This is a genomic window from Pseudomonas sp. D8002, assembly GCF_013385695.1.
In the GTDB taxonomy this organism is placed as follows: domain Bacteria; phylum Pseudomonadota; class Gammaproteobacteria; order Pseudomonadales; family Pseudomonadaceae; genus Aquipseudomonas.
This window is the reverse complement of record NZ_JACAPM010000024.1, coordinates 57,071-113,191: the sequence shown is the minus strand read 5'-3', so window position 1 is coordinate 113,191 and position 56,121 is coordinate 57,071. Positions and strand designations below refer to the sequence as shown.

Annotated in this window: 51 protein-coding genes, 1 tRNA gene and 1 pseudogene (2 of these 53 only partly in view); 25 read left to right on the top strand and 28 right to left on the bottom strand. The window is 61.4% G+C overall.

Annotated elements, in window-relative coordinates:
* The 4 genes in view from HX807_RS13365 to creD are tightly spaced (at most 52 nt apart) and all read left to right on the top strand, a layout consistent with a single transcriptional unit that may run on beyond the window.
* Positions 1 to 227, top strand: partial view of an ATP-dependent zinc protease gene (locus HX807_RS13365; RefSeq protein WP_003209205.1) — the 3' portion only. It extends 274 nt beyond the left edge of the window; only the last 227 of its 501 coding nucleotides appear in the window; the start codon falls outside the window, past its left edge; its stop codon occupies positions 225 to 227.
* Positions 228 to 236: 9 nt separating this feature from the next.
* Positions 237 to 905 (top strand): two-component system response regulator CreB, encoded by a 669-nt coding sequence (gene creB, locus HX807_RS13360; protein WP_003209207.1) that lies wholly within the window; start codon positions 237 to 239, stop codon positions 903 to 905.
* A complete protein-coding gene (creC, locus tag HX807_RS13355) occupies positions 905 to 2,344 on the top strand; it encodes a two-component system sensor histidine kinase CreC (protein ID WP_102370057.1) in 1,440 nt (479 codons plus the stop codon). The genes creB and creC overlap by 1 nt, the downstream gene beginning before the upstream one ends.
* Before the next feature lie 52 nt (positions 2,345 to 2,396).
* The gene (gene creD / locus HX807_RS13350; RefSeq protein WP_177050212.1) at positions 2,397 to 3,746 is read left to right on the top strand and encodes a cell envelope integrity protein CreD; all 1,350 of its coding nucleotides are present in this window, start codon (positions 2,397 to 2,399) and stop codon (positions 3,744 to 3,746) included.
* Between the two features lie 201 nt (positions 3,747 to 3,947).
* Here creD and HX807_RS13345 read toward each other — a convergent pair whose 3' ends face one another.
* The 8 genes from HX807_RS13345 to HX807_RS13310 all read right to left on the bottom strand — a co-directional run bounded on the left by HX807_RS13345 (position 3,948) and on the right by HX807_RS13310 (position 12,963).
* On the bottom strand, positions 3,948 to 4,577 hold the full coding sequence (locus tag HX807_RS13345) for a glutathione S-transferase (RefSeq protein ID WP_003209214.1): 630 nt from the start codon (positions 4,575 to 4,577) through the stop codon (positions 3,948 to 3,950).
* A gap of 35 nt (positions 4,578 to 4,612) precedes the next feature.
* On the bottom strand, positions 4,613 to 4,789 hold the full coding sequence (locus HX807_RS13340; RefSeq protein WP_003209216.1) for a hypothetical protein: 177 nt from the start codon (positions 4,787 to 4,789) through the stop codon (positions 4,613 to 4,615).
* The gene (locus HX807_RS13335) at positions 4,786 to 5,889 is read right to left on the bottom strand and encodes a PepSY domain-containing protein (protein ID WP_003209218.1); all 1,104 of its coding nucleotides are present in this window, start codon (positions 5,887 to 5,889) and stop codon (positions 4,786 to 4,788) included. Before HX807_RS13335 ends, HX807_RS13340 begins: the two co-directional genes overlap by 4 nt.
* A gap of 62 nt (positions 5,890 to 5,951) precedes the next feature.
* Positions 5,952 to 8,381, bottom strand: coding sequence for a TonB-dependent siderophore receptor (locus HX807_RS13330; protein ID WP_177008823.1), 2,430 nt, complete (start codon positions 8,379 to 8,381; stop codon positions 5,952 to 5,954).
* A 211-nt stretch (positions 8,382 to 8,592) separates the two neighbouring features.
* On the bottom strand, positions 8,593 to 9,561 hold the full coding sequence (locus HX807_RS13325; RefSeq protein ID WP_177050210.1) for a FecR family protein: 969 nt from the start codon (positions 9,559 to 9,561) through the stop codon (positions 8,593 to 8,595).
* A complete protein-coding gene (locus tag HX807_RS13320) occupies positions 9,558 to 10,076 on the bottom strand; it encodes an RNA polymerase sigma factor (protein WP_177050208.1) in 519 nt (172 codons plus the stop codon). The genes HX807_RS13325 and HX807_RS13320 overlap by 4 nt, the downstream gene beginning before the upstream one ends.
* Positions 10,077 to 10,336: 260 nt before the next feature.
* Entirely contained in the window at positions 10,337 to 11,044 is a 708-nt protein-coding gene (locus HX807_RS13315; RefSeq protein WP_008434358.1) for a PolC-type DNA polymerase III, read from the bottom strand.
* Entirely contained in the window at positions 11,041 to 12,963 is a 1,923-nt protein-coding gene (locus HX807_RS13310) for a putative nucleotidyltransferase substrate binding domain-containing protein (RefSeq protein ID WP_177050206.1), read from the bottom strand. The genes HX807_RS13315 and HX807_RS13310 overlap by 4 nt, the downstream gene beginning before the upstream one ends.
* Positions 12,964 to 13,209: 246 nt before the next feature.
* Here HX807_RS13310 and HX807_RS13305 point away from each other — a divergent pair, with 246 nt between their 5' ends.
* Both HX807_RS13305 and HX807_RS13300 read left to right on the top strand, forming a co-directional pair.
* A complete protein-coding gene (locus tag HX807_RS13305; RefSeq protein WP_003211086.1) occupies positions 13,210 to 13,656 on the top strand; it encodes a response regulator in 447 nt (148 codons plus the stop codon).
* Positions 13,657 to 13,790: 134 nt separating this feature from the next.
* Positions 13,791 to 14,219: a hypothetical protein gene (locus HX807_RS13300; protein ID WP_177020648.1), complete on the top strand. Its 429-nt coding sequence runs from the start codon at positions 13,791 to 13,793 to the stop codon at positions 14,217 to 14,219.
* 44 nt (positions 14,220 to 14,263) lie between these two features.
* On the opposite strand, the gene HX807_RS13295 is transcribed toward HX807_RS13300, so the two are convergent.
* On the bottom strand, positions 14,264 to 16,441 hold the full coding sequence (locus tag HX807_RS13295) for a malate synthase G (RefSeq protein ID WP_177050202.1): 2,178 nt from the start codon (positions 16,439 to 16,441) through the stop codon (positions 14,264 to 14,266).
* 373 nt (positions 16,442 to 16,814) lie between these two features.
* Between HX807_RS13295 and HX807_RS31660 the strand changes: the two are divergent.
* Positions 16,815 to 16,901, top strand: a pseudogene (locus HX807_RS31660) (outer membrane lipoprotein carrier protein LolA); the annotation flags it as partial.
* Between the two features lie 24 nt (positions 16,902 to 16,925).
* Positions 16,926 to 17,444, top strand: coding sequence for a glycine cleavage system protein R (locus HX807_RS13290; RefSeq protein WP_003211081.1), 519 nt, complete (start codon positions 16,926 to 16,928; stop codon positions 17,442 to 17,444).
* Positions 17,445 to 17,666: 222 nt separating this feature from the next.
* Here the strand turns inward: HX807_RS13290 and rarD are convergent, their stop codons facing one another.
* From rarD to HX807_RS13265, 5 genes are all read right to left on the bottom strand, one after another.
* Entirely contained in the window at positions 17,667 to 18,551 is an 885-nt protein-coding gene (rarD, locus tag HX807_RS13285; protein WP_177046495.1) for an EamA family transporter RarD, read from the bottom strand.
* Between the two features lie 107 nt (positions 18,552 to 18,658).
* Positions 18,659 to 19,633 carry a serine/threonine protein kinase gene (locus tag HX807_RS13280; protein WP_003211077.1) on the bottom strand — a complete coding sequence of 325 codons (975 nt, stop codon included), beginning with the start codon at positions 19,631 to 19,633 and terminating at the stop codon, positions 18,659 to 18,661.
* Between the two features lie 193 nt (positions 19,634 to 19,826).
* Positions 19,827 to 21,725: a PhoX family phosphatase gene (locus HX807_RS13275; protein ID WP_177050200.1), complete on the bottom strand. Its 1,899-nt coding sequence runs from the start codon at positions 21,723 to 21,725 to the stop codon at positions 19,827 to 19,829.
* A gap of 71 nt (positions 21,726 to 21,796) precedes the next feature.
* Complete coding sequence (locus tag HX807_RS13270) at positions 21,797 to 22,561, bottom strand: TOBE domain-containing protein (RefSeq protein WP_102604393.1); 765 nt, start codon at positions 22,559 to 22,561, stop codon at positions 21,797 to 21,799.
* 57 nt (positions 22,562 to 22,618) lie between these two features.
* The gene (locus tag HX807_RS13265) at positions 22,619 to 23,356 is read right to left on the bottom strand and encodes a ComF family protein (protein ID WP_177050198.1); all 738 of its coding nucleotides are present in this window, start codon (positions 23,354 to 23,356) and stop codon (positions 22,619 to 22,621) included.
* An 89-nt stretch (positions 23,357 to 23,445) separates the two neighbouring features.
* Here HX807_RS13265 and bioB point away from each other — a divergent pair, with 89 nt between their 5' ends.
* From bioB to HX807_RS13215, 10 genes are all read left to right on the top strand, one after another.
* Entirely contained in the window at positions 23,446 to 24,501 is a 1,056-nt protein-coding gene (bioB, locus tag HX807_RS13260; RefSeq protein ID WP_003211072.1) for a biotin synthase BioB, read from the top strand.
* Positions 24,502 to 24,654: 153 nt separating this feature from the next.
* Positions 24,655 to 25,833 (top strand): 8-amino-7-oxononanoate synthase, encoded by a 1,179-nt coding sequence (gene bioF, locus HX807_RS13255; protein ID WP_177050196.1) that lies wholly within the window; start codon positions 24,655 to 24,657, stop codon positions 25,831 to 25,833.
* On the top strand, positions 25,826 to 26,557 hold the full coding sequence (locus tag HX807_RS13250) for an alpha/beta fold hydrolase (RefSeq protein ID WP_177050194.1): 732 nt from the start codon (positions 25,826 to 25,828) through the stop codon (positions 26,555 to 26,557). The genes bioF and HX807_RS13250 overlap by 8 nt, the downstream gene beginning before the upstream one ends.
* Entirely contained in the window at positions 26,550 to 27,359 is an 810-nt protein-coding gene (gene bioC, locus HX807_RS13245; RefSeq protein WP_008434372.1) for a malonyl-ACP O-methyltransferase BioC, read from the top strand. The genes HX807_RS13250 and bioC overlap by 8 nt, the downstream gene beginning before the upstream one ends.
* Positions 27,356 to 28,036 carry a dethiobiotin synthase gene (bioD, locus tag HX807_RS13240; protein ID WP_008434374.1) on the top strand — a complete coding sequence of 227 codons (681 nt, stop codon included), beginning with the start codon at positions 27,356 to 27,358 and terminating at the stop codon, positions 28,034 to 28,036. Before bioC ends, bioD begins: the two co-directional genes overlap by 4 nt.
* A 107-nt stretch (positions 28,037 to 28,143) precedes the next feature.
* Complete coding sequence (locus HX807_RS13235) at positions 28,144 to 28,425, top strand: hypothetical protein (RefSeq protein ID WP_008434375.1); 282 nt, start codon at positions 28,144 to 28,146, stop codon at positions 28,423 to 28,425.
* Positions 28,426 to 28,763: 338 nt separating this feature from the next.
* Positions 28,764 to 30,569, top strand: coding sequence for a phenylacyl-CoA dehydrogenase (locus HX807_RS13230; RefSeq protein ID WP_177050192.1), 1,806 nt, complete (start codon positions 28,764 to 28,766; stop codon positions 30,567 to 30,569).
* Positions 30,570 to 30,774: 205 nt separating this feature from the next.
* Positions 30,775 to 32,064, top strand: coding sequence for a diguanylate cyclase (locus HX807_RS13225; RefSeq protein ID WP_023659318.1), 1,290 nt, complete (start codon positions 30,775 to 30,777; stop codon positions 32,062 to 32,064).
* A 90-nt stretch (positions 32,065 to 32,154) separates the two neighbouring features.
* Positions 32,155 to 33,939, top strand: a complete 1,785-nt coding sequence (locus HX807_RS13220; RefSeq protein ID WP_177050190.1) for an acyl-CoA dehydrogenase C-terminal domain-containing protein — start codon at positions 32,155 to 32,157, stop codon at positions 33,937 to 33,939.
* Positions 33,940 to 34,061: 122 nt separating this feature from the next.
* Complete coding sequence (locus tag HX807_RS13215) at positions 34,062 to 35,840, top strand: acyl-CoA dehydrogenase C-terminal domain-containing protein (RefSeq protein WP_177020657.1); 1,779 nt, start codon at positions 34,062 to 34,064, stop codon at positions 35,838 to 35,840.
* Between the two features lie 226 nt (positions 35,841 to 36,066).
* Here HX807_RS13215 and HX807_RS13210 read toward each other — a convergent pair whose 3' ends face one another.
* Positions 36,067 to 36,957 (bottom strand): LysR family transcriptional regulator, encoded by an 891-nt coding sequence (locus HX807_RS13210; protein ID WP_177050188.1) that lies wholly within the window; start codon positions 36,955 to 36,957, stop codon positions 36,067 to 36,069.
* Between the two features lie 209 nt (positions 36,958 to 37,166).
* Here HX807_RS13210 and HX807_RS13205 point away from each other — a divergent pair, with 209 nt between their 5' ends.
* Positions 37,167 to 38,447 (top strand): aspartate aminotransferase family protein, encoded by a 1,281-nt coding sequence (locus HX807_RS13205; RefSeq protein ID WP_177050187.1) that lies wholly within the window; start codon positions 37,167 to 37,169, stop codon positions 38,445 to 38,447.
* Between the two features lie 186 nt (positions 38,448 to 38,633).
* On the top strand, positions 38,634 to 38,792 hold the full coding sequence (locus HX807_RS13200) for a YqaE/Pmp3 family membrane protein (RefSeq protein WP_003211049.1): 159 nt from the start codon (positions 38,634 to 38,636) through the stop codon (positions 38,790 to 38,792).
* Positions 38,793 to 38,798: 6 nt separating this feature from the next.
* Here the strand turns inward: HX807_RS13200 and pqqE are convergent, their stop codons facing one another.
* From pqqE to HX807_RS13155, 9 genes are all read right to left on the bottom strand, one after another.
* On the bottom strand, positions 38,799 to 39,938 hold the full coding sequence (gene pqqE, locus HX807_RS13195) for a pyrroloquinoline quinone biosynthesis protein PqqE (protein ID WP_008434380.1): 1,140 nt from the start codon (positions 39,936 to 39,938) through the stop codon (positions 38,799 to 38,801).
* On the bottom strand, positions 39,931 to 40,206 hold the full coding sequence (gene pqqD / locus HX807_RS13190; RefSeq protein ID WP_003211043.1) for a pyrroloquinoline quinone biosynthesis peptide chaperone PqqD: 276 nt from the start codon (positions 40,204 to 40,206) through the stop codon (positions 39,931 to 39,933). Before pqqD ends, pqqE begins: the two co-directional genes overlap by 8 nt.
* Complete coding sequence (gene pqqC / locus HX807_RS13185; RefSeq protein ID WP_177050185.1) at positions 40,203 to 40,955, bottom strand: pyrroloquinoline-quinone synthase PqqC; 753 nt, start codon at positions 40,953 to 40,955, stop codon at positions 40,203 to 40,205. The genes pqqD and pqqC overlap by 4 nt, the downstream gene beginning before the upstream one ends.
* An 11-nt stretch (positions 40,956 to 40,966) precedes the next feature.
* Positions 40,967 to 41,878: a pyrroloquinoline quinone biosynthesis protein PqqB gene (gene pqqB, locus HX807_RS13180; protein WP_003211040.1), complete on the bottom strand. Its 912-nt coding sequence runs from the start codon at positions 41,876 to 41,878 to the stop codon at positions 40,967 to 40,969.
* A 77-nt stretch (positions 41,879 to 41,955) separates the two neighbouring features.
* Entirely contained in the window at positions 41,956 to 42,030 is a 75-nt protein-coding gene (gene pqqA / locus HX807_RS13175) for a pyrroloquinoline quinone precursor peptide PqqA (protein ID WP_003194766.1), read from the bottom strand.
* Between the two features lie 159 nt (positions 42,031 to 42,189).
* On the bottom strand, positions 42,190 to 44,562 hold the full coding sequence (gene pqqF / locus HX807_RS13170; protein ID WP_177050183.1) for a pyrroloquinoline quinone biosynthesis protein PqqF: 2,373 nt from the start codon (positions 44,560 to 44,562) through the stop codon (positions 42,190 to 42,192).
* A 50-nt stretch (positions 44,563 to 44,612) separates the two neighbouring features.
* Positions 44,613 to 45,407 (bottom strand): carbon-nitrogen hydrolase family protein, encoded by a 795-nt coding sequence (locus HX807_RS13165; protein WP_177050181.1) that lies wholly within the window; start codon positions 45,405 to 45,407, stop codon positions 44,613 to 44,615.
* Positions 45,408 to 45,417: 10 nt separating this feature from the next.
* Positions 45,418 to 47,100: an NAD(P)/FAD-dependent oxidoreductase gene (locus tag HX807_RS13160; protein WP_177050333.1), complete on the bottom strand. Its 1,683-nt coding sequence runs from the start codon at positions 47,098 to 47,100 to the stop codon at positions 45,418 to 45,420.
* Positions 47,101 to 47,267: 167 nt separating this feature from the next.
* A complete protein-coding gene (locus HX807_RS13155; protein ID WP_050543199.1) occupies positions 47,268 to 47,750 on the bottom strand; it encodes an Lrp/AsnC family transcriptional regulator in 483 nt (160 codons plus the stop codon).
* A 161-nt stretch (positions 47,751 to 47,911) separates the two neighbouring features.
* Between HX807_RS13155 and HX807_RS13150 the strand changes: the two genes are divergently transcribed.
* Positions 47,912 to 50,272, top strand: coding sequence for a glucose/quinate/shikimate family membrane-bound PQQ-dependent dehydrogenase (locus HX807_RS13150; protein ID WP_177050179.1), 2,361 nt, complete (start codon positions 47,912 to 47,914; stop codon positions 50,270 to 50,272).
* Positions 50,273 to 50,314: 42 nt separating this feature from the next.
* Here the strand turns inward: HX807_RS13150 and HX807_RS13145 are convergent, their stop codons facing one another.
* Entirely contained in the window at positions 50,315 to 51,181 is an 867-nt protein-coding gene (locus HX807_RS13145; RefSeq protein WP_177050177.1) for a LysR substrate-binding domain-containing protein, read from the bottom strand.
* 113 nt (positions 51,182 to 51,294) lie between these two features.
* Between HX807_RS13145 and HX807_RS13140 the strand changes: the two genes are divergently transcribed.
* From HX807_RS13140 to HX807_RS13125, 4 genes are all read left to right on the top strand, one after another.
* Entirely contained in the window at positions 51,295 to 51,720 is a 426-nt protein-coding gene (locus tag HX807_RS13140; RefSeq protein ID WP_003211024.1) for a VOC family protein, read from the top strand.
* A 10-nt stretch (positions 51,721 to 51,730) separates the two neighbouring features.
* The gene (locus HX807_RS13135) at positions 51,731 to 52,984 is read left to right on the top strand and encodes an amidase (protein ID WP_177050175.1); all 1,254 of its coding nucleotides are present in this window, start codon (positions 51,731 to 51,733) and stop codon (positions 52,982 to 52,984) included.
* Between the two features lie 185 nt (positions 52,985 to 53,169).
* Complete coding sequence (locus tag HX807_RS13130) at positions 53,170 to 53,352, top strand: type II toxin-antitoxin system HicA family toxin (protein ID WP_003211022.1); 183 nt, start codon at positions 53,170 to 53,172, stop codon at positions 53,350 to 53,352.
* A 55-nt stretch (positions 53,353 to 53,407) separates the two neighbouring features.
* Positions 53,408 to 53,809, top strand: a complete 402-nt coding sequence (locus HX807_RS13125; protein ID WP_003211020.1) for a type II toxin-antitoxin system HicB family antitoxin — start codon at positions 53,408 to 53,410, stop codon at positions 53,807 to 53,809.
* Between the two features lie 89 nt (positions 53,810 to 53,898).
* Here HX807_RS13125 and HX807_RS13120 read toward each other — a convergent pair whose 3' ends face one another.
* The 3 genes from HX807_RS13120 to HX807_RS13110 all read right to left on the bottom strand — a co-directional run.
* Complete coding sequence (locus tag HX807_RS13120) at positions 53,899 to 54,411, bottom strand: hypothetical protein (protein WP_177050173.1); 513 nt, start codon at positions 54,409 to 54,411, stop codon at positions 53,899 to 53,901.
* Between the two features lie 147 nt (positions 54,412 to 54,558).
* A tRNA-Ile gene (locus tag HX807_RS13115) sits at positions 54,559 to 54,635 on the bottom strand.
* A gap of 15 nt (positions 54,636 to 54,650) precedes the next feature.
* Positions 54,651 to 56,121, bottom strand: the 3' end of a protein-coding gene (locus HX807_RS13110; protein ID WP_177008800.1) for a bifunctional diguanylate cyclase/phosphodiesterase. It continues 2,273 nt past the right edge of the window; 1,471 of the gene's 3,744 nt are visible here — the last part of the coding sequence; its start codon lies beyond the right edge, outside the window; it ends in the stop codon at positions 54,651 to 54,653.

Genomic DNA, 56,121 nt, shown 5'->3' with positions numbered 1-56,121 from the left:
AGAGCCGCGCCGACGAAGATGACGACAAGGACGAAGCCACCGTGGCCAAGCGCCCGGTGATCGACCTGGAAATGTGCCTGGGCAACGTCAAGCGCACCGTCGAGGTCAACCTCACCGACCGCAGCAGCTTCAACTACCCGCTGCTGATCGGCGCCAAGGCCCTGCGTGAATTCGGCGCTGCGGTAAACCCGGCCCGCCGTTACACTGCGGACAAACCGGACTGCTGACGGAACACCATGGCGCATATCCTGATTGTCGAAGACGAAGCGGCTATCGCTGACACGCTGATTTTCGCCCTGCAAGGCGAGGGCTTCACCACCACCTGGTTGAGCCTCGGCCAGGCGGCGCTGGCCCATCAGCGGCAAACCCCGGCGGACCTGGTCATCCTCGACATCGGCCTGCCGGACATCACCGGCTTCGAAACCTGCAAGCAACTGCGGCGTTTCAGCGAAGTACCGGTGATGTTCCTCAGCGCCCGGGACGGTGAGATCGACCGCGTGGTGGGTCTTGAGATCGGCGCTGACGACTATGTAGTCAAGCCGTTCAGCCCGCGGGAAGTGGCAGCGCGGGTACGGGCCATTCTCAAGCGCGTGGGCCCCGGTGCTGCTCCGGCGGTGTTCCAGGTGGACCTGGAGCGCATGCAGATCAGTTATCGCGGCCAGCCCCTGAGCCTCACTCGCCATGAATTCCGTCTGCTGCACAGCCTTTTGGAGCAACCCGAGCGCGTGTTCAGCCGCGAGCAACTGCTGGATGCGGTGGGCGTGGCGGCGGACGCAGGCTACGAGCGCAATATCGACAGCCACATCAAAAGCGTGCGCAGCAAATTGCGCGCGGTGGCGCCCGAGGCGGAGCCCATCCAGACCCATCGCGGCCTTGGCTACAGCTACAGCCCGGGCAACAGCTGATGCGCCTGGGGATTCGGTTCTTCCTGGTGTACGCATTGTTTATCGGCCTGACAGGCTACTTCGTACTCAGCACCGTGATGAAGGAAATCCGCCCCGGCGTGCGCCAGTCCACCGAGGAAACCCTGGTGGACACCGCCAACCTGCTGGCGGAAATCCTGCGCGACGATGTGAAGAACGGCACCCTCGGCCAGAGCCACTGGCCCGAACTGCTCAAGGCCTACGGTGAGCGTCAGCCCGGCGCGAATATCTGGGGCCTGCCGAAAAACCAGGTCAACCACCGCATCTACGTCACCGACGCCAAGGGCATTGTGCTGCTGGACTCCAGCGGCGAGGCCGTAGGCGAGGATTACTCGAAGTGGAATGACGTGTACCTGACCCTGCGCGGCGAATACGGTGCGCGCTCGACCCGCAGCGAACTGGACGACCCTGCCTCTTCGGTGATGCACGTCGGCGCGCCGATCCGCGATAGCGGGCAGATCATCGGCGTGGTTACTGTGGCCAAGCCCAACAGTTCACTGCAACCCTATGTGGACCGCACCGAAGACCGGCTGCTGTGGTACGGCGCCGGGCTGGTCGCCCTGGGCTTGCTGTTTGGTGCGCTGTTGTCGTGGTGGTTGAGTGTCGCACTGCGCCGGCTGACGGCGTATGCCCAGGCGGTGAGTGAAGGCCGGCGTGCCGAGTTGCCGCACTATCGCGGCGGTGAACTGGAGCAGTTGTCCACCGCCGTGGAGCACATGCGCACCCAGCTGGAAGGCAAGGCGTACGTCGAACGTTATGTGCACACCCTGACCCACGAATTGAAAAGCCCGCTGGCGGCGATTCGTGGTGCGGCGGAGCTGTTGCAGGGCGACATGTCCCGTGACCAGCAGCAGCGTTTCGTGAGCAATATCGACAGTGAAAGTGCGCGCTTGCAGCAGTTGATCGAACGCTTGCTGAACCTGGCGCAGGTGGAGCAGCGCCAGGGCCTTGAGGACCAGGCCAGCCTGTCGTTGGCGGCGCTGGTGGACGAAGTGCTCAGGGCTCAATGTGCGCGCATTGAAGGCGCCGGGTTGCAGGTCGAGCAGGCGATTGCCGCGGATCTGCAGGTGTATGGCGAGCCGTTCCTGCTGCGCCAGGCGCTGGGTAACCTGCTGGAAAACGCGCTGGATTTCACACCGCCCGGTGGCACATTGCGGTTCAGCGCCAAGGCCTTGGATGACGGGATCGAATTCACCCTGTTCAACCAGGCCGACGCCATTCCCGAGTACGCGTTGCCGCGCCTGAGCGAGCGCTTCTATTCCCTGCCGCGCCCGGCCAGTGGGCGCAAGAGCACCGGCCTTGGGCTGAATTTTGTCGAAGAGGTGATGAAGCTGCACGGCGGCTCACTGCAGATCGGCAACGTGCCCGGCGGCGTGCAGGTAAAACTGCATCTCCACACAGTCTCCACATTCCCTTCATAAATCCCCCTTAAGCGCCCGCCAGACTCTCCCCCATCAAAACAGGGAGAGCTTCATGAACCGCAATCTGCTTTTCAAATTGGGCGCCATCGCGCTGCTGATCGTGCTGTTGTTGATTCCGTTGCTGATGATCCACGGGGTGATTACCGACCGTCAGCAACTGCGCGACGACGTCTTGCAGGATATCGCCCGCAGTTCCAGCTACAGCCAGCGCCTCAATGGCCCGGTGCTGGTGGTGCCTTATCGCAAGACCGTCCGGGAGTGGAAGCTCAATGAAAAGCTCAACGAACGCTACGAAGAAACCCGCGAGGTGCGTGGTCATCTGTATTTCCTGCCGGAGCAATTTGCCCTCGACGGGCAGGTGCAAACCGAAGTGCGCGCCCGGGGCATCTACCAGGCGCGGTTGTTCCACGCCGACAGCCGTATCAGTGGGCGGTTTGTGTTGCCGGAGCAGTGGGGCATCACGGAAAACTTTGCCGATTACCGCTTTGACCCGGCGTATCTGGCAGTGGGTATCAGCGACATTCGCGGCATCGAAAATGCGTTGAAGCTGGAGCTGGGCAGCCAGCAACTGGCGTTTTCCCCGGGCACTCAAGTGGCTTGGCTGGGGGAGGGTGTGCACGTGGTGCTGCCCGAGCAGGACAGCAAGAAGCCGGCGCCTTTTGACTTCGCCTTTGACCTGCGCCTGCAAGGCACCGAGCAGCTGCAAGTGGTGCCGGTGGGCAAGACCAGCCAGGTCAAGCTGGCGTCCAACTGGCCGCACCCGAGCTTTATCGGCAACTTCCTGCCGACACAGCGCGAGGTCACCGCCCAAGGCTTCAGCGCCAATTGGCAGACCACATTCTTCTCCACCAACCTGGAAGAAGCACTGCGCGGTTGCCTGGCCGAGCGCGGCTGTGACGACTTCAACAGCCGCAGCTTCGGCGTGAGCTTTATCGACCCGGTGGACCAGTACCTCAAGAGCGATCGGGCGATCAAATATGCGCTGCTGTTCATTGCCCTGACGTTTGCCGGTTTCTTCCTGTTCGAGGTGCTCAAGAGCCTGGCGGTGCACCCGATCCAGTACGCGTTGGTGGGGGTTGCCCTGGCGTTTTTCTATTTGCTGTTGTTGTCATTGTCCGAGCACATCGGGTTTGGCCCGGCGTACCTGATATCGGCGGCGGCCTGTGTGTTGTTGATCGGGTTTTACGTCTGCCATGTGCTGCGCAGTGTCGCCCATGGCCTGGGGTTTTCAGCAGGGTTGGCGGCGTTGTATGGCTTGCTGTACGGGTTGCTGAGTGCCGAGGATTACGCGTTGTTGATGGGCTCGTTGCTGCTGTTCGGGTTGCTGGGCACGGTGATGGTGCTGACCCGCAAGCTGGATTGGTATGGCGTGGGCAAACGCAAGGAGATGGGTGATGAGTAAGTCGTTGGGGTTGCGGGAAGATCAGCAAGAGGGCGCGCAGTTAGTGGTGAGGATTAACGCGCTATTCCCTTTGGCCCGGGAGCTTTTTGTGGCGAGGGAGCTTGCTCCCGCTGGGCTGCGCAGCGGCCCCAAAAATCCTGGGAGCGCTTCGCACTCCAGCGGGAGCAAGCTCCCTCACCACAAAAGAACCCTTGCAGCAGGTTAGGCCGGTGGCTGGGTCTGGAGCATCGACGGCCGCTGACTCACCTCGGCATACCACGCCGCCAGCTTCGGATGGCTCGACCGCCACTGCATGTCCGGGTGGCGGAAGTCCAGATAAGCCAGTGCACACGCCACGCTGATCGCGGCCACGTCAAACGGCCCGGCCAGTTCGGCGATGGCGTCCTGTTCGAGCATGTCGAGGGCGCGGCGGATCTTGTCGCGCTGGCCTTCCAGCCACAGGTCCCAATGTTTTTCCTCGGGGCGCATGGCGGTTTCATAACGCACCAGTACGGCGGCATCCATGATGCCGTCGGCGGTCGAGGCCAGGGTCAGGCGCCGCCAGCGGGCCGGGCCGTTACGGGGGATCAGTGGAGTCCCGGTGTGTTGGTAGTCGAGGTAATCGAGGATCACCCGGCTGTCGTGCAGCGCATTGCCGTCGGCCAGGCGCAGGGCGGGGATCTTGCCCAGCGCGTTGTCCAGGATTACATCGGCGTCGGGCTTGACCGGCGTCGGCACGCAGGCGTGCAAGGTCACGCGGTCCAGTTGACCGGTCTCGTGCAACAACACCCGTACTTTGCGCACAAACGGCGAGGCAGGGTTGTGGAACAACGTCATGCTGGGGGTGGACATGGGCATTCCTCGGAAAAGGGCAGCGCTAATCTATCTCAACGCTTGAGCAACGCCCAGCTACCTATGGCGGCCGGAATGCCCAGCCCCACCCAGCTCAGCGAATCCCACAAGCCGTCCCCCAGCAATGCCGCAAACAATCCGGCAGCACTCAACAACCCGATGGCCAGCGGAATGCCGAATACCTTCCAGAAACTCGATTGCCTCGGCTTCATGACTTGGCCGCCTTGCGCCGCACCAGCCACAGGTACACGCCACTGCCCAGGACGATGATGGTCAGCACATCCAGCACCGCCCACAGGATCTTCATCGGCATGCCGCCGTAGTCACCGAAGTGCAGCGGCTGGGACATGCCCATGGCGTCCATGTACCACGGCCGTTCGGCGATGGCGGTGACGTGCAGGTTGCTGGCGTCGATCAATACCGGCGTCAGCAGGTGTGAAGTCAGGTGGGTGCTGCCTTTCATGAACACCGCGTAGTGATGCTCGCTGGAGAAACGCGTGCCGGGGAACGCGATAAAGTCCGGCTCCATCCCGGGCGCGGCCTTGGCGGCAATCGTCAGCAGGTCTGTGGCGGGGGCGCGCAGGGTCAGCGGCGGGGCGTTTTTGTAAGGCTCGATCATTGCGCTGAGGCTGTCGGTGCGCCACGCGGCGATGATCAGGTCGGCGCAGGCGCTGATCACGCCGGTCACGCCCACTACCAGCGCCCAGGTCAGGGTGACCACGCCGATCAGGTTGTGCAGGTCGAGCCAGCGCAGGCGCGTGGATTTGTCCTGGCGCACGGTGGCGAATTTCAGCCGGCGCATGAACGGCAGGTACAACACCGTGCCGGAGATGATCGCCAGCACAAACAGAATGCCCATGAACGCCAGCAGCAACTTGCCCGGCAGCCCTGCGAACATATCAACGTGCAGGCGCAGCAGGAACATCGTCAGCCCGCCGTTGGCCGAAGGCGTTTCCACGGCCTCGCCGGTGCGGGCGTCGAGCATGAAGGTGTGGGAGGAATTGGGTTCGGTGCCGGCGGTGGCGGCCATGATCGCGATCACGCCGTTCTTGTCGTCTTCGTCCCAGGCCAGGTATTGCATGGCTTCGCCGGGGCGATGGGCCTGGGCTTTGGCAACAAGCTGTTCGAGGTTCAGCTGTGGGGTATCGGCGGGCATCTGTGCCAGCTCGGGTTCGTTGCCCAGCAGGTGGTCGATCTCGTGGTGGAAGATCAACGGCAGGCCGGTGAGGGCGAGCAGCAGCAGGAATACGGTGCAGACGAGGCTGGTCCAGGTGTGGATGAAGGACCAGCGGCGGATGGTTTTGCTTTTCATTTTCTAGCCTTCAGACACACCGAAGCCGCCCACGGGGGCGGCCCGGTTGTTAACTCAGCCGATTACCACTGGTAGGTGGCACTGGCGACGACGCTGCGTTGGTCGCCGTAGTAGCAGTAGGAAGCATCGCAGGTGGAAATGTAGTCCTTGTCGAACAGGTTGGTGGCATTCAGTTTCACCGAAGCCCCCTTGAGGCTGTTGTCCAGGCGGCCGAGGTCGTAATGCACGGAGGCATCGAACACGGTGTAGGCATTGGCCTTGCCCAGCCAGGTGTTGCCCTGGTCGCCATAGGTATTGCCGGTGTAGCGGGCACCCGCGCCAATGCCGAAACCGTCGAGCACACCGGCGTGCCAGGTGTAGTCGGTCCACAGTGAGGCTTGCTGGTTTGGCATCAGTTGCAGGCGGTTGCCTTTGTATTGGCCTTTTTGCACTTCGGATTTGGCCAGGGTGTATGCCGCGATGACCTTAAGGTTCTCGGTCACGTCAGAGACGGCTTCCAATTCCAGGCCCTTGACCTTCACTTCGCCGGTCTGGTCGGTGATCGACTGGCCACCGGCACCGAAGCTGGTAACCAGCACGTTCTTTTGGGTCAGGTCGTACACCGCAGCGCTCAGCAGGGTATTTGAGCCGGGTGGCTGGTACTTGACCCCCAGCTCCCATTGCTTGCCCTCGGTGGGTTTGTACGACTCGGTTGGCGAGACGCTGGCGTTACTCGCTGGCTGGAACGATTCGGCGTAGGAGAGGTACGGAACGAAGCCCGAATCGAACACATAGCTCAGCGCGGCGTTGCCACTGAAGTTCTTGCTGCGGTCGGTATTGGTTGCATCGTTTTTGTTGAAGTAGGTGGTGCCTTGGTGCACCCAGTCTTCACGCCCGCCGAGGGTCAGGCGCCACTTGTCCAGGGCCATCTGGTCCTGGGCGTAAAGGCCAGTCTGGATGGTTTTCTGGTTGTAGTCGTAATAAGCGGTGGAGCGCGCCGGACGCACCACCGGCTTGGTGTTGACGGGGTTGTAGAGGTTGACTGTGCCGCCGTCACCGAAGATCGACAGGTACGAGGTGTCGGTGCGCTGGTGATCCAGGCCGAGCAACAGCGTGTGGGTGATATCACCGGTGGCGAAGTCAGCCTGGAAATTGTTGTCGACGGCGAACTGGCCGATGTTTTCGTCCACGTTGGTCGACGAGCGGCTGGTATTGCCCTCGGCATCAATGGTCGAGTAACCGTAGGAACCCACGGTCAGCTGCTGGAAAGCCAGCTCCGACTTGGTGTAACGCAGGTTCTGCTTGAACTGCCAGGTATCGTTGAAGCGATGCTCGAAGGCGTAGCCCAGCGCGTAGTAGGTGCGGTCGTAGTACTCGTAGTCCGGGTCGCCGAGGTTCTTGTGATGAGAGATGTCCCCCAGCGGCGATTTGATCTTGGTGCCGACAATGGGCAGGAACTGACTGGTAGCACCGGTATCGTCGCGGGTGAACTGCGACAGGAACGTCAGCTTGGTGTCGGTATCAATATTCCAGGTCAGGCTGGGGGCGATGTTGTAGCGCTTGTTGTCGATGTGATCGACCTGGGTGCCGGCGTCGCGCACCACACCGCTGAGGCCGTAGAGAAACTGGCCTTCATCATCGATCTTGCCGGTGCTGGCGAAGTTGATCTGGCGGTAGTTGTCGCTGCCGTACTGCACCTGGATGGCATTGCTCGATTCAGCGCTGGGGCGGCGGCTGACCATATCCAGCAGGCCACCCGGTGGCGTCTGGCCGTAGACCGACGAGGCCGGCCCACGCAGCAGCGCAAGGCGGTCGAGGTTCCAGGTTTCGGCTTTCGGGTTGGCATACACGCCGCGTGGCAGCGGCAATCCGTCGAGGAACTGGGTGGGTTCGAAGCCGCGTACACGCATCCAGTCGTAGCGGGTGTCACTGCCGTAGCTGGCGGACACGATACCGGGCATGTATTTGACGGCGTCATCCAGGTTCTGGACGTTGCGGTCCTGCATTTGCTGGCGAGTGGCGACGGAGATCGAACGCGGGGCTTCGACCAGTGCGGTATCGGTCTTGGTGCCGGCAGCGGTGCGGGTCGCCAGGTAACCATCAACCGGCCCCCATGCGCTTTCCGCGTCGGCCTGGCCGGTAATGCTGGTCTCCGGCAATGCCACGACCCCATCCGGGATCGCTACCAGGCTGAACGTGCCTGCACTGCTTTGCTCCAGTTGCAGCCCGGTCCCGCGCAACGCTTCACGCAATGCGCCTTGTGCATCGAATTGCCCTTTTACCGGCGCGGAAGTCTTGCCCGCTGCCAACCCCGGGTTCAGCGTCAGCGCCAAACCGGCCTGGCTGGCGATCTGGTTCAGGGTGGTGGCCAGCGACGCTGCCGGCAGATTGTAGGCGCGCACACTGGACGCTTGTTCGGCGGCGAGCAACTGGGTGCTGGCCAGCGGGGCGCTGAGGGCAATGGCCACGGCCAACAGGCTGGGGCGCAACAAGGTGTCTAGCGTGCGGGACATAGGGCGGCTCCTGAATGGAAATATTTCTCAATTGCCTATGTGCCGAGCGAGATGCAAAAAGTGATAGGGCTCGATGAAAATAATTTCGATTAGTGGGTGAGTGCTGTTTTTGAGGGCCTCATCGCAGGCAAGTCAGCTCCCACAGGGGAACGCATTCCACCTGTGGGAGCTGGCTTGCCTGCGATGACAATGGCCTATGCACCACAGGAGCCTAAGGCTTGGGCGCCACCGTCACCCACCACGGCGTGTGTTGTTGAATCTGCACCGGCAAGGTCGGCAGCAGCGCGTTCAGTGCCAGGTTGGTGTCGTGCAACGGAAAGCTGCCGGTAATCCGCAGGTCGGCCACCTGTTTATCCACACCCAGGTAACCGGTGCGGTAGCGGCTCAGTTCGGCAACCACATCGCCGAGCCGCGCGTTGTCCACCACCAGCATGCCGCGCGTCCAGGCGTCGGTGCCGGGGCTGACGGCAAGCATCGGGCCGAGGCTGTCGCGGCGCATCAGCACTTGCTGGCCTTCCTTGAAGATCTGCTCTTGATGCAGCGCTTCAGGCTGTGCGCCGACGGCAGACTGCAACACGCTGAGGCGGGTGCCATCTTCCTCGCGCTTGACGATAAACCGTGTGCCCAGGGCGCGCAGGCTGCCTTCGCGGGTTTCGACAAAAAACGGGCGGGCGTCGCTGTGGCCGGTTTCGACAAGGATCTCGCCTTCCTGCAATACGATCAGCCGACGTTTCTCGTCAAAGCGCACGTCAATGGCGCTGTGGGTGTTGAGGTTGATCACGGTGCCATCCGCCAGCTTCAGGGTGCGCTGTTCACCGGTGGCGGTGCGCTGGTCTGCCAGCCAATAGTTGAGCGGCACGTAGCGCTGGCCGACGAACAATGCCAGGCCGCACACCAGCACCACACTGGCCAGGCCGCTGCCGAGCTTGCGCACGCGGCGGCGAATGCCTTCGCGCGACTGCAGCAATGCCGCACGGGCCGGGCCCGAGGCCACACTGAAACGCTGATCGAGCATGCCCAACTGGCGCCAGGCGCGGGCGTGTTCTTCGTTGCTGGCCAGCCATTTGGCGAATTCTTCCTGCTCCACGGCGCTGCCGTCGCCCGAGTCGAGGGACAGTTGCCAGGCAATGGCCGCGTCGAGCACCCGCGCCGACACCGGCTTGGAACTGACCGGGCTCACACCGGCTCGCCATACAGGGCGATGTAGCACTGGCGGATACCCTGGGCCAGGTATTGCCGCACCCGCGGCACGGAAACCCCCAGGCGCTGGGCGATTTCGGCGTGGCCCATGCCGTCGAGGCGGTTGTAGAGGAAGGCCGCGCGGGCCTTGCTCGAGAGTTTGCCCAGCAGGCGGTCGATGGCCTTGAGGTCTTCGAGGATCAGTTGCTGTTCTTCCGGGGACGGGTGCTCGCTTTCCGGGATCAGCATCAGTTCGGTGAGGTAAGCCTGTTCCAGCGCGGCGCGGCGGAAATAATCGAACAGCAGGCCCTTGGCGATGGCCACCAGAAACGCCCGCGGCTCGCGGGGTTCACGCAGTTCTTCACGGCCCAGCAGGCGCATGAAGGTGTCCTGGCTGAGGTCTTCGGCGCGGCTGGGGCAGGCCACGTTGCGTCGCAGCCACGCCAACAGCCAGCTGCGATGGTCGCGGTACAACGCGCCAACAAGCTCACTGTGGGGACTTTGGATTGACGACAAGGCGACACCGATCGGAAAGTTTAAACTAACGAGAATTATTCGCGATTGTGGCAGAGGTGTAAGGCGGGTGCAATTGGCGTTGGTCGGGCGGCGGCGTAATGCTATCTATCATGGTGATGCCGCTTACTGTGGCGAGGGAGCTTGCTCCCGCTCGGCTGCGCAGCAGTCGTAATCCAGGCAATGCATTTATTCAGTTGGAAATGGGTTGGCTGATTTGGGGGCGCTTCGCACCCCAGCGGGAGCAAGCTCCCTCGCCACCATTAGAATGAGGGCGCCTGCTTGCGGCGTTTCCATTGGCCCAGGCGCTGTTGTAACGCGTGCGGGCTGTCGATCTGCTGCTGCCGTGCGCGGCTGAACAAAATCAGCATCAGTTCCGCCGTTGCCAGCGCATCCGCACTGGCATGGTGACGCTCGCCCACTTGCAGCTTGAAATGCGTGATCCAGTCATCCAGCCCGGCCTCGCGGATGTTCGCGTCGGGGCACAGCAGCGGGGCGATGTCGGCCACGTCCAGGAACGGGTGGTTCAAGCGATAGCCCAGGCTGTCCTTGAGTGCCCGGCACAGCATGTGTTGATCGAAGGGCGCATGAAACGCCAGCAGCGGGCTGTCGCCGACAAACTCCATGAAGTCCATCAGCGCTTCTGCCGGGTCACTGCCCGCTGCAATGGCGCTGGGCCCCAGGCCATGGATCAGCACGCTGGGGCTGAGCTTGGTCTCGGCCCGGTGCAGGGTGCGCTCGAATAATTGCGAGAAGTCCACTGCGCCGTCCTCGATCACCACGGCGCCAATCGAAAGCACCTGGTCACGATTGAGGTTCAGGCCGCTGGTTTCCAGGTCCACCACCACCCAGCGCTGGGCCCGCAGCGATCCGTCCCCCAGCTCCCCAGGTGTGGGCAATTGTTCGACGCGCCGTTGTTGTGCCGCATCCAGGCCAGGTTTGGGTTTGCGCAACCAGCCAAACCAGCTCACAGCTGATACCGCAACGTCAGGCTGCCTTGCAGGCGTTGGGCCTGGCGCAGGGATTCGCGCAGGATGCGCCGGTCGAGGTGGTTGAGGCTGTCGGGATCGACGCGGTTGGAGTAGGGCAGGTTCTCGCGGGTTTGCAGTTGGTGTTGTTGCATGCGGGTTTGCTGGATGAAGTGATAGGCCTCTTCATAGGCGGCGCCATCAAGGCGTTCGATGACTTCCCTGGCCACCAGTTGGCGCAAGCGCTCCAGGGTGTTGATGGCGCTGATGCCGTTGGCCAATGCCAGCAGACGGGCACCGTCGACAAATGGCGTGAGGCCTTGCACCTTGAGGTCGAGGGTTGCCTTGTCGGCGCCTCTGCGCGTCAACACAAAATCCCGGAAGCGCCCTACCGGCGGGCGCTGGCGCAACGCGTTCTCGGCCAGCATGCGCTGGAACAAACGGTTGTCTGCCACCTGGTCGAGAATGCCCTGGCGCAATTGCTCGCACCCTTGCTCATCGCCCCACACCACCCGCAAATCAAAATAGATGCTCGAACCCAGCAGATTCTCCGGCGTCGCCTCACGGATAAACCCGGCAAAGCGCCGCGCCCATTCCGCCCGGGACAGGCACAGCTCCGGGTTACCGGCCATGATATTGCCCTTGCACAGGCTGAAGCCGCACAGCGCCAGGCTCTGGTTGATCTGTTGTGCCAGCGGCAGCAGGCGCCCGCGAATCTCGGCGGCTTCGGCGGCGTCCCGGGCTTCGAACAGGATGCCGTTGTCCTGGTCGGTATACAGCGTCTGCTCGCGGCGGCCCTCGCTGCCGAAACACAGCCAGCTGAATGGCACGCCCGGGTCGCCCTTGTCGGCCAGGGTCAACTCGATGACACGGCACACCGTGTGATCGTTGAGCAAGGTGATGATGTGGGTGATCTGCGTAGACGACGCGCCGTGGGCGAGCATGCGCTCCACCAACTGGCCGATTTCGCCGCGAATCGCCACCAGGTTTTCGACCCTGGGCGCATTGCGGATGGTGCGCGCCAGGTGCACCAGGTCCACCCGCTGCAGGGAAAACAGGTCACGCTCGGACACCACGCCACACAGGCGCTGATCCTTGACCAGGCACACGTGGGCGATATGCCGTTCGGTCATCGCAATCGCCGCGTCGAAGGCGCTGTGGTCCGGCGTGAGGAAAAACGGCGCCTGGGTCATATGGCGCTCGATGCCCTGGTTGAAATCACTGGTGCCGTCGGCCACCACCTGGCGCAGGTCCCGCAGGGTGAAAATCCCCAGGGGCGCCTTGTGTTCATCGACGATCACAATGCTGCCCACTTGCTGCTCGTGCATTTGCGTGACCGCTTCACGCAGCGGCGTCAGCGGGCTGCAGGTGACCGGGTGACGCATGGCCAATTCGCCCAGGCGGGTGTTCAGCGAATATTGGGTGCCGAGGGTTTCCACGGCCTTTTGCTGGACTTGCTGGTTGACCTGGTCCAGCAAGCTGCTCACGCCGCGCAAGGCAAAGTCGCGAAACGCGCTGGAAAGGGCGAACAGCTTGATAAAGGCCGGCTTGTTCAGTTGCAGGCAGAAGGTGTCTTCGGCGGCTTTGTGCTCGGTACGGGTGGCCCGCTCCCCCAGCAGCGCCGCCAGCGGAAAACATTCACCGGTGGTGATTTCAAAGGTGGTTTCTGTCGAGTCCGGCCGCTCGCCGACTACGCGCCCCTGCTTGACGATATAGAAGTGTTCCACCGGCCCGCCCGAGGGCTTGAGGATGCTCTCGCCGGGGCCGTAGAAGCGCAATTGACACTGCTCTACCAGAAATCCCAGGTGGGCGTTTTCCATTTGGTTGAACGGCGGGAAACGTTGCAGGAATTGCAGGGTGCCGTGGATGTTCTGCAACACAGCGGTTTTCCCCGCTTGTGTGAAAGCATCAGCTTTACTCATACCTATGACCGCAGTTTTTTTGTCGTTATCGTGCCCCATGGTCGACTCCTGCGCTGCGGGTGCCCATTGGACGTAAGTCTAGGTAGCGATTCGCCCTCACTTACTAGGGAAAAACCTTACATGAATATCGTCCAAACCCCGTAGAACGCCCACTAGGCAAACTTTCCGACGAAGTGCACATTGTTCGCCCTTCCGGCGATGTCTGACTTCTGTGCTGGGAGATTGAATAGAACTGCCGAGAAACGTATGTCCGACCACGATATTTTGAGTGATGCCGAGCGCGAGGCCCTGAGTGCTGTTATGCAGGAGCCGGATTTGCCGCCACAACGGGTTTTGATCGTGGATGACGACAAGGACGCGCGCGAACTGTTGGCAGAAATTCTTGGCCTGGACGGCATTCGTTGCATGACCGCCGACAGCGGCGAGGCTGCATGGGACTTGTTGAGTTCCAGCAGCTCCATCGGCTTGCTGATCACCGACCTGCGCATGACGCCGAGCAACGGGCTGCAATTGATTCGCCAGGTGCGCGAATCCACCCGGGCGGCGCTGCCGATCATCATCATGTCGGGTGACGCCGAAGCGCCGGATGTGATTGATGCGATGCACTTGAGCGTGGTGGACTTTTTGCTCAAGCCGATTGATAGCGTGAAGCTGGCGAAGATGGTGAAGCGGGAGTTGGGGATGGCGTCCTAGACAGTGCCATTGGTCTGATATCGCGAAGAACTGTCAATTCTGACAGTAGGAATAGCTTGAGAGCGTCTGTTTACTGGTTTGGGGTGTGCTGATCGTCGATCAGCGCCTCATAAAGCCATGAACAGGAGTTCGCTATGAGCACCAAACTTTTTCGAGTTGAAGATGAGGCCTTGCAGGACGCAAGGGTGAGGGCACTATCCGGGGATGCTTTTGTTCTTGTGCTTGCTCCCGGCAAGTTTCGGTTTTTCAGCACCAAGGAAGTCCTCGGGTTCCTGTCATGGACAGCGGTGCTTGGGGCAGGTCAAGAGCGTATTGACCTGGATTATGGGCACGATGTGCCGAACGGCCTTCATGAATTCGAGGCAAGGGGCAGGCGCGTGACTTACCGGGCGCCGGACGGTAAGGATTATTTCGGACCTACTGAAGGGAAGATCTTTCTTGAAGTTGAACGCCCCCCGACCGGTACCGCTTTCACGCACAAGGGTAACTTTTTGAATGTGCGGTTCGAGTCGGACGGTAATACGGTCGTTCTCAATGGCGGTTATAAACTCAGTTCTTCTTAAACCGCTGCAAAAAAGCCCTGATCTCTCGACCAGGGCTTTTTTATTTACAGGCCGTTTTTAGCCTTGAACTCCCGACGCCGACGGTGCAACACCGGCTCGGTATAGCCGTTCGGTTGCTTGGTCCCTTCAATCACCAACTCCACCGCTGCCTGGAACGCGATGTTGCTGTCGAAATCCGGAGCCAGCGGGCGATACAGCGCATCCCCGGCGTTCTGACGGTCCACCACCGGCGCCATGCGCTTGAGGCTTTCCATCACCTGGGCTTCATTGACGATGCCGTGGCGCAACCAGTTGGCAATGTGCTGGCTGGAGATACGCAGGGTGGCGCGGTCTTCCATCAGGCCGACGTCGTTGATGTCCGGGACTTTCGAGCAACCCACGCCCTGGTCGATCCAGCGCACCACGTAACCGAGGATGCCCTGGGCGTTGTTGTCCAGCTCGTTGCGGATTTCTTCCTCGGACCAATCGGTATTCTGGGCCAGGGGAATGGTCAGGATATCGTCTACCGAAGCACGTTCGCGCTTGGCCAGTTCGGCCTGGCGGGCGAACACGTCAACCTTGTGGTAGTGCAGCGCATGCAGCGCAGCCGCCGTCGGCGAAGGAACCCACGCCGTGTTGGCGCCGGCCAGCGGGTGAGCAATCTTCTGCTCCAGCATGGCGGCCATCAGGTCGGGCATCGCCCACATGCCTTTACCGATTTGTGCGCGGCCTTGCAGGCCGGTGCTCAAACCGATGTCCACGTTCCAGTTTTCGTAGGCGCCGATCCACTTCTCGGCCTTCATGGCGGCCTTGCGCACCATCGCGCCGGCTTCCATGGAGGTGTGGATCTCGTCGCCGGTACGGTCGAGGAAGCCGGTGTTGATAAACACCACGCGCTCGCTGGCGGCCTTGATGCAGGCCTTGAGGTTGACCGTGGTACGGCGCTCCTCGTCCATGATCCCGACTTTGAGGGTGTTGCGCGGCAGCTTCAGCACGTCTTCGATGCGACCGAACAGCTCGTTGGTGAACGCGGCTTCTTCCGGGCCATGCATTTTCGGTTTAACGATGTAGACCGAACCGGTGCGGCTGTTCTTGCGGCTGGTGTTGCCGTTAAGGCTGTGGATCGCCGACAGGCTGGTGAGCAGGCCGTCGAGAATGCCTTCCGGCACTTCGTTGCCATCCTTGTCGAGGATCGCGTCGATGGTCATCAAGTGGCCAACGTTACGCACGAACAGCAGCGAACGACCGTGCAGGGTCACTTCCTTGCCGTCGGCACCGGTGTAGACGCGGTCGGCGTTCATGGTGCGGGTAAAGGTCTTGCCACCCTTGGCGACTTCTTCCGACAGGTCGCCCTTCATCAGGCCGAGCCAGTTGCGGTAGATCACCACCTTGTCATCGGCATCGACGGCGGCGACGGAGTCTTCGCAGTCCATGATGGTGGTCAGGGCGGCTTCCATCAGCACGTCTTTTACGCCGGCGGCGTCGGTCTGGCCGACCGGGGTGCTGGCGTCGACCTGGATTTCGAAGTGCAGGCCGTTGTGCTTCAGCAGGATGGCAGTCGGCTTGGCTGCGTCGCCCTGGTAGCCGATCAACTGGGCATCGCTGCGCAGGCCGCTGTTGCTGCCGCCCTTGAGGCTGACCACGAGCTTGCCGTCGACGATCTTGTAGCCGGTGGAATCCACATGGCTGCCGGCAGCCAGTGGTGCGGCTTCGTCGAGGAAGGCGCGGGCGAAGGCGATGACCTTGTCGCCACGCACCTTGTTGTAGCCTTTGCCTTTCTCGGCGCCGTCGGCTTCGCTGATGGCATCGGTGCCATAGAGCGCGTCATACAGCGAACCCCAGCGCGCATTCGAGGCGTTGAGGGCGAAACGGGCGTTCATCACCGGCACTACCAGCTGCGGGCCGGCCATGTGGGCAATTTCTTCATCGACGTTTTGGGTCGAGGCCTGGAAATCCGCGGCTTCTGGCAGCAGGTATCCGATATCTTGAAGGAAGGCTTTGTAGGCCACGGCGTCGTGTGCCTGGCCGGCGTGTGCCTGGTGCCAGGTGTCGATCCGCACTTGAAAATCGTCGCGTTTGGCGAGTAGGGCTTTGTTCTTCGGCGCCAGGTCGTGGATGACCTTGTCGGCACCGGCCCAGAACTGGTCGGCGGTAATGCCGGTACCAGGAATGGCTTCGTTGTTCACGAAGTCGAACAGGACTTTGGCGACCTGCAGGCCACCGACTTGAACGTGTTCAGTCATTGCTTGCCTCACTCTGCGGAGCTTATGCGCTTTTCAGCTTTTCAATTTACCAATGAAGCCTCTGGCCATGTAAACCGTGAACACGCTGCACCAGTACATGCCGTAGAAGGCGGCTGGGCGGGCTGCGTCGCGGTGCGTGGTTGCCTTGGCAGACATCGACCTAACGTTATGTAGTGCGCGATTGGGCATACTACATGATGAGTTGCGGTTGTGAAAATTAGACTAAATACGTCGTTTAGCGACCCACTTTGGTCGTACGGTCACAGTGGGGTACGGGATGTTCTCAAAAAACTATTGGATTGTTCCATATAAATATAAAAATGGTACACGATTTGTTTTCGCGGGCGCCTGCGTCCACCTTGTAGGAGCGAGCTTGCTCGCGAAGATCGTTAACGATAACGCGGGATGCCTGACACCCAACGGTGCTCTCACGTTCTTCGCGAGCAAGCTCGCTCCTACAGAATCATAAGAAGAGGACGACACCATGGACCATCTCGTACTGACTGTCATCGCCCCGGACAAACCCGGTGTGGTCGAACGCATCGCCCAATGCATCGCCGCCCATGGCGGCAACTGGCTGGAAAGCCGCATGGCGCACATGGCCGGGCAGTTTGCCGGGATTTTGCGGGTGAGCGTGCCGGCGGAAAATCGGCTGGACTTGATTGGCGCGCTGGAAGACTTGTCCACCCACGGCATTCGCGTGCTGCTGGGCGAAAGCAGTTCGCTCGCCCCCAGCGAGTCGCAACCCATCGCGATGGAACTGGTCGGTAACGACCGGCCGGGGATTGTTCGCGACATCACCGCGCTGCTCAGCAAGCAGGGTGTCAACCTGGAGCGCTTGATCACCGACGTGCGCCCGGCGCCCATGAGCAGCGACCTGCTGTTCCACGCCGAAGCCTTGCTGGCGGTGCCGTTGACGCTGCCGCTGGAAACCTTGCAGGCGGCGCTGGAAACCCTGGCCGACGACTTGATGGTGGAACTGGAACTACGCAGCGAGGAATAGTTGCCCACAAGGTTATGCATGGAAATCTTGCATGGGCCTGTGGATAACCTGTAGAGACCCGCGTCCGGCCCAGGCGGGCCGTGGCTCTTCGCCAGCTGGCTAAAAAACGAACAGTTTCAAGGGCTTGTGCACAAACGCCGGGGACCAGGCTGTGGATAACCTTGGGGTGAATGCCTGCAAGCCACACCGGCTGTGGCTTGCAGAGGTTTGTACGTTATTTGATCAGTTTTTCCGCACAGTCATCCAGGCGTCGATGCTGTAAACCACCAGGCCGGCCCAGATAAAGCAGAAAGCGATCAGCGTGGCGGGTGCCAGGTGTTCGTTGAACAACAGCACGGCTTCCAGCAGCACCAGGGTGGGCGCCACGTATTGCAGGAAGCCCAGGGCGGTGTAGGGCAAATGCCGTGCGGCGGCGTTGAAACACACCAGCGGGATCAGCGTCACCGGGCCTGCGGCCACCAGCCACCACGCTTCGGAAGTGCTCCAGAATTCCATCTGTGCGCTGTGGGCCGAGGGGTTGAACAGCAACCATGCGATGGCAATCGGCACCAGCATCCAGGTTTCCACCACCAGCCCGGGCAATGCCTTGACCGGCGCCTGCTTGCGGATCAACCCGTAGAAACCAAAGGTCGCCGCCAGGACCAGGGATACCCACGGCAGGCTGCCGACTTGCCATACCTGTTGCGCCACACCTACCGCTGCCAGGCCCACGGCCACCCATTGCAGGCGGCGCAGGCGCTCGCCGAGGATCACCATGCCCAGCAGCACGTTCACCAGCGGGTTGATGTAGTAACCCAGGCTGGCCTCCAGCATGCGGCCACTGTTCACCGACCACACATAGGTCAGCCAGTTGGCTGCGATCAAGGTGCCGCTCAGGGCCAGGATCGCCAGGCGCCTGGGGTTGTCCCGCAGTTCGCGAAACCAGCCGGGGTGTTTCCAGACCATCAACAGCACACTGCCGAACAGCGCCGACCACAGCACGCGGTTGACGATGATTTCTGCGGCGGGAACGCTGGCGATGGCCTTGAAGTAGAGCGGGAACAGGCCCCAGATGACGTAGGCGCTCAGGCCCAATATGTACCCGCGACGGGGGTTGGCGGCTTGCATGCAGAATCCTTGCTTAGGCAGCTAACAAAGCCGCGATTGTAAGGATATTTGTCAGGGGATGTGTGTTGAAAGTGTAGGGCCCAAGGTCAGGGCCCAGACGGTAGGGATCAGAACAGCTTCAACGGTTCTTCATTGAGCGCCGACAACTGCTCGCGCAACGCCAGCACCTGGTCGCCCCAGTAACGTTCGCTGCCAAACCAGGGAAAGCTGTGGGGGAACGCCGGGTCGTCCCAGCGCCGTGCAAGCCAGGCGCTGTAGTGCATCAGGCGCAGGGCACGCAGGGGTTCGATCAGGGCCAGTTCGCGCGGGTCGAAGTCGTGGAATTCCTGGTAGCCGTCCATCAATTCCGACAGTTGCCCCAGGCATTCCTGACGATCACCGGCGAGCATCATCCACAGGTCCTGAACGGCGGGGCCCATGCGGCAGTCATCGAGGTCGACGATGTGGAACATCTCGTCGCGGCACATCATGTTGCCGGGGTGGCAATCGCCGTGCATGCGGATGTTCTTGTGGGGCGTGGCCTTGTAGACCTCCTCCACACGCTTGAGCAGGTCGCGGGCCACGGACTCGTAGGCTGGCAGCAGGCTGCGAGGAATGAAGTTGCCTTCCAGCAGGGTGTTCAGGGAATCGTGACCGAAATTCTTCACGCCCAGGGCTTCGCGGTGTTCGAAGGGGCGGGTGGAACCGACCGCATGCAGGCGGCCGAGCAATTGGCCGAGGCGATACAACTGGTCGAGGTTGCCCGGCTCCGGTGCGCGTCCGCCACGGCGCGGGAACAGGGTGAAGCGGAAACCCGCGTGCTCGAACAGGCTTTCACCGTTGTGAATCATCGGCGCCACCACCGGCACTTCGCACTCGGCCAGTTCGAAGGTGAAGCTGTGTTCTTCGAGGATCGCTTCGTTGGTCCAGCGTTGCGGCCGATAGAACTTGGCGATCAAGGGCTCGGAGTCTTCGATGCCGACCTGGTAGACACGGTTTTCGTAGCTGTTGAGCGCGAGGATGCGGGCGTCGCTGAGGAAACCGATGCTTTCGACTGCGTCGAGCACCAGGTCAGGGGTCAGTGTTTCAAACGGGTGTGCCATGCGAACTCCTGCGCGCAGCAGGGCGCCGCGTCCGGCCGGGTATGGTAACGCACCGGGGTCGAGATAGGTGGTGACTGTTCTGACGCCTTCGCGAGCAAGTCGAATCGTCGCACCGCCGCTCCCACATTAAACCGAGTCCTGGCTTTGGAATGCGGTCAAGTGTGGGAGCGGGCTTGCTCGCGAAGAGGCCTTATCAGGCGCCGACGATCCCGCCATCATCCCGACGAATCGCCATCACCGAGGACCGTGGCTTGCCATTTGGCAGATGCTCCGGCCAGGTCGAACCACCGGTTTCCCCCGGATGCTGAATCCCCACAAACAGGGTTTTCTGGTCCGGCGAGAAGCTGATCCCGGTCACTTCACAGGCCACCGGCCCCACCATGAACCGCCGAATTTCACCGGTCGACGGGTCGGCACACAGCATCTGGTTATTACCCATCCCGGCAAAGTCGCCGCCGTTGCTGTAGTCGCCATCGGTGAGGATCCACAACCGCCCGGCCTTGTCGAAGCCCAGGCCGTCGGGACTGTTGAACATGTTCTGCGGGTTGATGTTGGACGAGCCGCCTTTTGGCGTGCCGGCATGCACGGTCGGGTTGCCGGCCACCACGAACAAATCCCAGCTGAAGTCCGGCGCGCCATGGTCGTTGGCATTGGCCTTCCAGCGCAGGATCTGCCCGTAGACGTTTTTCTCCCGCGGGTTCGGGCCGCCCGCCGGCTGGCCGTCTTCGCCGCGCTTGGCGTTGTTGGTCAGGGTGCAATACACCTGGCCGTCGGTGGGGCTGACCACGATCCATTCCGGGCGGTCCATGCGGGTGGCTTTCACCACGCTGGCGGCCAGGCGCGCGTGGATCAGCACTTCGGCCTGGCTGGCAAAACCGCTGTTGGCGTCGATGCCGTTCTTGCCGTAGGTCAGTTCGACCCATTGGCCCTGGCCCTTGGGATGGTCGGCATTGCCGTCGCCCGCGTCGAAAATCGCCACATACAAGGTGCCGTGGTCCAGCAGGTCCTTGTTGGCCTTGGGATTCTTGTGATTGATCTTGTCGCGGCTGATGAACTTGTAGATGAACTCGCCGCGCTCGTCGTCGCCCATGTACACCACGGCGCGGCCGTCGCGGGTTTCCGCCAGCGCAGCATTTTCATGCTTGAAGCGGCCGAGGGCGGTGCGCTTGACCGGTGTGGATTGCGGGTCGAACGGGTCGATTTCCACTACCCAGCCATGGCGGTTGAGTTCGTTGGGATTCTTGGCCATGTCGAAGCGCGGGTCGTGGGGGTGCCAGTTGATGTCTTTGCTCGCGGCGACCACGCCATAGCGTTTCTGCCCGGCGTCGAAGGTCTGTTGCGGGTTGCTGCTGCCGAAGCAGTCGGTGAAGTTCTCTTCGCAGGTGAGATACGTGCCCCACGGGGTCTTGCCGTTGGCACAGTTCTGGAAGGTGCCGAGGACTTTTTTGCCGGTTTTGTCGGCGCTGGTTTTCAGCCAGGCATGGCCCGCCGCAGGGCCGCCGAAGCGGATTGGCGAGTTGCCGTGGATGCGCCGGTTGTAGCGCGAGTCCTGGACGAACTGCCAGGTGTCGCCTTTGCGCCGTACTTCGATCACCGACACGCCTTCGCTGGCCAACGCCTTGCGCACGTCTTCGGCCGATTGCGGCGCGCCGCCGTGGGCGTAGAGGTAGCGGTAGTTGGTGTATTCGTTGTTGATCGCCATCAGCGCGCGGTTGTCGTCACCGGGGAAGGCGAACAGGCTCATGCCGTCGTTGTTGTCGCCGAACTGCTGTTCCTGGGCCTTGGCGGTGCCGTTGCCGCTGGGGTCGAAGGCCGGCGCGTTCTTGTGCAGCGGCTGGCCCCAACTGATCAGTACCGAAGCGCTGTAGCCGGGCGGCAGGGTGATGGTGTCGCTGGTGGCTGCGGCGATGCTGGTGAAACCCAGCAATGGGCTGTTCGACGCGGCGTTGACCGCCAGGGCACTGCGGGTCAGCAGGTTGCCGCCGAGGAACATCGCGGCACCGCACAGGGCGCCGGCACCGATAAAACGCCGGCGGGTGAGGCCGACCATCTGTTCCAGGTCGGTGGTTTGGTTTTCTTCTAATAGGCTCATTTCAGGCTCCCTGCGGGTTTTTGCAGCCACCTTAGGGAGCAGTCGTGACGAAATTGTTGCAGTTTGAAGCGCTACACCGGAGTGCCCAGCAGCACGTTACTGGGGGAGAACTGCACCTTCACTTGCAGGCCTTCGGCGGCATTAATCTGTGCAAGCGCCTCGGGCCGGGCCAGGGCGCAGAGAACCTGGCCGTTGGGCAAGGTGATCCGCACCTCGCTGGGGCCATCTTCGGCATCGAGAATGGCCTCGATTTTTCCTTCCAGGCAATTGTGTCCAGGTGTTGCTGCCTGCGTGACGGCCAGTACTTCAAGCCAGCCGGCCTTGATCAGGGCGACGACTTCGGTGCCGATCTCCAGCTCCAGGCGCAAGGTACTGTCGTGGGTGATCTGCGCATCCAGGCGCAGCCCGGCTGCCAGCTCCAGGCGAATCAGGTCATTGCGGCCGTGGCTGTCGATGGCGATCACCCGGCCGTGCAACTGGTTACGTGCGCTGGTGCGCAGCATCAGGCGGCCCAGCAGGTTGAAGTCGCTGGCGTCTTCGGCGCAATCCAGCACCTGGGCTTGCAACACCTGCAGGCGTTGGTAAAGGCGTAATACCCGCTCACCCTCGGCCGTCAACCTGGCGCCGCCACCGCCCTTGCCGCCAACGCTGCGTTCCACCAGCGGCTTTTGCGCCAGGTTGTTCAGTTCGTCGATGGCGTCCCAGGCCGCCTTGTAGCTCAGCCCCGCACTCTTTGCGGCGCGGGTGATGGAGCCTTGTTCGGCAATATGTTGCAGCAGTGCAATGCGCTGCGGGCGACGGACGATGTGTTGGCTCAAGAGGGTTGGCAGGGACATGGTTACACGCTTCGATGGAATGGGCTGACGTTGCGGGCAGGACGCCCGCGAGTCAAGTCATGTGCCGGGCTTGGGCGTCCGTGCCAGGCAATACACATCCACCTGTCGGGCGCCGGCATCCATCAACAGGCGGGCGAGACTGCTGGCGGTGGCGCCGGTGGTCAGTACGTCGTCGATCAGCGCCAAGTGCCGGCCTTTGACTTGCGCGCCGTCGGCCAGGGCGAAGGCCTGGTGCAGGTTACGCTTGCGGGTCCTGGCGTCGAGGTCTTGCTGCGCCACGGTTTCACGCGGCCGTGACAGCAGGTGCTCATCCCAGGGGATGTTCAAGTCCTCACTCAGCCAGCGGGCGAGCATTGCCGCCTGGTTGAAGCCCCGTTCCCGCAGGCGTTTGCGGGCCAGGGGCACGGGCAGCAGGCAGTCGGGGCGAGCCAGCGCGGCATCTTCATAGCGGTGTTGCAGGAATTGTCCCAACAGGTGCGCAAGCAGATGCCCCAGCGGCCAGCGGGCCTGATGCTTGAAACGGCTGATCAGGCTGTCGATGGGGAAGCTGTAGGTCCACGGCGCGACAACCTGCTTGAACGCCGCAGGTTGCTTCAAGCACTGGCCGCACACCAGGCCAGTCGCCGGCAACGGCAGTGCGCACACCTCGCAATGTTCCATCAGCCAGGGCAGCTCGGTTTCGCAGGCGCTGCAGACGGGATCGGCCGTTCCGCTGCTTTCATCGCAAACTAAACAGGGTTGGTCGCTTTTTAACCAGATGTAAACCTCGTGTTTGTTCTCAAGTTGACAGTGCATGAATCTTCCTTAAATATGCCGAGCATCCGTGTCGTACCTGTGGGTATTACTCCCACAGGGCTTGCCAAAGCATAATCAAGGAATCGCCCATGAGCGCCAGCATCACTGCCAACCTGCGTCACGATTGGTCTTTAGCCGAAGTCAAAGCGCTGTTCGTACAGCCCTTCAACGACCTGTTGTTCCAGGCGCAGACCGTGCACCGCGCGCATTTCGACGCTAACCGCGTCCAAGTTTCCACGCTGCTGTCGATCAAGACCGGCGCCTGCCCGGAAGATTGCAAATATTGTCCGCAGTCGGGCCACTACAACACGGGCCTGGAAAAAGAGAAGCTGATGGAAGTGCAGAAGGTCCTCGAAGAGGCCGCTCGCGCCAAGGCCATCGGTTCGACCCGTTTCTGCATGGGCGCCGCCTGGAAGCATCCGTCAGCCAAAGACATGCCCTACGTGCTGGAGATGGTCAAAGGCGTGAAAGCTATGGGCCTGGAAACCTGCATGACCCTCGGCCGTCTCGACCAGGACCAGACCGAAGCCCTGGCCCAGGCCGGCCTCGATTACTACAACCACAACCTCGACACGTCGCCGGAGTTCTACGGTTCGATCATCACCACCCGCACCTACGGCGAGCGCCTGCAAACCCTGGCGTACGTGCGTGATTCGGGGATGAAGATCTGCTCCGGCGGCATCCTCGGCATGGGCGAGTCCCTGGACGATCGCGCCAACCTGCTGATCCAGTTGGCCAACCTGCCGGAGCATCCGGAATCGGTGCCGATCAACATGCTGGTGAAAGTTGCCGGCACGCCGCTGGAAAACGCCGACGACATCGACCCGTTCGACTTCATCCGCATGCTGGCGGTGGCGCGCATCCTGATGCCGCAGTCCCATGTGCGGCTGTCGGCCGGGCGTGAGGCGATGAACGAGCAGATGCAGGCCCTGGCATTCTTTGCTGGCGCCAACTCGATTTTCTACGGCGACAAGCTGCTGACCACTGCCAACCCGCAGGCGGACAAGGACATGCAACTGTTCTCGCGCCTGGGCATCTTGCCGGAAGCTCGTGAAGAGCACGCCGATGAAGTGCACCAGGCGGCGATCGAGCAGGCGCTGGTGGAGCAGAAGAGTAGCGAGCAGTTCTATAACGCGGCTGTTTGATAAGTCCATTTTGGAATGCCATCCAAATGTGGGAGCGGGCTTGCTCGCGAAGGCGGTGTGTCAGCCAATACATAAGCTGACTGATCCACTGCTTTCGCGAGCAAGCCCGCTCCCACATTTTTGACTGCGTTCAACCTGATCTACCGAGGTCTCATGTCTTTCGATCTCGCCGCGCGTCTTGCGGCTCGTCGTGCCGAACACCTGTATCGCCAACGTCCACTGCTGCAGAGCCCGCAAGGCCCTGACGTGGTGGTCGACGGCCAGCCGTTGCTGGCGTTCTGCAACAACGATTACCTGGGCCTGGCCAATCACCCGCAAGTGATTGAAGCCTGGCGCGCGGGCGCGGCTCGCTGGGGCGTGGGTGGCGGCGCTTCGCATCTGGTGATCGGCCACAGCACGCCGCACCATGAACTGGAAGAGGCCCTGGCCGACCTCACTGGTCGCCCGCGGGCGCTGCTGTTCACCACCGGTTACATGGCCAACCTTGGCGCCGTCACCGCGCTGGTGGGGCAGGGCGATACGGTGCTGGAAGACCGCCTTAACCACGCCTCGTTGCTGGATGCCGGTTTGCTCTCGGGTGCGCGCTTCAATCGTTACCTGCACAACGATGCTGAAAGCCTGGCCAAGCGCCTGGAGAAAGCCACCGGCAATACGCTGGTGGTGACCGACGGCGTGTTCAGCATGGACGGTGACCTGGCCGACTTGCCGGCGCTGGCCCGTGAAACCCGGGCCAGGGGCGCATGGTTGATGGTGGATGACGCCCATGGCTTCGGGCCTTTGGGCGCCAACGGTGGTGGGATCGTCGAGCATTTTGGCTTGAGCCAGGAAGATGTGCCGGTGCTGGTCGGCACGCTCGGCAAGGCCTTCGGTACCGCTGGCGCCTTTGTGGCGGGCAGCGAAGAGCTGATCGAGAGCCTGATCCAGTTCGCCCGCCCGTATATCTACACCACCAGCCAACCGCCGGCATTGGCCTGCGCCACGCTGAAAAGCCTGGAACTGCTGCGCACCGAGCATTGGCGGCGGGAGCATCTCAATGGGCTGATCCGCCAGTTCCGCCAGGGCGCAGAGCAGATTGGCCTGGAACTGATGGACAGTTTCACGCCGATCCAGCCGATCATGATTGGCGACAGTGCCCGCGCCGTGCGTTTGTCGCAGATGCTGCGCGAGCGCGGGCTGATGGTCACCGCGATCCGCCCACCGACCGTGCCCGCCGGCAGTGCCCGTCTGCGGGTGACTCTCACGGCGGCCCACAGTGAAGCCCAGGTGCAGCTATTGTTAAGCGCATTGGAAGAGTGTTTCTGCTTGTTAGGCCAGGAGCCCGACCATGCGTGATCGACTGATACTGCTGCCTGGCTGGGGCCTCGGCGTTTCGCCGCTGGAACCGCTGGCGGCGGCGTTGCAGGGGCTGGATGAACACTTGCAGGTGCAGATCGAACCGTTGCCGGACGTGGAGTCGGACGACCTTCAAGAGTGGCTCGATGAGCTGGATTCGACCTTGCCCCAAGACGTCTGGCTGGGTGGTTGGTCCCTCGGCGGCATGCTTGCTGCCGAGTTGGCCGCGCGGCGCGGTGATCATTGTTGCGGTTTGCTCACCTTTGCCAGCAACGCAAGCTTCGTGGCCTGGCCCCGCTGGGACCATGGCATGCACGAAGAGGATTTTATTGCGTTTCTTAACGGTTGCCGCCTTGATCCGGTTGCGACGTTAAAACGCTTCAGTCTGCTTTGCGCCCGGGGCTCCAGCGATCCCCGATCACTTGCTCGGCTATTGCTGGCGGGTGCCCCTAAAACCTCCGCGCAGACCTTGCTCAGTGGTCTGGAGCTGTTGGGCCGATTGGACACCCGCCAGGCGTTGGTCGACTTTCAAGGGCCGCAGTTGCATCTGTTTGCCGGGCTGGACGGGCTGGTTCCGGCTGAAGTGGCCGGTGAGTTGTTCGCCTTGTTGCCTGATGTTGAAATCGGCCTGATTGAACAGGCCGGTCACGCTTTTCTACTGGAGGACCCCCACGGTGTGGCGGGGGCCATCCAGGCTTTTTTGCATGAGTGCGGTGATGACTGATTTGTCCCATGTGTTGCCCGGCGGCTTGCCAGACAAGCGCCAGGTAGCGGCCTCCTTTTCCCGCGCAGCCGCCAGTTACGACAGCGTTGCCGAGTTGCAGCGTGCGGTGGGCAGCGAGCTGCTGCGGCGTTTGCCCGAAGGTCTTTCTCCACAACGCTGGCTGGACCTGGGCAGTGGCACGGGCTATTTCAGTCGTGTGCTGGGCCAGTCATTTGCGGGTAGCCAGGGTTTGGCCCTGGATATCGCCGAGGGCATGCTCAAACACGCCCGGCCGCTGGGCGGTGCACAACATTTCATCGCTGGCGATGCCGAGCGCTTGCCCTTGCAGGACGCGAGTTGCGGGCTGATCTACTCCAGTTTGGCAGTGCAGTGGTGTTCGGATTTTGCCGCAGTGCTCAGCGAAGCGCGGCGCGTATTGCAGCCCGGTGGCGTGCTGGCGTTTGCCAGCCTCTGCGTGGGTACGCTGGATGAGTTGCGCGAAAGCTGGCGCGCAGCGGATGGCATGGTTCATGTGAACCGCTTCCGGCCGTTCAGTGCTTATGAGCAACTGTGCGCAGCCAGTGGTTTGCGGGTGCGCGGCCTGGAGCAGTGTCCCCACGTGTTGCATTACCCCGACGTGCGCAGCCTGACCCACGAACTGAAAGCGTTGGGTGCGCACAATCTGAACCCGGGGCGCCCAGGAGGGTTGACGGGCCGGGCGCGGATTGTTGCACTGGTGCAAGCCTACGAGCAGTTCCGCCAGGCCCAGGGCCTGCCGGCAACTTATCAAGTGGTGTACGCCGTCCTGGAGAAACCTCTATGAATGCCGCTTACTTCATCACGGGGACCGACACCGACGTCGGCAAGACCACCGTCGCTGCCGGCCTGCTGCATGCCGCGCGGCAAGCCGGCAAAAGTACGGCGGCGGGCAAGCCGGTAGCCTCTGGGTGCCAGCTGACGCCCAAGGGCCTGCGCAATTCGGACGCCCTGGCGTTGCTGGCCGAGTGTTCGTTGCCGTTGAGTTATGCCGAGGTCAACCCGGTGGCCTTCGAGCCGGCCATCGCGCCGCATCTGGCGGCCCGTGAAGCCGGCGTGGCGCTGACGGTGCAGTCGTTGTTGAAACCCATGCAGCACGTTCTCGCCAAGCAGGCGGACTTCACCTTGATCGAAGGTGCGGGCGGCTGGCGTGTGCCATTGGCGGACCAGGACAATTTGTCGGACCTGGCCCAGGCGCTGAAGCTGCCGGTGATCCTGGTGGTGGGTGTACGGCTGGGGTGTATCAGCCACGCGTTGCTGACCGCAGAGGCCATCGCCCGGGACGGGTTGCCGCTGGCGGGCTGGGTGGCCAATATCATCGACCCCAAGACCTCTCGTCTGGAAGAAAACCTCGCGACCCTGGCTGAACGACTCCCCGCGCCATGCCTGGGAAGGGTGCCCAAGCTCAAGCATCCCAGCGCCGAAGCGGTCGCCGCGTACTTGCAACTGGACCTGCTTGACTAGTTTTGCCTATCGCGAAGGCATTATGCCATTAGTGTTTTTGACGGGCGTTTTGCCGGTAGGTCTGCTTCAATAACAGTTCACGATTCTCTTATAGGCAGGTTCACGCCATGGAAATCTCTGGTAGCAGTGCGTTTTACTCGGGACTGAGCGCGATTCAGACCGGGCAGAACCGTGTCGACCAGGCCGCCGGCAAGATTGCCAGCGCCGCCACTTCCCAGCCTTCGGACGCGCAAAATGATCGTTTGCGTTCGGTAGACGCCAATCAGGCCAGCAACTCGGCGAGCAACATGGTCGAGATGGCCCAAGGCAAGTTCCAGGTTGAACTGGGCGCCAAAGTCGCCAAGGCTTCCGACGAAATGCTCGGCACCTTGATCGATACTTACGCATAACCCCCCCTCTTATCGTGCGAGCTGGCTTCTCTGTGGGAGCTGGCTTGCCTGCGATAGCGTCACCTCGATCCTCCTGATACACCGCGGCGCCCGCATCGCAGGCAAGCCAGCTCCCACACTGATCTTCACCGCTCAATAATCTTTTTCCCCCTGAATCGTCATGCGGCATTTCGCTGCAGGCCTTGCCGTGCCTGACGTTGACCTGCGTCATGACAAACGGCGTTTGCGCGACGCTTGACAAGGATTGGTCGTAAACGTATGTTTCAAACAACTGTTTGACCGCCACAACACATCCATGCGGTTGTTCATCCCAGATACATCAGCAGAGGTTTATCGCTATGCCTGACTACAAGGCCCCCTTGCGTGATATTCGCTTCGTTCGTGACGAACTGCTTGGCTATGAAGCGCACTATCAGAGCCTGCCGGCTTGCCAGGACGCTACCCCGGACATGGTTGACGCCATTCTCGAAGAAGGCGCCAAGTTCTGTGAGCAGGTACTGGCACCGCTGAACCGCGTGGGTGATATCGAAGGTTGCACCTGGAGCGAGTCAGGCGTTAAGACCCCTACCGGTTTCAAAGAAGCCTACAAACAGTTCGTTGAAGGCGGCTGGCCAAGCCTGGCCCACGACGTGGCGCACGGTGGCCAGGGCCTGCCGGAATCCCTGGGCCTGGCGGTCAGCGAAATGGTCGGCGAAGCCAACTGGTCGTGGGGCATGTACCCGGGCCTGTCCCATGGCGCGATGAACACCATTTCCGAGCACGGCACCCCCGAGCAGCAAGAGGCTTACCTGACCAAACTGGTGTCGGGCGAGTGGACCGGCACCATGTGCCTGACCGAACCGCACTGCGGCACCGACCTGGGCATGCTGCGCACCAAGGCCGAGCCTCAGGCTGATGGTTCCTACAAGGTTTCCGGTACCAAGATCTTCATCTCGGCCGGCGAACACGACATGGCCGACAACATCGTCCACATCGTGCTGGCTCGCCTGCCGGACGCACCGGCTGGCACCAAAGGCATTTCGCTGTTCATCGTTCCCAAGTTCGTACCGAACGCCGACGGTTCGATTGGCGAACGCAACGCGGTGTCCTGTGGTTCCCTGGAACACAAGATGGGTATCCACGGCAACGCCACCTGCGTGATGAACTTCGACGCGGCCACCGGTTTCCTGATCGGCCCGGCGAACAAAGGCCTGAACTGCATGTTCACCTTTATGAACACCGCTCGCCTGGGCACCGCGCTGCAAGGCCTGTCCCACGCTGAAATCGGCTTCCAGGGCGGCCTCAAATACGCTCGCGACCGCCTGCAAATGCGCTCCCTGACTGGCCCGAAAGCGCCGGACAAGGCCGCTGACCCGATCATCGTGCACCCTGACGTGCGCCGCATGCTGCTGACCATGAAAGCCTTCGCCGAAGGCAACCGCGCGATGGTGTACTTCACCGCCAAGCAGGTTGACGTGGTCAAGTACGGCACTGACGACGAAGCCAAGAAACAGGCTGACGCACTGCTGGCCTTCATGACCCCGATCGCCAAGGCGTTCATGACCGAAGTCGGTTTTGAATCCGCCAACCACGGCGTGCAAATCTACGGCGGCCACGGCTTCATCGCCGAGTGGGGCATGGAGCAGAACGTTCGCGACAGCCGCATTTCGATGCTGTACGAAGGCACCACCGGCATCCAGGCCCTCGACCTGCTGGGCCGTAAAGTGCTGATGACCCAAGGCGAAGCGCTGAAGGGCTTCACCAAGATCGTCCACAAGTTCTGCCAGGCCAACGAAGGCAACGAAGCGGTACAGGAATTCGTTGCACCGCTGGCGGCACTGAACAAAGAGTGGGGCGAGTTGACCATGAAGGTCGGCATGGCGGCCATGAAAGACCGCGAAGAAGTCGGTGCCGCTTCGGTGGATTACCTGATGTACTCCGGTTATGCCTGCCTGGCTTACTTCTGGGCCGACATGGCCCGCCTGGCCGCCGAAAAACTGGCTGCCGGCACCAGCGAAGAAGGCTTCTACACCGCCAAGCTGCAGACTGCGCGCTTCTACTTCCAGCGCATCCTGCCGCGTACCCGCACCCACGTTGCAACCATGCTGTCGGGCGCCAACAACCTGATGGACATGAAAGAAGAGAACTTCGACCTGGGCTACTAAGCCTCGGCCAGTTCGCTTCAAAAGCCGCCGCTCCTTCGGGAACGGCGGTTTTTTTTGCGCGATAAAAAACCACAGTACCGCACTCAGGGATTGCTCCGAGCGGCCGTTACAGTGATGGCAATGTGATACGCATCACATTGAATGTGCTTAACTGTGATCAGTGAAGGCACTGTGCCATCTTTTTTTGTGGGTCGGAGCTTTACCCTTGTCGCGCGCGTCTGCTGTACGTTTCAGTCATTTTTTACCTTCACTGCTTTTACTGCTGGCGGGGCTCTCGGCTGCGTATGTGAAGGATCTCAATGTGTTCTTCACTTCACTGTTCAATGTGCTGCCGACCCTCGTGCTGCTGCTGGGCGGTTCGTACTGCGCGGTCTACCGGCGCCAGCGAGAGCTCTTCCTGATGATCACGGTGTACGTGGTCTATTTCCTGCTGGATACCCAGACCGATTACTACCGCGATAACGGTCGCGTGCGGGACGACGCGGCCGTGGTCTTCCATCTGTGTTGCCTGTTGTTACCGTTGCTGTTCGGCATCTACGCGGTCTGGCAAGAAAAAACCCACCTGTTTCGCGACTTCGTCGCACGCTGCGCGGTGCTGTTTGCGGTAGGCAGCGTGGCGCTTGCCCTTGAACAAAGTTTCCCCCATGCCTTGTTAAGCTGGTTGGCCGAAATTCGCTGGCCCGCCTTGCATGGACGCTGGATGAGCCTGATCCAGCTGTCCTATCCGATGTTCCTGATTGGTTTTGTGACCCTGGCCGCGCAGTACTGGTATCAACCAAGACCGCTGCACGCCGCGCAGCTGGTAGGGTTGCTGGGGTTGTTCTGGATGTTGCCGCAGACGTTCATCCTGCCGTTCACCCTGAACATCATGTGCAGCCAGGTGATGCTGATGATTGCTGCCGGGGTGGCCCACGAGGCTTATCAAATGGCCTTCCGTGACGAGCTGACCGGGTTGCCGGGCCGCCGCGCGCTCAATGAGCGCATGCAACGCCTGGGGCGCAATTATGTGCTGGCCATGGGGGACGTCGATCACTTCAAGCGTTTCAACGATACCCATGGCCACGACGTGGGCGACCAGGTACTGCGCCTGGTGGCCAGCAAGTTGTCCAAGGTCAACGGCGGCGGCCGGGCCTACCGCTATGGCGGTGAGGAATTTGCCGTGGTATTCGCCGGCAAGACCCTGGATGAATGCCTGCCGCACCTGGAAGAGATCCGCGAAATCATCGCCAACTACGACATCAAACTGCGTAACCCGGACCGTCCCCACGACGACCAGCAGGGGCGCCAGCGTCGTGTGGGCAATGGCGCTTCCAGCGTGTCGGTGACCGTCAGCATCGGCGTGGCCGAACGCCAGGCCGAGCAGCGCAGCCCTGAAGAAGTGCTCAAATCCGCCGACCAGGCGCTGTACAACGCCAAGGGTGCGGGGCGTAACTGCGTGGTCGCTGCGGGGCAGACCCGCCGCGGCGCGGTCCGCATGGACAGCGCTGCCGGTTGAGTGATGGTGGTGTATTCAGCGGCCCTACAGTGATTGTCCGGTGGGCCGTGGGGCAGTAGGTTGAAGGCATCTGCTGCCGGAGACATTGCCATGCCTGACTATAAAGCTCCCCTGCGCGACATGCGCTTTCTGATCGATCACGTCTTTGACTTCCACGGCCACTACGCCGCGCTGGGTGCAAGCGATGCCAGCCCGGACATGGTCGGCGCGATCCTCGAGGAAGGTGCGAAGTTCTGCGAAAACGTCCTGGCGCCGTTGAACCGCTCCGGCGATGAAGAAGGCTGCCATTTCGACAACGGTGTGGTGACCACGCCCAAGGGCTTCAAGGAAGCCTTCGCGCAGTACGTGGAAGGCGGCTGGCACGGTTTGGCGGCTGACCCGGCCTACGGCGGGCAGGGCTTGCCAATGTCCCTGGGCCTGGTACTCGCGGAGATGATCTCCTCCAGCAACACGTCCTGGGGCATGTACCCCGGCCTGACCCACGGTGCGATGTCGGCGATCCGTGCCCACGGCACTGAAGAGCAGAAAAACACCTACCTGAGCAAACTCACCGCGGGCCAGTGGACCGGCACCATGTGCCTGACCGAAGCCCATTGCGGCACCGACCTGGGCCTGATCAAGACCCGCGCCGTCCCGCAGGCCGACGGCAGTTATGCAGTCACCGGCAGCAAGATTTTCATCTCGGCCGGCGAGCATGACATGAGTGACAACATCATCCACCTGGTGCTGGCCAAGCTGCCGGATGCGCCGGCCGGCACCAAGGGAATCTCGCTGTTTATCGTGCCCAAGTTCCATGCCGACTCGGGCGAGCGCAACACGATGAGTTGCGGCTCCATCGAGCACAAGATGGGCATCAAGGCGTCGGCCACCTGCGTGCTGAACTTCGATGGCGCCCGGGGTTTCCTGATCGGTGAGGCGAACAAGGGCCTCAACTGCATGTTCACCATGATGAACCATGCGCGCCTGGGCACCGGCATGCAGGGCCTTTGCCTGGGGGAAGCGAGCTTCCAGGGTGCGATCAAGTACGCCAACGACCGCTTGCAGATGCGCTCGCTGACCGGCGCCAAGGCACCCGAAAAAGCCGCTGATCCGATCATCGTCCACCCGGATGTGCGGCGCATGTTGCTGACCATGAAAGCCTTCAATGAAGGCAACCGCGCATTGACCTACTTCTCGGCACAGTTGCTCGATACCGCACACCTGAGTAGCGACGAGGGGCAACGCCAGGAAGCCGAAGACCTGTTGGCCTTCCTTACGCCGATCTGCAAGGCGTTCATGACCGAAACCGGGCTGGAGGTGACCAACCACGGCATGCAGGTGTTCGGTGGCCATGGCTTCATTCGTGAATGGGGCATGGAGCAACTGGTTCGCGATTGCCGGATTGCGCCGATCTATGAAGGGACCAACGGCATCCAGGCCCTGGATTTGCTCGGGCGCAAGGTGCTCGGCAGCCAGGGCAAGCTGCTGCGCGGCTTTACCAAAATCGTCCACAAGTTTTGCGCGGCCAACGCCGAACATCCGCAACTCAAGGCCCATGTGGCTCAGCTCAACCAGTTGAATCAGCAGTGGGGTGAGCTGACGGTCAAGGTAGGCATGGCAGCCATGAAAAACCCGGATGAAGTCGGCGCTGCAGCCCTGGATTACCTGATGTACAGCGGCTACATCATCCTTGCCTACTTGTGGCTGCGCATGGCGCTGGTGGCACAAGAGCAGTTGGACAGCGGTAGCGGTGATGCCGATTACGCCCGAGGCAAGCTGGCGACCTGCGAGTTCTACTTCAAGCGCCTGCTACCGCGCACGGCCGCGCACCGGGCGGCGGTGGAGGCAGGCAGTGAGTGCCTGATGAGTCTGCCGGCGGAGCTGTTTGCGCTTTAGTGACCGTAAAATACTTGTTGGTCACAAGCAGACCCTATGTGTCACAAAAGTTGTTCGGTTACACTCGGGGTCTGTAAAACCGACCCCACCCGAATAACGTTAAAGTTCTCACGAGGTTTGCCATGGCTGACTACAAAGCGCCGCTGCGCGATATGCGCTTCGTCCTCAACGAAGTTTTCGAGGTCGCCAAACTCTGGGCCCAACTGCCCGCGCTGGCGGAGACCGTTGACGCCGAGACCGTTGAGGCAATCCTCGAAGAAGCCGGCAAAGTCACCTCCAAGACCGTCGCCCCGCTCAGCCGCGGCGGCGACGAAGAAGGCTGCCGCTGGGAGAATGGCGCGGTCTTCACCCCGGCTGGCTTCAAGGACGCCTACAAAACCTACGCTGAAGGCGGTTGGGTAGGTGTTGGCGGCGACCCGGCGTACGGCGGCATGGGCATGCCCAAGGCGGTGTCGGCCCAGGTGGAAGAGATGATCAACTCCTCGGGCCTGGCCTTCGGCCTGTACCCGATGCTGACCTCCGGCGCCTGCGTGTCGATCAACACCCACGCCAGTGAAGAGCTCAAGGCCACTTACCTGCCGAATATGTACTCCGGCGTGTGGGCCGGTTCCATGTGCCTGACCGAACCTCATGCCGGCACTGACCTGGGGATAATTCGGACCAAGGCCGAGCCTCAGGCAGACGGTTCCTACAAGGTCAGCGGCACCAAGATCTTCATCACCGGTGGCGAGCACGACCTCACCGAGAACATCATCCACCTGGTGCTGGCCAAGCTGCCGGACGCACCGGCGGGTCCCAAGGGTATTTCGCTGTTCCTGGTGCCCAAGTTCATGGTCAATGCCGACGGCAGCCTGGGGGCGCGCAATCCGGTGACCTGCGGCTCCATCGAACACAAGATGGGCATCCAGGCGTCTGCGACCTGCGTGATGAACTTCGACGAAGCCGTGGGCTACCTGGTGGGCGAGCCGAACCGTGGCCTGGCCGCGATGTTCACCATGATGAACTACGAGCGCCTGGGTGTGGGCATCCAGGGCCTGGCCTCCGGTGAGCGCTCTTATCAGAACGCTATCGAATATGCGCGCGACCGCCTGCAAAGCCGTTCGCCAACCGGTCCGAAAGCCAAGGACAAGGTCGCTGACCCAATCATCGTCCACCCGGACGTGCGGCGCATGCTGCTGACCATGAAAGCCTCGAACGAAGGTGGCCGTGCGTTCTCCACCTATGTGGCGATGCAGCTCGACACCGCCAAGTTCAGCGAAGACGCCACCGCCCGCAAACGCGCGGACGATCTGGTTGCTCTGCTGACCCCGGTTGCCAAGGCGTTCCTGACCGACCTGGGCCTGGAAACCACCGTGCACGGCCAGCAGGTTTTCGGCGGCCACGGCTACATTCGCGAATGGGGCCAGGAGCAACTGGTGCGTGATGTGCGCATCACCCAGATCTACGAAGGCACCAACGGCATTCAGGCCCTGGACCTGGTGGGACGCAAGATCGTCGGCAGCGGTGGGGCGTTCTACAAGCTGTTCGCTGATGAGATCCGCCATTTCACCGCCACTGCCGGCGCCGAACTGGCCGAATTCACCAAACCGCTGAACGCGGCCGTGGATGACCTGGACGAACTGACCGCCTGGCTGCTGGACCGCGCCAAATCCAACCCGAATGAAATCGGCGCGGCATCCGTGGAATACCTGCACGCGTTCGGCTACATGGCTTATGCCTACATGTGGGCCCTGATGGCCAAGGCGGCTCTGGGTAAAGAGGCTCAGGAAGACTTCTACGCGAGCAAGCTGGGCACCGCGCGTTTCTACTTTGCGCGCTTGCTGCCGCGGATCGCGTCCCTCAGCGCCTCGGTAAAAGCCGGTAGCGAATCGCTGTTTTTGCTGGATGAAGCACTGTTCTAAGGACTTGGAGGGCGTGTAAGCATTCTCTTACATGACGTGCTGCTATTCGTCCTCTATCGCCAAATTGGATCCACGGATAATCTACTTCACATGGACGTCGCGCAGGAAGCGCAAAGCAACAACACGGACACGTAGGATTCTGCCAGGAAGGCGGAGTGAAATGGATGTCAGGGAAACAGTCTGCAAAGCCCCGCTTCGGCGGGGTTTTCTTTTGCCTGCGAAAAAGTCAGGCGGGCGCGTTCATCACGTCTTCCAGCAGCGTGCGCAACAATTCCAGCGTCGCCTGCTGGCGCTGCACATCCCGGCACACCAACCCCACTTTCAACGGCACCCGTGGTTCGCTCAAGGGTTTCCACAGCAACGCCTTGCTGTTGTGTTCATCCTGGGAGCGTCCGGGAAGCACCGTCGCCAGCTTGGTATGGGGCAGGCTGTCGAGAATCCCCGCCATCGTATTCAACTCGGCCTGCACTTGCGGGCGTCGGCCCAGGTTGGCCAATTGACCTTGCCATATCTGGCGCACCTGAAACTCCTCCCCCAGCAGCAACATGGGTAACTCGGCGGCTTGCTTCAGGGAGACTTTCTTGAATTCCCGCAGCGGGTGATCAGCCGGGATGACCACCTTCAGTTCATCTTCATACAGCAGCACGCCGTGCAGCCCCGGCTGGCGTGGCGGCAGGTAGCTGATGCCGATATCCAGCGAGCCGTTGAGCAGCCGGCGTTCGATTTCCATCCCGGTCAGCTCGTAGATCTGTATGACCAGGTGCGGCTGGGCCTTGCGCACCCGTTCGAGCATCTGCGGCACCAGGCTGGTGTGCACGGTTTGCAGCACGCCGATCGCCAAGGTGCGCAGTGCCTGGCCCTTGAAGTTGCGCAGTGCTTCCACCGCGTGCTGCATACCGTCGAGCAAGGGCAGGGCGTGGTTATACAAAGTGTGGGCGGCGAGGGTCGGCAGCAGGCGCTTGCTGCTACGTTCGAACAGGCTCACATCAAGGTTTTGCTCGAGCTGGCGAATCTGCTGCGACAAAGCTGGCTGGGAGATCGACAAGCGCTCCGCTGCCCGCCCCACATGGCCTTCTTCGTACACCGCGACGAAATAACGCAGTTGCTTGAAATCCATAAGTAATGCTTATCGAAAATGCTGGAAAATCGAAATGGCCGAGTGCCCCCAAGGCGCCTAGTCTAGCGCCTATTCACAGGGCTTACAGGGCCGGAAAGCACGATGAGTAGTGTTTATGTTGACGGTGTTTGCATAGGCAAGGCAAAAAACCTCCGCCATGGGTTTATCGGTAATACCGACCAAGGTGCGATTGCCAAAGGGGTTCATCCATGAACCTGTTCAACCTGCGTCGCCCCGCCCCCAGCCTGGATGATCTGATCCTCGAGGCGAAGACCCCGGCTCTGCGAGACGATCTTTCCAGCGATTGCCTGATGCCCAGCGTGGCCCGCCCGCACCAGGTGTTTGTACGCGGCCAGGGCTCCTGGCTGTGGGACAGCGAAGACCGCGCCTATCTCGACTTCAGCCAGGGTGGCGGCGCCAACAGCCTGGGCCATAGCCCGCAGGTACTGACCCAGGCGTTGGCCGATCAGGCCCAATCGCTGATCAATCCCGGTAACAGCCTGCACAACCGCGTTCAACTGAACCTCGCCGACCGCCTGTGCCATCGCACCGGCAGCGACCAGGCCTACCTGCTCAACAGCGGCGCCGAAGCCTGCGAAGCGGCTATCAAGCTGGCGCGCAAATGGGGCCAACTGCACCGTGGCGGCGCCTATCGCATCATCACCGCGAGCAACGGTTGCCATGGCCGCAGCTTTGCCGCGATGTCGGCCTCGGCAGCCGCCAGTGAAAACCGTTTTGAGCCCCAGTTGCCAGGTTTCAGCCACGTGCCGTTCAACGACCTGCCGGCGCTGCACGCGGCGGTGGATGCGCAAACCGTGGCAATCATGCTGGAACCGATCCAGAACGATGCCGGCGTCATTCCCGCGACCGAGCATTACCTCAAGGGTGTCGAACGCCTGTGCCGTGAGCTGGGAATCCTGTTGATTCTCGATGAAGTGCAAACCGGCACCGGCCGTTGTGGCACGTTGCTCGCCGAACAGCACTATGGCGTTCGCGCCGACATCATCACCCTGGGCAAGGGCTTGGGGGGTGGTGTGCCGCTGGCGGCTTTGCTGGCACGAGGCAAAGCGTGTTGTTTTGAGCTGGGTGAGCTGGAAGGCACCCACCACGGCAACGCGCTGATGGCTTCCGCCGGTGTGGCGGTGCTTGATACGGTGCTGAACCACGGATTTCTTGAACACGTCTGCGAGGTCGGCACTTACCTGGGTGAAGGGCTTGCCCGCCTGGCGCATCGCTATGACCAGGGTGAACTGCGCGGCCAGGGCCTGATGTGGGGACTGACTCTGTCGGAGGATTCGGCAGATGCGGTGGTAAACGCCGCGCTCAGTGAAGGCCTGATCCTGAGCGCGCCGCAACCCGATTGCCTGCGCTTCACCCCGGCGCTCACATTGAGCAAAAGCAACGTCGACGAAATGCTCCTGCGTCTGGCCCGTGCCTTCTCCCGGGTGCGCACTGCACAGCTGCAATGCCGCAAGGGCATTGCCGTTTAAGCCCCATATTTCCTGAACCGTCTCGCGGTATACGCGGCGCCTCCAGCCTGATTCTTTTGGCTGGGGGCGTTTTTTTGTCCGCGAATTAGACGATGGCTGAGTGCCAGATCCCACTGAACCCTTACCAACGGCCAAGGTCGATTAGCTTGTACGGCTCACACGAGCCGATTTTCTGGAGCTGAACCCATGGATATCATTCGCATCATCATCGCCATTCTGCTGCCGCCACTGGGTGTGTTCCTGCAAGTGGGTTTCGCTGGCGCGTTCTGGCTGAACATCCTGCTGACCTTGTGCGGTTACATTCCCGGCATCGTGCACGCGGTGTACATCATCGCCAAACGCTAAAAGACCTCAGCCTTTCGCGATCAGCCGTGAGTTGCGCTCATTGCGAAAGGCCAGTTGCTCAATGGTCTGGGTGGCGTGCTCCGCTTCTTCGCGGGCCTGGAGGATCATGCCGTGGTGCTCCGATTTGCTGCACACCGGGTCAGCATTGCTGGCATCCCCGGTCAGCATGAACGCCTGGCAGCGGCACCCACCGAAGTCCTTTTCCTTCTCGTCACATGAACGGCACGGCTCGGGCATCCAGTCGTAGCCGCGAAAGCGGTTGAAGCCAAACGAGTCGTACCAGATGTGTTGCATGCTGTGGTCGCGCACATTGGGAAATTGCACCGGCATCTGTCGGGCTCCGTGGCACGGCAGGGCAGTACCGTCCGGCGTTACTGTCAGAAAGATGCTGCCCCAGCCATTCATGCAGGCTTTCGGGCGTTCCTCGTAGTAATCCGGCGTGACGAATATCAGCTTGCACGGGTGGCCCTCGGCTTCGAGCTTGGCGCGGTATTCGTTGGTGATGCGTTCGGCGCGCACCAGCTGTTCCTGGGTCGGCAACAGGCCGACCCGATTGAGCTGGGCCCAGCCGTAGAACTGGCAGGTGGCAAGCTCGACAAAGTCCGCTTCCAGGGCAATGCACAGCTCAATGATGCGGTCGATCTTGTCGATATTGTGCCGATGGGTGACGAAGTTCAGCACCATCGGGTAGCCATGGGCTTTCACTGCCCGGGCCATTTCGAGTTTTTGCGCGAAGGCTTTTTTCGAGCCGGCCAGCAAGTTGTTCACTTGCTCGTCACTGGCCTGGAAACTGATCTGGATATGGTCCAGGCCGGCCTTCTTGAAGTCGCTGATCTTCTGCTCGGTGAGGCCGATGCCGGATGTGATCAGGTTGGTATAGAAACCCAGCTTGCGCGCCTCGGCGATCAGTTCGGCGAGGTCCTGGCGCACCAGCGGCTCACCGCCGGAAAACCCCAGTTGCGCAGCGCCCATTTCCCGGGCTTCACGAAATACCTTGATCCACTGTTCCGTGCTCAGTTCCTTGCCCTGCTCGGCGAAATCCAGCGGATTGGAGCAGTACGGGCATTGCAGCGGGCAGCGGTAGGTCAGCTCGGCCAGCAACCAGAGCGGTAGGCCGATTTCCGGCTTGGGTGGCAGGTCAGGCAAGTTCGATCCAGTGCTGAGCACGGGCAACCTCCATGAATTGCTCGATGTCTTCACCGAGCTCGGGCACGCCAGGGAACTGCTTGTCCAACTCGGCGATGATTGCGCTGACATCGCGCTCGCCGTCGATCAAGCCACCGATCAACGCGGCGCTGTCGTTGAGCTTGATCATGCCTTCCGGGTACAGCAGCACATGGCCTTTTTGCGCCGGTTCGTACTGGAAACGATAGCCCTGGCGCCAGGTCGGTTTTTTGCTGCGATCGAAGCTCATAGGGTGATCCCCTTATGCCATACACGCTGATCGGTCACGCTGTGATACGGCGGGCGTTTCAGTTCATAAGCCATGCTCATTGCATCGAGCATGCTCCAAAGAATGTCCAGTTTGAACTGGAGAATTTCCAGCATGCGCTCCTGGCCTTCGCGGGTGGTGTAGTGCTGCAGGGTGATGGCCAGACCGTGCTCCACATCCCGGCGAGCCTGGCCCAGGCGGGTGCGGAAATACTCATAGCCGGCCGGGTCGATCCATGGGTAATGCTGGGGCCAGCTGTCGAGGCGCGACTGGTGGATCTGCGGGGCGAACAACTCGGTCAGGGAACTGCTGGCGGCTTCCTGCCAGCTGGCCCGGCGGGCGAAGTTGACGTAGGCGTCTACCGCAAATCGTACGCCCGGCAGTACCAACTCCTGGGAGCGCAGTTGATCCGGGTCGAGGCCGACGGCCTGTCCCAAGCGCAACCAGGCTTCAATGCCGCCGTCTTCGCCGGGAGCGCCGTCGTGATCCAGCAGGCGCTGGATCCAATCACGACGAATCTCCCGGTCCGGGCAGTTGGCCAGGATCGCGGCGTCCTTGAGGGGAATGTTCACCTGGTAATAAAAACGGTTGGCGACCCAGCCCTGGATCTGCTCGCGGGTGGCGCGGCCTTCGTACATCGCCACGTGATACGGGTGATGGATATGGTAGAAGGCGCCCTTGGCGCGCAGGGCCTGTTCGAACTCGGCGGTGGTCAGCGGTGTGTCAGTCATTTGGCTCGCTCCTACAATTCAATGCTCATGCCGTCGTACGCCACTTCCACATTGCGTCGCAGCAGCTCGGCTCGCTCGGGCGAGTCTTCATCCAGGATCGGGTTGGTGTTGTTGATGTGGATAAGCACCTTGCGCTGCTTGGGCAACTGCTCCAGCACTTCCAGCATGCCGCCGGGGCCGTTTTGTGCCAGGTGGCCCATCTCGCGACCGGTGCGGGTGCCGACGCCACGGCGCTGCATTTCGTCGTCGTCCCACATCGTGCCGTCCACCAGCAGGCAATCGCTGCCGGCCATGATTTCCAGCAACGGTGCGTCAACCTTGCCCAGGCCCGGCGCATAGAACAGCTTGCCGCCGGTGCGCAGGTCTTCGACGATCAGGCCGATGTTGTCGCCCGGGTGTGGGTCGAATCGGTGAGGCGAGTAGGGCGGTGCCGCGCTGCGCAGCGGCAATGGTGTGAAGCGCAGGTTGGGGCAGGCGGGGATCGTGAAGCTGGCGTCCAGCTCGATGCGGTTCCAGGCCAGGCCGCCGTTCCAGTGGGTCAGCATGGTGAACAGCGGGAAGCCGGTGCTCAGGTCTTCATGGACCATGTCGGTGCACCACACCTGGTGCGGGCAGCCTTCGCGCAGGCTGAGCAGGCCGGTGGTGTGGTCGATCTGGCTGTCCATCAGGATGATCGCGCTGATGCCGGTATCCCGCAGCGCGCGGCCCGGTTGCATCGGGGCGAAGCCTTGAAGCTGGGCGCGGATATCTGGCGAGGCGTTGCACAGCACCCAGTTCACGCCGTCATCGGAAATCGCGATGGACGACTGGGTACGCGCCTCGGCCCGCAGGCTGCCGTCGCGAAAACCTGCACAGTTCACGCAGTTGCAGTTCCATTGCGGGAAACCACCGCCCGCGGCGGAACCTAGAATCTGGACAAACATGGCCGCTCCATTACACACAACTCAAAAATAAAAACGCCCCGGGCGAGCCGAGGCGTTGCATTGCGATACAAAGCCAATCAGCGGCTGGCAAAGTACATGGTGACTTCAAAGCCGATACGCAGATCAGTGTAAGCAGGTTTGGACCAGGTCATGTTCTTACTCCTACGAAGGGAAGGGACGTTTACTACCAGGTAATACATATAGTCCACCTCCAAGCGGAGATGTTCAGATGTGTGCATGTGAATATTACGTACTTCTTTTGAAGATAGCGCTGTCCTGCGGGAAAAAGCCTTTTACCGAAGCGGCAATGATCAGCCAGATCGTTGCCAGGAGCCGGCGGCACAAGCGCCATTGGCCACACAGCGCCATCCGCCTGCAGCAGCATCGAGTTGCTGTGCAGCTACCATTAAATCCTCGCGGGTGCGGGTCTGGATGAAATCTTGCAGCTGCTGGATGTAATCCGACGGGTGGCCTGCCAAGTGCGCGTGCCAGAGCAGTTCAGCGGCTTGGGAAGTGGGTAGGGCGTCGAGGGAAAATTGCCGGGCCAGATCGTTCGACAGTTCGCTGGCGTTGATCAGCGCGGGCAGTTGCTTCAGGAACGCCTGCAGGCGATCAAGTATTTGCGCAAGAGACGCGCTTGGGGATTGCACCCCAAACAGCAGGCCGGTTTGCCCGTTGTACTGTCGGATGCCGCTGAACACCGCGTAGCCCAATTGAAGCTCAACACGCAGTTGCTGGTAGAACGGCGCTTGCACCAGATGTGCGAGGAGGCGCCAGCAAGCCTCGTCCGCCAAGGAGCGTGTGGGTGTCGGGCAGAACAGCAGCAACGCGGCGTCGCTGGAATCGGTCCTGACTTCGTGCCAACGATGCTGGCTGCTGATTGACGGCAGTTCGCTGATAGCCGCTTGGGGTTGGCCGGGCAGTTTCCCGGCTGCACTTTTTATCGCCGTCTCGCAGGCGGCGGGCAGCCCCACGGCGAGCCCTTGCCAGCGAGCGGTTGACCATCGGTCTCGCCCAGCAACCTGCTGTGCAGCTTGGATGTCGGCGCAATACCCGGGCAATGCCTTGAGTAACTGCCGGATCGCCATAGCCGGCGCCGGGGAGGATGACGCTCCGGCATTTTCGTCGAGCCGGGTCAGCTCGCGTGCCACTTCCTCCAATATCGCGGGCATGGGTTCGTGCAGCCCTAGCATCTTCAGCTGCCAGTGACCGCCGATTGTCTCGAAAGACATCTGGACGCCAGCCTGGCTGGCGTTCTCACGCAGACGTGGGAAAAGCTCTGCATCCAGCGGCGAACCCAGATGCCAGCGCAGGTAGAGCGCACCTTCATCTGTGTCGCCTGGCAAGGCCTGGCTGAAGGTCAGCGCCGAAAGATCCTTCCGTCCACGGGAGCGATCCTGGGCGAACGTGCGCAGGCCGCGATGGGCGCTGGTTTGCCCGCGAATCAGCCCCGGGCGCTCTTCCCTGGCTGCCGGCTGCAGGAACGGATTGGTGGGCGGCAGTTGCCAGGCGTGCCGGGACGGCGGCAATTGCAGCGAGTCCAGCAGGGTCTTGAGGGAGCTGGCGCTTTGCTCGGACAGGACCAGTTCGTTGTCCTGCCGGGCCAATGCCAGGGCACCACTGACCTGTTGTTTGCGAGCAAGCAGCAAGGCGTACTCTTCCCGCAAGGGCGCCCAGTCACTGTGTGCGAAAAAGCTCAGCCAGTCGTGCAGCAGTTCTTCGATCAGTGTCGTCTGCTGCGCACCCTGAGTGTCCAGGGTGAACTTGATATCCAACAACGCCTGTCCGGCAAATTGATACAGCGCCGTTGCGTTAATGGCGCTGACTAACTGCCGCGACTGCAACTCGGCGAGCAACCCGCCGGGCGCCGAAGTGTTCAGCCACAGGCAGAGGAAATCCAGCGCCTCAGGGGAAGCCTCGCTTGCCACCACCTGATGCCAGTGGTGTTCATCGGTGTGTTGATAAGTACGTTGATTGCCGGCCAGCAACGCTGGCGCCGGCGTCTGTCGCCGCAGAGGTGCAGTCTTCAGCGCAGCGCCAAACTGATGCGCCAATGCCTCCAGCTCCACCAGCGACTGAGGGCCCGCAAGGCTCAAGGTCATCTGCCCGGAATGATAGAAACCTTCATAAAAATCCCGCAACGCCTGCTGAAAATCCTCACGCTCTACCGCCAAGCTATCCCGGTTGCCCGCATGAAACGCGCGCAACGGATGACCCGCCGCAACACCTCCCAGCAACGCTTGTTGCTGTTGCGCCGTGGCATCTTGCGACCAGGCAATAAACTCCGCCTGCAATACTTCGCGCTCACGCAACTGGTCTTCCAGGGCCAGGCGCGGATGGGCGAGCATGTCCCCCAGGCGCTCCAGTGCGGCTTCAAATGCCGTAACAGGCACCTCAAAGAAAAAGTCGGTAGTGCGCTCGCGGGTGCTGGCATTCACCTGTCCACCCTGGCGCTGGACGTAGGCCATCAGCCCGTCGCTTGCGGGAAAACGCCCGGTGCCCAGGAACAATAAATGCTCAAGAAAATGCGCCAGTCCCGGCCACGCCAGGGGCACATCGTGGCTGCCCGCTGCAACGCGCAAGGCAGCCGCGGCGCGCTTCAAGCGCGGCGCATGATGCAAGGAAACCCGCAGGCCGCTGGCCAGGGTCAATTGAAGGTGATGAGGGTGGGCCGGCGCAGGCATGAGCACTTCCGAAACGTAGGAAGTGCCTATGCTAGCGCAAACCTGCGGGATCAGTGCTTGTGCAACGCCCCATAAAGCTCGGGACGCCGGTCCAACAGGTAGCGATTGGCCGCGCGTGAGTCGACCATCAACTGCCGATCGAGTGTGCCCACGATCAGCGCTTCATCCAGACCGGCCTGGGCAATCCGCTGGCCATCCGGTGCGGCGATGCTGCTTTGCCCGCAATACTGGATCTCGCCTTCCTGCCCGCAGTAATTGGCGTAGGCCACATAACACTGGTTTTCAAACGCCCGCGCCAGCACGGTCACATCGGCGACGAAATCGAAGGGCACCATATTGGCCGTCGGCACCAGGATCAACTCCGCCCCGGCCAGCGCCAGGCGCCGGGTGTTCTCCGGGAATTCCAGGTCATAGCAAATCAGGAAACCCAGCTTCCAGCCGTTCAATTCCACCAGCGGAAAATCATCGTCCCCAGCGCTGAACATCGAGTTGTCGAGGTCGCCAAACAGGTGGGTCTTGCGGTAGTTGCACAGGCGCTGGCCATTGGCGTCGATCAGCTGCACGGCGTTGTAGATCTGCCCGTCTGCACCGCGCTCCGGATAGCCATACAGAATCGCCACGCCCGAGTTTTTCGCCAGCACGGCGATGGACTGGGCAGCGGGGCCGTCCTGGGTTTCAGCCAGGGCGCCGACCGCTTCCACGCCGATGTTATAGCCGGTGAGAAACATCTCCGGCAGCACCAGCAGGTCGGCGTCATTGGCCTCTTGCGCCAGCTGATGCAGGCGCTTGAGATTGCCGGCCACATCCAGCGGCAAAGGCGGGCATTGATACAGGGCAACACGCATGGGCAACTCCTTACTCGGGCAGTGCGATTGGCCCGATCTCGTCGAACACATCCCCCGGCCCCGGGTTCTGCGGGTGAGTGCTGCCACCGAAGTGAGTCATGATGCCCCACACCGCGTTCAGCGAGGTTTGCACGGCGCCTTCAACCCACGCCGGGGTCCAGGACACGTCGTCACCGGCAATGAAAATACCGCGTTGCTCCGCCGGCATGTCCTTCTGTATGAAGTGCGCGTACATCCGCTGGTTATAGCGATAGTGGCCGGGAAGTGCGCCTTTGAAAGCACCGAGGAAATGCGGGTCGGCTTCCCATGACACGGTGATCGGATCGCCGATGATCCGCGCGGCGATGTCGACTTTCGGGTAGATCTTCTTCAGCGCATCCAGAGCCAGCTTCACGCGTTTCTCGATGGGTTGCGGAAGCATTTTCAGCGCATCGCTCATCCAGGAGTAGGACAGGCAAATCACCCCCGGCTTGTCGTCACCGTTGTCGAACAGATAGGTGCCGCGGGTCAGGCGATCCGTCAGCGTCATGCTCATCAGGTCGCGGCCGGTTTCCGGATCCTTGTCCTTCCAGAATGGCCGGTCGACCATCACGAAGGTCTTCGACGACTGCATGTAGCGGGTGCGGTCCAGGGCCATCCACATCTTTTGCGAGAACAGGGTTTCGTCGCACTCGATCTGGGTGGTCAGCAGCCAGCTCTGGCAGGTGGTCAGCACGGCGGCGTATTCGCGGGTGTCACCGTAGTTGTCGGTGACGGCGAAACGGCCGTCCGGCGCGTGGGCAATGCGCTTGACCCCGGCCCGTGGCGCACCGTTGTGCAGGGAACTGAGGCTGGTGCCTTCGGGCCAGTGGGCGCAACGCTCCGGCACATGGCGCCAGATGCCCATGGGCACTTGGGCGACGCCGCCGACCACCAGATGCTGGTGATCGTCGCAGTTGGTCATCACCACGCGGAAGATTTCCAGCATCGAGTTGGGGAAGTCCGAGTCCCAGCCGCCGGTGCCAAAGCCGACCTGGCCGAACACTTCGCGGTGATGAAAGGACAACTTGGCGAACGCTTTGGAGGTCGCCACGAAGTCGTAGAAGGTGCGGTCGTCCCACAACGGAACCAGCGTATTCCACAGCTCTTTCAGGCGCGGTACGTCACGGTCGCGGATGGCTTGCTGGATATCGGCGAACTGCGAGCCGGCTTCCAGGGCGTCGGCCCAGGCGTCAGCCACTTCCTGGAACAGTGCAGGAAGGTCAGCGAGTTTCTGTGCGTAGTGCGTCTGGCCTTCGAGGTCGATGACCGTGCTGCCGGAAGCCGGCGTCAGCGGGTTGGGGAAGGGTTTGGTCTCCAGCCCGAGCTTGTCTACATAGTGGTAGAACGCGGTAGAGGACACCGGGAAACGCATGCCACCCAGTTCCGCAATGATGCCTTCGGCGCCTTCAAATGCCTGGGAGCGCAGGCGGCCACCCATTTTCGAGGCTTCATACACCACGGGTTTAAGGCCCAGCTTCATCAGCTCATAGGCGGCTACCAGCCCGGCAATCCCGGCGCCGACGATCGCCACTTCGGCGCCGTGGTTGGCCGCCGGAATGCTGCCCAGGCCCGCCGGATGCTCGATCCAGTCATCAAAGGCAAACGGGAAGTCCGGGCCAAAGATGGTGATCGGCTTTTTACCGGTGGCGGGGTGGCGATTGGTCTTGCTGATGGTGCTGGAAGGAATGCTCATGGCTGACCTTGCTGGCGGCTCGGCGGGGCGCGACCCGCTGAGTATAGGAAAAGATGGCAGCCATTCTAGGGAGCGTAGCGTTCGTTAATAAGACGCAATGTGTCGTCGGATTGAATTGTTTTTAGTCAGAGTGACGAGCTTGCTGGTCAGATTGGTTGTCCGCGATCCAGTTTGTTACTGAGGATGATCGAGGTGGTGGTCTTCTCCACGCCGTCGACGCTGCCGATCTGGTCCAGCAGTTGATCCAGCTGTTCCGGCGAATCGGTGCGCAGCCAGGCCACGTAATCGAACTCGCCGCTTACCGCACATAACTGCTGAACCTGCGCCATGGCACTGATCCGGCGCAGCACTTCCTTGCCGGAGCGCGGTTGCACGGTGATCCCCACGTAGGCCTGCAAACCACCGTCCACCACCCGCTGGCTGAGGCGCACGCCATAGCCGGTAATCACCTGGGTTTTTTCCAGGCGCGCCAGGCGTGAGGTGACGGTGGTGCGCGCGATGCCCAGTTGCCGGGCAAGCATGGCCACGCTTTCACGCGCGTTGATCTGCAAGGCGGCGATCAACTGGCGATCGATTTCATCGAGGACGGGAGGGTGAGAGGCGGGCAAGGTGTTCTCCGGCGCGGGCATCAATGGGCGAGCATGTTACAGGCTCGGTCCTGGCGATACTGCCCGCCCCGCCGGGAATTTATTTTCGCCGCTGATCGAACACATTATTTTGTGCCAGATTGTGAAAAGTAACTGTTTGGTACATTATTTTGCGTTAGGTATACAGGAAGGACGTTTGCGCGATGAATAACTTTGGGGCTGCCACCGGCAGCAGATGGTTGCTGGTTGGGCTGGGCCTGCTGATCGCCTTGATCGGCCTGGGTTTGGCAGGCGGTGGCGGTTACCTCGTAGTGCTGGGCGGCAGTTGGTATTTCCTGCTGATGGGCCTGGCGATGCTGGTCTCTGGTGTGCTGATCGCCAAGCGCCGGCCTCAGGGCGCATGGCTGTACGCCGTGGCATTGGTGCTGACTGCGATCTGGGCGGTGTGGGATACCGGTCTGGAATACTGGCCGTTGGTTTCGCGAGTCCTGACCTTCGCCGTCATCGGCCTGGTAGTCGCGCTGATTTATCCACAGCTCGCCCGCGCTTCCGGATCGACACCCGGGCGCGGCGCCTATGGCGTTGCCGGGCTGCTGGGCCTGGGCGTGGTCGCCACCCTGGCGTACATGTTTGTACCGACCCACGTGGTCAAGGCCAGCAGTGAGCCTGCGGTGACTGCGGTAACGCCGGGCACCGAGCAAAAAGACTGGGCCCACTGGGGCAACACCACTGCCGGCAATCGGTTTGCCGCGCTGGACCAGATCAACAAAGGCAACATCGACAAGTTGCAGGTGGCCTGGACCTTCCACACCGGCGACATCCCCGAGAGCAATGGCGCCGGTGCCGAAGACCAGAACACCCCGCTGCAGATCGGTGACAGCGTTTACGTGTGCACCGCCTACGGCAAAGTGTTTTCCCTGGACGCCGATACCGGTGCCCAACGCTGGAAATTCGACCCCCAGGGCAGCGGCCCCAACTGGCAGCGTTGCCGTGGCCTGGGGTATTTCGACAGCAGTGCCAGCGAGCAACCCGCCGGCGCCAAAGCCTGTGTGAAACGTCTGTTTCTGCCGACCGGCGATGCCCGGTTGATTGCGATCAATGCTGAAACCGGCGCGCCTTGCGAAGACTTCGGCGACCACGGCACTGTCGACCTGAAAACCGACATGGGCGAAGTAAAACCCGGTTATTACCAGCAAACCTCGACGCCACTGGTGGCGGGCAATGTTGTGATCGTGGGTGGACGGGTGGCGGACAACTTCTCCACCGGTGAACCGCCAGGCGTGGTGCGCGCCTTTGACGTGCACAGCGGCGAACTGGTGTGGGCCTGGGATCCGGGCAACCCGAACACCACCAAACGCCCACCTGCAGGAGAGACCTACACCCGCGGCACGCCGAACGTATGGTCGGCCATGTCCTACGACGCCAAGCTCGGCCTGGTCTACCTGCCCACCGGTAACGCCACCCCGGACTTCTTCGCCGGTGAACGTACCGCCTATGACGACAAGTGGAGCTCCTCCATCGTCGCCATCGACGTGAAGACCGGCCAAGTGCGCTGGCACTTCCAGACCACTCACCACGACCTGTGGGACTTCGACCTGCCGGCACAGCCGCTGCTCTACGACATTCCGGATGGCAGCGGCGGCGTGCAACCGGCACTGGCCCAAGTCACCAAGCAAGGTGAAATCTTCCTGCTCAACCGCGCAACCGGCGTGCCCATCGCCCGGGTCGAAGAGCGTCCGGTGCCCCAGGGCAATGTGCCCGGCGAACGCTATTCGCCGACCCAGCCGTTTTCGGTCGACATGCCTTCGATCGGCAATCAGCAACTGACCGAATCCGACATGTGGGGCGCCACGCCGTTTGACCAGTTGATGTGCCGCATCCAGTTCAAGGGCATGCGTCATCAGGGCGTCTATACGCCACCAGGCCTGGACCGCGCGCTGCAATTCCCGGGTTCGCTGGGGGGGATGAACTGGGGCAGCGTGTCAGTGGACCCGAATACCCACTATATGTTCGTCAACGACATGCGCCTGGGTTTGGCCAACTACATGATCCCGCGCGACAAGATCGCCGCCGGTGCCAGTGGCATCGAAATGGGCGTGGTGCCGCAAGAAGGTACGCCGTTCGGTGCGATGCGCGAGCGCTTCCTCTCGGCGGCGGGCATTCCGTGTCAGAAGCCGCCGTTCGGCACCCTGTCGGCCATCGACCTGAAAACCCACAAGCTGATGTGGCAAGTGCCGGTGGGCACGGTTGAAGACACCGGGCCGCTGGGCATCCGCATGCACATGCCGATTCCAATCGGCATGCCGACCCTCGGCGCGTCCCTGGCCACCCAGTCCGGCTTGCTGTTTTTCGCCGGCACCCAGGACTTCTACCTGCGCGCTTTCGACACCGGCAACGGCAACGAGATCTGGAAATCACGGCTGCCGGTGGGTAGCCAGTCGGGGCCGATGACCTACGTGTCGCCCAAGACCGGCACGCAGTACATCGTGCTCACCGCTGGCGGTGCGCGACAGTCGCCGGACCGTGGGGATTATGTGATTGCCTACGCGTTGCCCAAGAAATAGGGCGTGAAAAAGCCGCACGGATGTGCGGCTTTTTTTTGCGTCTTAGATCACGTCTGCCAGCAGGCATCGGGCAAAGAGTTGTGGCACCGGAAGGTTGCGCTGGCTGTAGCGGCTCAGCAGGATGATTTCCCGGTGAAAGGTCAGCTCGCCCAGCGGGATGACACGCACCTGCGGGGATCGGTCCAGCCATAGTCCGGCGTGGGGAACCAGTGAAACGCCCAGGCCGCATTCGACCATTTTGACCAGCGCCTCAATCTCGTCCAGTTCCAGCGCCACTTGCACGTCCAGCCGCTGATCCCGCAGAAAGCGACTGACCAGCCGCCCGCCAAACGAAGCCCGGTCGTAGCGCACGTGAGGATGAGCGGCGAGCAGTTGCAGCGGGTCATCCCCCTCGACCTTCAGCGGCGCGATCAACACAAACGGCTCCCTGCGCAGCAGTTGCACGTGCAGTTCCTTGGGCAAGTCAAAGGGTGGGCGAATGATGATCGCCGAGTCGAGTTCGCCTGCATCCACCTGGCTGAGCAGCTCCAGGGAAACTCCCGGCACCAACTTGCACTCCACCGTCGGCGCCGCCTTGCGCAAACGCACCAGGGCCTGGGGCAGCAGGCCGGTCTGGGCGGTGGTGATGGCGCCGACCTTCAACTCGCCCCTGTACTCATTGGCATCCACCGGCACAGCCATGCGGTTGAACGTCTCGAGAATCTCCCTGGCCAGCGGCAGCGCGCGGATCCCCGCCGCGTTCAGCGTGGCCTGGCGCCCGGTTCGGTCGAACAACTGCACGCCGAGCACCTGCTCCAACTGACGGATCTGCGCACTCACTGCCGATTGTGTCAGCCCGATATGCATGCCCGCTGCGGCGAACGTGCCATGGCGGGTAACGGCGATAAAGGTTTTCAGTTCCCGCAGCATGGGCGTCTCGATTGATCAAAATAATTTGAGCTCGCTGCGAAAACTATCGTCTTTCCATCGGTTACGGCAAGGCTAGACTCGCAAGGACTTAATACCCATAGAGGTTAGACCTGATGGCACTGGCTCCTTTTCACCTGGCAATTCCGGTATTCGACCTGGCGGCTGCGCGGCAGTTTTATGGCGAGGTGTTTGGGTTGGAGGAGGGACGTGCCAGTGATCACTGGGTCGACTTCGACTTCTTCGGGCATCAATTGGTGATTCATGAGCATCCGAAAACCGCTTCTCAAGAGGCGGCGCACACCAATGCAGTGGACGGCCACGACGTGCCGGTGCCGCATTTTGGCGTGGTGTTGAGTTGGGATGATTGGCATGCGTTGGCGGAGCGTTTGCAGGCGCGCAATACCCAGTTTGTGTTGGAACCGCATATTCGTTTCAAAGGCCAGGTGGGCGAGCAGGCGACGTTGTTTCTGTTTGACCCGTGCGGCAACGCGTTGGAGTTCAAGGCGTTCAAGGACATTGGGCAGTTGTTTGCCAAGTGAGGGCGCTTTGATGAATGGCCTGGATGCAACGGGCATCGCCGAGGCGGTGGGTTCGGGGGCGATTACGCCGGCTTTGGTTGCTGAACACTTTCTTGCGCGCATAGGTGTCGACGAACCAGATATCCAGGCGTTTGTATCCTTCGACGCTGAGGCGGTGAGCAAGCAAGCCTGTGGGCTTGAGGGCTGCGCCGGTCTGCTCGCCGGCGTGCCCGTGGGGGTCAAGGACATCTTTGATACCGCCGACCACCCAACGGAATTCTATTCGCCGATTTACCTGGGTAATCGTCCATCGCGGGATGCCCATGTGGTGACGCTGCTACGCCAGGCGGGCGCGATTATCATGGGCAAGACCCACACCACCGAATTTGCCTACATGAACACCGGGCCGACGCGTAATCCGCTGGATTTGTCCTGCACTCCGGGTAGCTCCAGCGCGGGTTCCGCGGCGGGGATGGCGGCCGGTTTTTTCCCGTTGGCGTTGGGTACCCAAACGGCGGGGTCGTTGCTCAAGCCTGCGGCTTATTGCGGGTTGTTTGCCTTCAAACCGTCGTTTGGACTGGTCTCGCTGGAAGGCGTGAAACCCCTGGCGCCGAGCTTCGATACGGTGGGTTGGTATGGGCGCTCGGTGCGTGATCTTGAGCGGGTGGCGCGGGTGTTGATTCGAGGGTTTCCGGCTGTTGAGGTCGATCGTCGGCCTTTGCGGCTTGGTTTCTGCCGTACTTCTCGCTGGTCGGATGTGCAGCCGGTGGTGGCCCAGGCTATTGAGCTAGCGATAGCCAGGTTGGGGCCTCTTGTCAGTGAAGTCGTGTTGCCCGAGGCGTTCGACGGAGTATTCGACGATCACCAGTTGATCAACGATTGCGAAGGTGCCCGCTCATTGGCCAAGGAGTTTCAGTCTCATCCCGAACTACTCAGCGACTCGACGTTGGCCATGATCGAGCGCGCCCAGACGACGAGTTGGGAGCAGGAGTCGGCAGCCAAGGCCCGCTTGGTACAACTGGCCCCGCAGCTTGCGCAAATCTGCCAGCCGTTTGATGCGATGTTGAGTGTTTCCTGCGGGATGTTGGCGCCGGTGGGGTTGGAGACCACGGGGCCGTCGGACCTCATCAAGTTCTGGGGCGCGTTTGGGTTGCCGCAGGTGAATGTGCCGGTGGCGCGTGGTGACGGGGAGTTGCCGGTGGGGTTGCAGGTAATTGGGGCGTTTAGAGGGGATGCGCCGTTGCTAGGTACGGCGCAAGTCATTGTTAATGCGTTGGTAAGCTGAGAGTCAGTCAAGGCACAAAAACTGACATTAGTTCGCTGGCGAAGCGGCGATAGGCGTAGTCATCATATTCTTCGCATGAGCCCGTTCAGAAATGAGCGGGCTTTTTTCATTGGTGTGTCCTGTGTGTATAAAAGATGCTGCAGGATACCTTCGGTGTGTAAGATACACACTGTGGAGCGGGCGCGATGAGAAGCAGAGAGGTAATTGACTTGCTGATGGCGGATGGATGGTTTGAGGTGGCGGCGAAAGGCAGTCACCATCAATTCAAGCACTCAACCAAGCCCGGCCGGGTGACGGTTCCTCATCCTAAATCAGAGATAGCCAAGGGGACCTTGCACAGCATTTTGAAATCAGCAGGCCTGAAGTGATGACCGTAGGTTATGTGGTGAATGATCCCGCTGCGGCTCATTCAAAGGAGGAAAAATGAAATTTCCAGTGGTGATACACAAAGACGCTGATTCAGATTACAGCGTGACCGTCCCGGACGTGCCAGGTTGCTTTTCTGCGGGCACAACCTTTTCCGAAGCTCTGGATAATGTCCGCGAAGCTTTAGCGCTGCACCTCGAGGGATTGGTTGCTGATGAGGAGCGGCTTCCTCAGGCTAGAGAGGTCGACGTCCATTTGGAGAATCCGGACTTTGCGGGTGGCGTGTGGGCGGTGATCGACTTTGATCTCACTCCTTACCTGGGCAAGTCAGTCAGGTTCAACGCCTCACTGCCTGAGCAACTTTTGAATCGTATCGATGAGCGAGTGCAAAAAGACCATCGCTATGCCTCGCGCTCTGGGTTCCTGGCGACGGCGGCTTTGCGCGAACTTTCCGTTTGATAACGGGCCGGTAGAGCACGCAGTACAAAAAAGGCTTACGCCGCAAAGCGTAAGTCTTTCTTTTATTCGAGGAGGTGTGATCAGCGAGACTACGACCCCTTGCACACCTTCGCAGCGGCAGCATCGTTCGGGATAAATGAATCCGGCGCGCCCGGCTTCAGCACCACGTACCCTCGCCGCCACGGTTGATCGTCCACCAGATTCCAGCGATGCCCTGTGCCGGTGTTGTCTTCGGCGATCAGTACTTCACCCGGATGCAACGTGAACTTCTCACCGCCGCGTGTCACGAACGCCAGGGTGCCGGACAGCGTCATGACGTACTGTGGCTCCGGGTCGTTATGCCAGCTATACGAGGAATGCGCCGCCGTTTGCTTGAAGTGAATGGCGGTCACGTCATTGCGCATGCTCTGGTCGATGGTGCCTTCCAGTACGTGCGAATTGTTGTCGGCGCCGGTGCAGAGCTTGAATGCCTTGATGGAGTCAGTGGCGGCGGGGGCGGCTTGTGCGCCGCTCAAGGTTGCGAGGGTGATTGCGACGGCGGCTGTGGCACGTATGCCCAGGCCGTGGATTGCGTTGCGCGGCGAGCGTTTTTGCTGATGCATGGAACAAGTTTCCCTCGTGCTGAATTGGCGTTGACTGGGAATCATGGTCAGTGCCGTAGCCGTTCGGGACAACTAACTAATGTTTCATTGCTGCACGACTCACGCGCGCCAGAAACGACAAAGCCGCGCAATGCGCGGCTTTCAAGATGGTGGGCCCAGTAGGACTCGAACCTACGACCAAGGGATTATGAGTCCCCTGCTCTAACCAACTGAGCTATAGGCCCTCAGTAGGCCGCGGATTATAGCGATGGTTTCTTCGCTGTGCCATCCGAAAAGTCCGAAACGCTCATACGAAGGAACGTAGCGGCGAAAAGGTCCGGCGGCAGCGGCAGGCTGACGATGTAGCCCTGCATCTGCTCACAACCTTCAGCCGCCAGAAACGCTTGCTGGGCCGGCGTTTCTACGCCCTCGGCAATGATGGTGAATTGCATGCTGTGCCCAAGGGCGATGATGGCGCGCACGATCGCCGCATCGTGTGGGTCGTCGGGCAGGCCACGGACGAAGGATTGGTCGATCTTCAGGAAGTCCAGCGGCAGGCGTTTCAGGTAGCTGAGGGACGAATAGCCGGTGCCGAAGTCATCAATGGCCAGTTGCACGCCCAGATGCTTGAGCTGGTGCAGCACCTCCAGCGCCTCTTCGGCCTGGCTCATGATGAAGTTTTCGGTGATCTCCAGTTGCAGGCAGCCAGGCTCCAGGCGGTTGTCCCGCAGCAGTTGCTCGATGCGCGCCAGCAGGTTGGGGTGGCGCAGTTGCGCGCCCGCCAGGTTGACGGACAGCGGGCCGAAGTCATCAAAAATTTCTCGCCAGTCGTGCATCTGTCGGCAGGCCTGCTCCAGTACCCAGTCGCCAATCTGCAGGATCATGCCGTTCTCTTCGGCCAGGGCAATGAAGTGCTCGGGCGGCACTTCGCCGAAGGTGGGGTGGCGCCAGCGAATCAGGGCTTCGGCGCCGATCAGTTGTTGGGTGTCGAGGCTGAGTTTCGGCTGGTAATAGAGAGACAATTCGTCGCGCTCGATCGCTCGGCGCAGTTCGTGTTCCAGGGCCACGCGCTCGTTGGCTTGCGCGGTGAGGTCCTGGGTGTAGCTTTCGACGCGGTTGCGGCCTTTGGCCTTGGAGCGGTACATGGCGGCGTCAGCGTTTTTGACCAGGGTGGCGACGTCGTTGCCGTCCCGTGGGTACAGGCTGGTGCCGATGCTGGCGCTGATGAAGAACTCATGCTCGCCCGCCTGGAACGGTGGGGTGAAGCAGGCCAGCAGCTTATTGGCCAGGTGTTCGGCGTCGCTGGCTTGTTGCAGGCCGGGCAGCAGGATGATGAATTCGTCGCCACCCAGGCGCGCGACGGTGTCGACGTCTCGCAGTTGGTCCTTGAGGCGAACGGCGATGTCCTTGAGCAGCAGGTCGCCAATCGGGTGGCCGAGGCTGTCGTTGATGTGTTTGAAGCGGTCGAGGTCGAGGAACAGCACGGCGCCCTGGCTGCCGGTTTCCTGTTGGTTGTTGAGGGCGGCTTGCAGGCGGCTTTCAAACAGGGTGCGGTTGGGCAGGCCGGTCAGCGGGTCGTGGTGGGCCTGGTAATCGAGGCGCGCCTGGGCGTGCTTGAGGCTGGAGATGTCGGCAAACACGGCGACGAAGTGGGTGATCGACTCCTCGCGGTTGCGCACGGCGCTGATGGTCAGCCAGCTGGGGTACAGCTCGCCGTTCTTGCGCCGGTTG

What these genes read in the sequence shown, in the direction of transcription:
- HX807_RS13310 (WP_177050206.1), bottom strand. Translation starts at nt 12,963, where the DNA reads ATGAGTAAAGCTGATGCTTTCACACAAGCGGGGAAAACCGCTGTGTTG.
- HX807_RS13165 (WP_177050181.1), bottom strand. Translation starts at nt 45,407, where the DNA reads ATGCGTGTTGCCCTGTATCAATGCCCGCCTTTGCCGCTGGATGTGGCC.
- HX807_RS13200 (WP_003211049.1), top strand. Translation starts at nt 38,634, where the DNA reads ATGGATATCATTCGCATCATCATCGCCATTCTGCTGCCGCCACTGGGT.
- HX807_RS13140 (WP_003211024.1), top strand. Translation starts at nt 51,295, where the DNA reads ATGGCACTGGCTCCTTTTCACCTGGCAATTCCGGTATTCGACCTGGCG.
- HX807_RS13125 (WP_003211020.1), top strand. Translation starts at nt 53,408, where the DNA reads ATGAAATTTCCAGTGGTGATACACAAAGACGCTGATTCAGATTACAGC.
- HX807_RS13155 (WP_050543199.1), bottom strand. Translation starts at nt 47,750, where the DNA reads ATGCCCGCGCCGGAGAACACCTTGCCCGCCTCTCACCCTCCCGTCCTC.
- HX807_RS13135 (WP_177050175.1), top strand. Translation starts at nt 51,731, where the DNA reads ATGAATGGCCTGGATGCAACGGGCATCGCCGAGGCGGTGGGTTCGGGG.
- bioD (WP_008434374.1), top strand. Translation starts at nt 27,356, where the DNA reads ATGAATGCCGCTTACTTCATCACGGGGACCGACACCGACGTCGGCAAG.
- pqqD (WP_003211043.1), bottom strand. Translation starts at nt 40,206, where the DNA reads ATGAGCTTCGATCGCAGCAAAAAACCGACCTGGCGCCAGGGCTATCGT.
- HX807_RS13145 (WP_177050177.1), bottom strand. Translation starts at nt 51,181, where the DNA reads ATGCTGCGGGAACTGAAAACCTTTATCGCCGTTACCCGCCATGGCACG.
- HX807_RS13290 (WP_003211081.1), top strand. Translation starts at nt 16,926, where the DNA reads ATGGACCATCTCGTACTGACTGTCATCGCCCCGGACAAACCCGGTGTG.
- HX807_RS13230 (WP_177050192.1), top strand. Translation starts at nt 28,764, where the DNA reads ATGCCTGACTACAAGGCCCCCTTGCGTGATATTCGCTTCGTTCGTGAC.
- bioB (WP_003211072.1), top strand. Translation starts at nt 23,446, where the DNA reads ATGAGCGCCAGCATCACTGCCAACCTGCGTCACGATTGGTCTTTAGCC.
- creC (WP_102370057.1), top strand. Translation starts at nt 905, where the DNA reads ATGCGCCTGGGGATTCGGTTCTTCCTGGTGTACGCATTGTTTATCGGC.
- rarD (WP_177046495.1), bottom strand. Translation starts at nt 18,551, where the DNA reads ATGCAAGCCGCCAACCCCCGTCGCGGGTACATATTGGGCCTGAGCGCC.
- HX807_RS13205 (WP_177050187.1), top strand. Translation starts at nt 37,167, where the DNA reads ATGAACCTGTTCAACCTGCGTCGCCCCGCCCCCAGCCTGGATGATCTG.
- HX807_RS13130 (WP_003211022.1), top strand. Translation starts at nt 53,170, where the DNA reads ATGAGAAGCAGAGAGGTAATTGACTTGCTGATGGCGGATGGATGGTTT.
- pqqC (WP_177050185.1), bottom strand. Translation starts at nt 40,955, where the DNA reads ATGACTGACACACCGCTGACCACCGCCGAGTTCGAACAGGCCCTGCGC.
- HX807_RS13265 (WP_177050198.1), bottom strand. Translation starts at nt 23,356, where the DNA reads ATGCACTGTCAACTTGAGAACAAACACGAGGTTTACATCTGGTTAAAA.
- HX807_RS13305 (WP_003211086.1), top strand. Translation starts at nt 13,210, where the DNA reads ATGTCCGACCACGATATTTTGAGTGATGCCGAGCGCGAGGCCCTGAGT.
- HX807_RS13220 (WP_177050190.1), top strand. Translation starts at nt 32,155, where the DNA reads ATGCCTGACTATAAAGCTCCCCTGCGCGACATGCGCTTTCTGATCGAT.
- pqqF (WP_177050183.1), bottom strand. Translation starts at nt 44,562, where the DNA reads ATGCCTGCGCCGGCCCACCCTCATCACCTTCAATTGACCCTGGCCAGC.
- pqqB (WP_003211040.1), bottom strand. Translation starts at nt 41,878, where the DNA reads ATGTTTGTCCAGATTCTAGGTTCCGCCGCGGGCGGTGGTTTCCCGCAA.
- HX807_RS13295 (WP_177050202.1), bottom strand. Translation starts at nt 16,441, where the DNA reads ATGACTGAACACGTTCAAGTCGGTGGCCTGCAGGTCGCCAAAGTCCTG.
- HX807_RS13330 (WP_177008823.1), bottom strand. Translation starts at nt 8,381, where the DNA reads ATGTCCCGCACGCTAGACACCTTGTTGCGCCCCAGCCTGTTGGCCGTG.
- HX807_RS13250 (WP_177050194.1), top strand. Translation starts at nt 25,826, where the DNA reads ATGCGTGATCGACTGATACTGCTGCCTGGCTGGGGCCTCGGCGTTTCG.
- HX807_RS13210 (WP_177050188.1), bottom strand. Translation starts at nt 36,957, where the DNA reads ATGGATTTCAAGCAACTGCGTTATTTCGTCGCGGTGTACGAAGAAGGC.
- bioC (WP_008434372.1), top strand. Translation starts at nt 26,550, where the DNA reads ATGACTGATTTGTCCCATGTGTTGCCCGGCGGCTTGCCAGACAAGCGC.
- HX807_RS13150 (WP_177050179.1), top strand. Translation starts at nt 47,912, where the DNA reads ATGAATAACTTTGGGGCTGCCACCGGCAGCAGATGGTTGCTGGTTGGG.
- HX807_RS13235 (WP_008434375.1), top strand. Translation starts at nt 28,144, where the DNA reads ATGGAAATCTCTGGTAGCAGTGCGTTTTACTCGGGACTGAGCGCGATT.
- HX807_RS13215 (WP_177020657.1), top strand. Translation starts at nt 34,062, where the DNA reads ATGGCTGACTACAAAGCGCCGCTGCGCGATATGCGCTTCGTCCTCAAC.
- bioF (WP_177050196.1), top strand. Translation starts at nt 24,655, where the DNA reads ATGTCTTTCGATCTCGCCGCGCGTCTTGCGGCTCGTCGTGCCGAACAC.
- creD (WP_177050212.1), top strand. Translation starts at nt 2,397, where the DNA reads ATGAACCGCAATCTGCTTTTCAAATTGGGCGCCATCGCGCTGCTGATC.
- HX807_RS13340 (WP_003209216.1), bottom strand. Translation starts at nt 4,789, where the DNA reads ATGAAGCCGAGGCAATCGAGTTTCTGGAAGGTATTCGGCATTCCGCTG.
- HX807_RS13280 (WP_003211077.1), bottom strand. Translation starts at nt 19,633, where the DNA reads ATGGCACACCCGTTTGAAACACTGACCCCTGACCTGGTGCTCGACGCA.
- HX807_RS13120 (WP_177050173.1), bottom strand. Translation starts at nt 54,411, where the DNA reads ATGCATCAGCAAAAACGCTCGCCGCGCAACGCAATCCACGGCCTGGGC.
- HX807_RS13335 (WP_003209218.1), bottom strand. Translation starts at nt 5,889, where the DNA reads ATGAAAAGCAAAACCATCCGCCGCTGGTCCTTCATCCACACCTGGACC.
- HX807_RS13275 (WP_177050200.1), bottom strand. Translation starts at nt 21,725, where the DNA reads ATGAGCCTATTAGAAGAAAACCAAACCACCGACCTGGAACAGATGGTC.
- HX807_RS13345 (WP_003209214.1), bottom strand. Translation starts at nt 4,577, where the DNA reads ATGTCCACCCCCAGCATGACGTTGTTCCACAACCCTGCCTCGCCGTTT.
- creB (WP_003209207.1), top strand. Translation starts at nt 237, where the DNA reads ATGGCGCATATCCTGATTGTCGAAGACGAAGCGGCTATCGCTGACACG.
- HX807_RS13300 (WP_177020648.1), top strand. Translation starts at nt 13,791, where the DNA reads ATGAGCACCAAACTTTTTCGAGTTGAAGATGAGGCCTTGCAGGACGCA.
- HX807_RS13270 (WP_102604393.1), bottom strand. Translation starts at nt 22,561, where the DNA reads ATGTCCCTGCCAACCCTCTTGAGCCAACACATCGTCCGTCGCCCGCAG.